Origin of the sequence: Variovorax sp. AB1(2024) (assembly GCF_037482385.2) — a bacterium.
In the GTDB taxonomy this organism is placed as follows: Bacteria; Pseudomonadota; Gammaproteobacteria; order Burkholderiales; family Burkholderiaceae_C; genus Variovorax.
The window spans coordinates 4955236-5010139 of the sequence record NZ_JBBHKP020000001.1 but is presented as its reverse complement, the minus strand read 5'-3'; the positions used below and the strand labels follow the sequence as shown (position 1 = coordinate 5010139).

Annotated in this window: 53 protein-coding genes (1 of these 53 cut by a window edge); 10 read left to right on the top strand and 43 right to left on the bottom strand. The window is 68.6% G+C overall.

Annotation, left to right across the window (positions count from 1 at the left end; all coding sequences use genetic code 11):
* Window positions 1-250: 250 nt before the first annotated feature.
* The 26 genes from WIX39_RS23460 to tssB all read right to left on the bottom strand — a co-directional run bounded on the left by WIX39_RS23460 (window position 251) and on the right by tssB (window position 30384).
* Window positions 251-931, bottom strand: a complete 681-nt coding sequence (locus tag WIX39_RS23460) for a response regulator transcription factor (protein ID WP_106937328.1) — start codon at window positions 929-931, stop codon at window positions 251-253.
* Window positions 932-942: 11 nt separating this feature from the next.
* The gene (locus tag WIX39_RS23455; RefSeq protein WP_159053744.1) at window positions 943-1245 is read right to left on the bottom strand and encodes a hypothetical protein; all 303 of its coding nucleotides are present in this window, start codon (window positions 1243-1245) and stop codon (window positions 943-945) included.
* A 171-nt stretch (window positions 1246-1416) separates the two neighbouring features.
* Window positions 1417-1830: a hypothetical protein gene (locus tag WIX39_RS23450; protein WP_409195968.1), complete on the bottom strand. Its 414-nt coding sequence runs from the start codon at window positions 1828-1830 to the stop codon at window positions 1417-1419.
* A gap of 9 nt (window positions 1831-1839) precedes the next feature.
* Window positions 1840-3954 (bottom strand): TonB-dependent siderophore receptor, encoded by a 2115-nt coding sequence (locus WIX39_RS23445; RefSeq protein WP_106937331.1) that lies wholly within the window; start codon window positions 3952-3954, stop codon window positions 1840-1842.
* A 153-nt stretch (window positions 3955-4107) separates the two neighbouring features.
* Window positions 4108-4380 carry a hypothetical protein gene (locus WIX39_RS23440; protein WP_081271728.1) on the bottom strand — a complete coding sequence of 91 codons (273 nt, stop codon included), beginning with the start codon at window positions 4378-4380 and terminating at the stop codon, window positions 4108-4110.
* An 80-nt stretch (window positions 4381-4460) separates the two neighbouring features.
* Window positions 4461-5843, bottom strand: a complete 1383-nt coding sequence (locus tag WIX39_RS23435) for a hypothetical protein (RefSeq protein WP_409195967.1) — start codon at window positions 5841-5843, stop codon at window positions 4461-4463.
* Between the two features lie 54 nt (window positions 5844-5897).
* Entirely contained in the window at window positions 5898-7136 is a 1239-nt protein-coding gene (tssA, locus tag WIX39_RS23430) for a type VI secretion system protein TssA (protein ID WP_409195966.1), read from the bottom strand.
* Window positions 7136-11221 (bottom strand): type VI secretion system protein, encoded by a 4086-nt coding sequence (locus WIX39_RS23425; RefSeq protein WP_409195965.1) that lies wholly within the window; start codon window positions 11219-11221, stop codon window positions 7136-7138. The genes tssA and WIX39_RS23425 overlap by 1 nt, the downstream gene beginning before the upstream one ends.
* Before the next feature lie 40 nt (window positions 11222-11261).
* On the bottom strand, window positions 11262-12023 hold the full coding sequence (locus WIX39_RS23420; RefSeq protein ID WP_081271732.1) for a DotU family type IV/VI secretion system protein: 762 nt from the start codon (window positions 12021-12023) through the stop codon (window positions 11262-11264).
* A gap of 5 nt (window positions 12024-12028) precedes the next feature.
* Window positions 12029-13357 (bottom strand): type VI secretion system baseplate subunit TssK, encoded by a 1329-nt coding sequence (gene tssK, locus WIX39_RS23415; RefSeq protein WP_267898702.1) that lies wholly within the window; start codon window positions 13355-13357, stop codon window positions 12029-12031.
* Window positions 13358-13377: 20 nt separating this feature from the next.
* A complete protein-coding gene (locus WIX39_RS23410) occupies window positions 13378-13851 on the bottom strand; it encodes a hypothetical protein (RefSeq protein WP_081271733.1) in 474 nt (157 codons plus the stop codon).
* Window positions 13848-15317 (bottom strand): dicarboxylate/amino acid:cation symporter, encoded by a 1470-nt coding sequence (locus WIX39_RS23405; protein WP_081271737.1) that lies wholly within the window; start codon window positions 15315-15317, stop codon window positions 13848-13850. The genes WIX39_RS23410 and WIX39_RS23405 overlap by 4 nt, the downstream gene beginning before the upstream one ends.
* A complete protein-coding gene (locus tag WIX39_RS23400) occupies window positions 15305-16039 on the bottom strand; it encodes an aspartate/glutamate racemase family protein (protein ID WP_409195964.1) in 735 nt (244 codons plus the stop codon). Before WIX39_RS23400 ends, WIX39_RS23405 begins: the two co-directional genes overlap by 13 nt.
* A 13-nt stretch (window positions 16040-16052) precedes the next feature.
* Window positions 16053-17327 (bottom strand): dicarboxylate/amino acid:cation symporter, encoded by a 1275-nt coding sequence (locus WIX39_RS23395; protein WP_081271735.1) that lies wholly within the window; start codon window positions 17325-17327, stop codon window positions 16053-16055.
* Between the two features lie 26 nt (window positions 17328-17353).
* Window positions 17354-18352 carry an ABC transporter substrate-binding protein gene (locus tag WIX39_RS23390; protein ID WP_106937734.1) on the bottom strand — a complete coding sequence of 333 codons (999 nt, stop codon included), beginning with the start codon at window positions 18350-18352 and terminating at the stop codon, window positions 17354-17356.
* 17 nt (window positions 18353-18369) lie between these two features.
* Window positions 18370-18585: a hypothetical protein gene (locus WIX39_RS23385; protein WP_409195963.1), complete on the bottom strand. Its 216-nt coding sequence runs from the start codon at window positions 18583-18585 to the stop codon at window positions 18370-18372.
* 29 nt (window positions 18586-18614) lie between these two features.
* Window positions 18615-19004, bottom strand: a complete 390-nt coding sequence (locus tag WIX39_RS23380; protein ID WP_106937336.1) for a DUF4280 domain-containing protein — start codon at window positions 19002-19004, stop codon at window positions 18615-18617.
* 3 nt (window positions 19005-19007) lie between these two features.
* Window positions 19008-19727, bottom strand: coding sequence for a toxin-antitoxin system YwqK family antitoxin (locus WIX39_RS23375; RefSeq protein ID WP_409195962.1), 720 nt, complete (start codon window positions 19725-19727; stop codon window positions 19008-19010).
* A gap of 5 nt (window positions 19728-19732) precedes the next feature.
* Window positions 19733-21679: a type VI secretion system Vgr family protein gene (locus tag WIX39_RS23370; RefSeq protein ID WP_409195961.1), complete on the bottom strand. Its 1947-nt coding sequence runs from the start codon at window positions 21677-21679 to the stop codon at window positions 19733-19735.
* Between the two features lie 3 nt (window positions 21680-21682).
* Window positions 21683-24415, bottom strand: a complete 2733-nt coding sequence (gene tssH, locus WIX39_RS23365) for a type VI secretion system ATPase TssH (RefSeq protein ID WP_409195960.1) — start codon at window positions 24413-24415, stop codon at window positions 21683-21685.
* A gap of 14 nt (window positions 24416-24429) precedes the next feature.
* Window positions 24430-25434: a type VI secretion system baseplate subunit TssG gene (tssG, locus tag WIX39_RS23360; RefSeq protein WP_409195959.1), complete on the bottom strand. Its 1005-nt coding sequence runs from the start codon at window positions 25432-25434 to the stop codon at window positions 24430-24432.
* A complete protein-coding gene (gene tssF, locus WIX39_RS23355) occupies window positions 25431-27221 on the bottom strand; it encodes a type VI secretion system baseplate subunit TssF (protein ID WP_409196361.1) in 1791 nt (596 codons plus the stop codon). Before tssF ends, tssG begins: the two co-directional genes overlap by 4 nt.
* Window positions 27222-27231: 10 nt before the next feature.
* Complete coding sequence (gene tssE, locus WIX39_RS23350; RefSeq protein ID WP_409195958.1) at window positions 27232-27690, bottom strand: type VI secretion system baseplate subunit TssE; 459 nt, start codon at window positions 27688-27690, stop codon at window positions 27232-27234.
* 29 nt (window positions 27691-27719) lie between these two features.
* Window positions 27720-28202, bottom strand: coding sequence for an Hcp family type VI secretion system effector (locus tag WIX39_RS23345; RefSeq protein WP_081270798.1), 483 nt, complete (start codon window positions 28200-28202; stop codon window positions 27720-27722).
* Between the two features lie 49 nt (window positions 28203-28251).
* Window positions 28252-29751, bottom strand: a complete 1500-nt coding sequence (tssC, locus tag WIX39_RS23340) for a type VI secretion system contractile sheath large subunit (RefSeq protein WP_106937737.1) — start codon at window positions 29749-29751, stop codon at window positions 28252-28254.
* A gap of 60 nt (window positions 29752-29811) precedes the next feature.
* Window positions 29812-30384, bottom strand: coding sequence for a type VI secretion system contractile sheath small subunit (tssB, locus tag WIX39_RS23335; RefSeq protein ID WP_081270796.1), 573 nt, complete (start codon window positions 30382-30384; stop codon window positions 29812-29814).
* A gap of 516 nt (window positions 30385-30900) precedes the next feature.
* On the opposite strand from tssB, the gene gdhA reads away from it, so the two are divergent.
* A complete protein-coding gene (gene gdhA / locus WIX39_RS23330) occupies window positions 30901-32244 on the top strand; it encodes an NADP-specific glutamate dehydrogenase (RefSeq protein ID WP_409195957.1) in 1344 nt (447 codons plus the stop codon).
* 10 nt (window positions 32245-32254) lie between these two features.
* Here the strand turns inward: gdhA and WIX39_RS23325 are convergent, their stop codons facing one another.
* The 6 genes from WIX39_RS23325 to WIX39_RS23300 form a co-directional block, all read right to left on the bottom strand.
* Window positions 32255-32494 carry a hypothetical protein gene (locus WIX39_RS23325; RefSeq protein ID WP_007829428.1) on the bottom strand — a complete coding sequence of 80 codons (240 nt, stop codon included), beginning with the start codon at window positions 32492-32494 and terminating at the stop codon, window positions 32255-32257.
* A gap of 167 nt (window positions 32495-32661) precedes the next feature.
* The gene (locus WIX39_RS23320; RefSeq protein WP_409195956.1) at window positions 32662-33783 is read right to left on the bottom strand and encodes a phosphatidate phosphatase App1 family protein; all 1122 of its coding nucleotides are present in this window, start codon (window positions 33781-33783) and stop codon (window positions 32662-32664) included.
* Window positions 33780-34301 (bottom strand): dihydrofolate reductase, encoded by a 522-nt coding sequence (locus WIX39_RS23315; RefSeq protein ID WP_409195955.1) that lies wholly within the window; start codon window positions 34299-34301, stop codon window positions 33780-33782. The genes WIX39_RS23320 and WIX39_RS23315 overlap by 4 nt, the downstream gene beginning before the upstream one ends.
* 5 nt (window positions 34302-34306) lie before the next feature.
* Entirely contained in the window at window positions 34307-35149 is an 843-nt protein-coding gene (locus WIX39_RS23310) for a thymidylate synthase (protein WP_081270793.1), read from the bottom strand.
* Window positions 35150-35215: 66 nt separating this feature from the next.
* Window positions 35216-36643: an FAD-binding oxidoreductase gene (locus WIX39_RS23305; protein ID WP_409195954.1), complete on the bottom strand. Its 1428-nt coding sequence runs from the start codon at window positions 36641-36643 to the stop codon at window positions 35216-35218.
* Complete coding sequence (locus WIX39_RS23300; RefSeq protein WP_409195953.1) at window positions 36640-37059, bottom strand: DUF2069 domain-containing protein; 420 nt, start codon at window positions 37057-37059, stop codon at window positions 36640-36642. Before WIX39_RS23300 ends, WIX39_RS23305 begins: the two co-directional genes overlap by 4 nt.
* A gap of 109 nt (window positions 37060-37168) precedes the next feature.
* On the opposite strand from WIX39_RS23300, the gene WIX39_RS23295 reads away from it, so the two are divergent.
* Entirely contained in the window at window positions 37169-38380 is a 1212-nt protein-coding gene (locus WIX39_RS23295; protein ID WP_409195952.1) for a YihY family inner membrane protein, read from the top strand.
* 5 nt (window positions 38381-38385) lie between these two features.
* On the opposite strand, the gene WIX39_RS23290 is transcribed toward WIX39_RS23295, so the two are convergent.
* The gene (locus WIX39_RS23290) at window positions 38386-38724 is read right to left on the bottom strand and encodes an Mpo1-like protein (RefSeq protein WP_081270259.1); all 339 of its coding nucleotides are present in this window, start codon (window positions 38722-38724) and stop codon (window positions 38386-38388) included.
* Window positions 38725-38838: 114 nt separating this feature from the next.
* Here WIX39_RS23290 and WIX39_RS23285 point away from each other — a divergent pair, with 114 nt between their 5' ends.
* Together WIX39_RS23285 and WIX39_RS23280 are read left to right on the top strand one after the other, a co-directional pair.
* A complete protein-coding gene (locus tag WIX39_RS23285; protein ID WP_409195951.1) occupies window positions 38839-39222 on the top strand; it encodes a thioredoxin family protein in 384 nt (127 codons plus the stop codon).
* A gap of 14 nt (window positions 39223-39236) precedes the next feature.
* A complete protein-coding gene (locus WIX39_RS23280; protein WP_409195950.1) occupies window positions 39237-39899 on the top strand; it encodes an NAD-dependent epimerase/dehydratase family protein in 663 nt (220 codons plus the stop codon).
* 6 nt (window positions 39900-39905) lie between these two features.
* Here WIX39_RS23280 and WIX39_RS23275 read toward each other — a convergent pair whose 3' ends face one another.
* Window positions 39906-40856 carry a LysR family transcriptional regulator gene (locus WIX39_RS23275; RefSeq protein WP_409195949.1) on the bottom strand — a complete coding sequence of 317 codons (951 nt, stop codon included), beginning with the start codon at window positions 40854-40856 and terminating at the stop codon, window positions 39906-39908.
* A 116-nt stretch (window positions 40857-40972) separates the two neighbouring features.
* On the opposite strand from WIX39_RS23275, the gene WIX39_RS23270 reads away from it, so the two are divergent.
* From WIX39_RS23270 to WIX39_RS23260, 3 genes are all read left to right on the top strand, one after another.
* Window positions 40973-42403, top strand: a complete 1431-nt coding sequence (locus WIX39_RS23270) for a M20 family metallopeptidase (RefSeq protein WP_409195948.1) — start codon at window positions 40973-40975, stop codon at window positions 42401-42403.
* Window positions 42404-42411: 8 nt separating this feature from the next.
* Window positions 42412-43401: a Bug family tripartite tricarboxylate transporter substrate binding protein gene (locus WIX39_RS23265; RefSeq protein ID WP_409195947.1), complete on the top strand. Its 990-nt coding sequence runs from the start codon at window positions 42412-42414 to the stop codon at window positions 43399-43401.
* A 136-nt stretch (window positions 43402-43537) separates the two neighbouring features.
* Complete coding sequence (locus tag WIX39_RS23260) at window positions 43538-44569, top strand: Bug family tripartite tricarboxylate transporter substrate binding protein (RefSeq protein ID WP_409195946.1); 1032 nt, start codon at window positions 43538-43540, stop codon at window positions 44567-44569.
* An 18-nt stretch (window positions 44570-44587) separates the two neighbouring features.
* On the opposite strand, the gene WIX39_RS23255 is transcribed toward WIX39_RS23260, so the two are convergent.
* Window positions 44588-45406, bottom strand: a complete 819-nt coding sequence (locus WIX39_RS23255; protein ID WP_409195945.1) for an alpha/beta fold hydrolase — start codon at window positions 45404-45406, stop codon at window positions 44588-44590.
* 1 nt (window position 45407) lies between these two features.
* Window positions 45408-46718 (bottom strand): O-acetylhomoserine aminocarboxypropyltransferase, encoded by a 1311-nt coding sequence (locus WIX39_RS23250; protein WP_081270266.1) that lies wholly within the window; start codon window positions 46716-46718, stop codon window positions 45408-45410.
* Between the two features lie 175 nt (window positions 46719-46893).
* On the opposite strand from WIX39_RS23250, the gene WIX39_RS23245 reads away from it, so the two are divergent.
* The gene (locus WIX39_RS23245) at window positions 46894-47346 is read left to right on the top strand and encodes a CBS domain-containing protein (RefSeq protein ID WP_081270267.1); all 453 of its coding nucleotides are present in this window, start codon (window positions 46894-46896) and stop codon (window positions 47344-47346) included.
* Window positions 47347-47373: 27 nt separating this feature from the next.
* Here WIX39_RS23245 and WIX39_RS23240 read toward each other — a convergent pair whose 3' ends face one another.
* Together WIX39_RS23240 and add are read right to left on the bottom strand one after the other, a co-directional pair.
* Window positions 47374-48351 (bottom strand): Bug family tripartite tricarboxylate transporter substrate binding protein, encoded by a 978-nt coding sequence (locus WIX39_RS23240; RefSeq protein WP_409195944.1) that lies wholly within the window; start codon window positions 48349-48351, stop codon window positions 47374-47376.
* Between the two features lie 8 nt (window positions 48352-48359).
* Window positions 48360-49451, bottom strand: coding sequence for an adenosine deaminase (gene add / locus WIX39_RS23235; RefSeq protein ID WP_409195943.1), 1092 nt, complete (start codon window positions 49449-49451; stop codon window positions 48360-48362).
* Between the two features lie 88 nt (window positions 49452-49539).
* Between add and WIX39_RS23230 the strand changes: the two genes are divergently transcribed.
* Window positions 49540-50493 (top strand): LysR family transcriptional regulator, encoded by a 954-nt coding sequence (locus WIX39_RS23230; protein ID WP_106937353.1) that lies wholly within the window; start codon window positions 49540-49542, stop codon window positions 50491-50493.
* Window positions 50494-50498: 5 nt separating this feature from the next.
* Here WIX39_RS23230 and WIX39_RS23225 read toward each other — a convergent pair whose 3' ends face one another.
* The 3 genes from WIX39_RS23225 to WIX39_RS23215 form a co-directional block, all read right to left on the bottom strand.
* A complete protein-coding gene (locus WIX39_RS23225; RefSeq protein WP_106937354.1) occupies window positions 50499-51128 on the bottom strand; it encodes an N-acetyltransferase in 630 nt (209 codons plus the stop codon).
* Window positions 51125-52018 carry a universal stress protein gene (locus WIX39_RS23220; protein WP_106937355.1) on the bottom strand — a complete coding sequence of 298 codons (894 nt, stop codon included), beginning with the start codon at window positions 52016-52018 and terminating at the stop codon, window positions 51125-51127. Before WIX39_RS23220 ends, WIX39_RS23225 begins: the two co-directional genes overlap by 4 nt.
* A 350-nt stretch (window positions 52019-52368) precedes the next feature.
* Window positions 52369-53589, bottom strand: coding sequence for a polyhydroxyalkanoate depolymerase (locus WIX39_RS23215; RefSeq protein WP_106937356.1), 1221 nt, complete (start codon window positions 53587-53589; stop codon window positions 52369-52371).
* 81 nt (window positions 53590-53670) lie between these two features.
* Between WIX39_RS23215 and WIX39_RS23210 the strand changes: the two genes are divergently transcribed.
* Window positions 53671-54327 (top strand): glutathione S-transferase family protein, encoded by a 657-nt coding sequence (locus WIX39_RS23210; protein ID WP_106937357.1) that lies wholly within the window; start codon window positions 53671-53673, stop codon window positions 54325-54327.
* A 24-nt stretch (window positions 54328-54351) separates the two neighbouring features.
* Here WIX39_RS23210 and WIX39_RS23205 read toward each other — a convergent pair whose 3' ends face one another.
* Window positions 54352-54699: a DOPA 4,5-dioxygenase family protein gene (locus tag WIX39_RS23205; RefSeq protein ID WP_106937358.1), complete on the bottom strand. Its 348-nt coding sequence runs from the start codon at window positions 54697-54699 to the stop codon at window positions 54352-54354.
* 7 nt (window positions 54700-54706) lie between these two features.
* Window positions 54707-54904, bottom strand: partial view of a DUF4166 domain-containing protein gene (locus WIX39_RS23200; RefSeq protein ID WP_106937739.1) — the final stretch only. The gene runs 435 nt beyond the window's last position; only the last 198 of its 633 coding nucleotides appear in the window; its start codon lies off the right edge, out of view — the gene reads right to left on this strand; its stop codon occupies window positions 54707-54709.

The following is a 54904-nucleotide window of genomic DNA, read 5'->3' as shown; positions in this document are numbered from 1 at the left end:
CCCAACGCCGTCCGGCCGGTGCGGCAAAGAAGCCGCAACACGCTGAAATCCGTGGGCAATGCGCCGGCCGCAAGCTGGAGGCCTCGCATTCATCACACCTATCGATCCATGACCTTCCTCGACTGGCTTCTGGACTGGCGCACCCTTGTCGCGCTGGCCGTGGGAGATGCGGCGCTGATGGCGATGTTCCTGTTGTGGGACGCCAGGCACCTTGCGTCCCTCACATTCACGGTGCTGGAGCAACAGCGCCTCAGCCCAGAAGACCGTGGCGCGACGCTTCGAGGATTGCCTGGGTCCGGGACTTGACCTCCAGCTTGCGATACGCGTTGCGTGCGTGGAACTCCACGGTGTGGATCGAAAGCTCCAGCGCGTCGGCGATCTGCCTGTTGCTCAGTCCGTCGGCAATCAGGCGCAGGAGCTGCAGCTCGCGCGGCCTCAGCCGGCGCGGAGGTTCCGCCGCATCGGGGCGGGCACCGGCACCACGCCGCATCGACACGGCCAGCATGTCCAGCACGCGGCGCGCCACGCGCGGGTCCAGCGCCACGCCACCGCTTTCCAGCGCGCGCAGCGCACAAGCGATCTCCGCGTCTTGCGCATCGCTCAGCAGATAGCCCGTCGCGCCCGCGGCGAAGGCTCGGCGCACCAGGTCGCGGTTGTCCATGTCCGACATCGCGACCACCTGCGCGCGAGGTTGTGCCGCACGTATGCGCGCGATCAGCCGTGCGCCCTCGCCCTGGGGATGAAGCTGCATGTCGACGAACACCAGCTCGAACGAGAAGGCTGCCAGCAGGTAGTTGGCTTCCTCCGGCGTGGACACGTGCGGCGCATGCCGGCCTGGCGCGATCGCGCCGAGGATGCGCAGCATGCGCCGGGCGACCGCGGGGTCGGCTTCCACGAGCAACGCACTGAAGAAGGGCACCGGCCGGAGCATGCGCGAGATGCTCAGAGCGCCGGCTTCGGATGCGCGAGGTGGCCCGCCTTGCGCGCGTGCCTGCAGGTGCCGGCATGCTTGCGCGCGGACGCCGTGCTTGTCCCCGATTCCATGATGGGCGCGAGGGTCGACCGGGCGTAGTTGCCCGCCTCGTCGGTCTCTTGCGCGGTGCAGGTTTCGCTGCCGGCCACCAGCATGCCGGCGACGAGCGCGCCGAACGCCAGCAGGCCCGCCAGCCGCGGCATCCATGCGCTGCGGCGCCAGCCCTGCCGGGCCGTGCGCGCGGCAGGCGCCCTGTTCCATCGCGCTTGCATCGAGCGCCTCTGTGCCTGGCCGGTCGCGACTGCGGTGGGCAGCGGGCCGCTGAATCGGAGCGCTTGCGAAGCGCCGTGTGTGTCGCGATGCCAGGGGCTGTTCATGGCTGCCATGTTGGGCTTCAAAACGGGAGAAAAATTGGACGGCCGGCGCATCGGTTGTGCGCTGCTTCAGCGGTTGAAGCGGCGCGGCCCATGCGGCCAGTCGCCGTTCAGCAGCAGGCCCAGGCCGGTGGCGCGCAACGCCGCGGCCAGGGGGTCAATGAAGAAGCCGCCGACATAGTTTGCCGACTCGGGAAACGCCTCGGCGCGCGCGACTGTCGGCGCCGGTGCCTGCGCGACAGGTTCCGCATCGCGCTTCGGATCACGCTCCGGCTTAGCCACGCTGATCCACGCGCCCGGCGGGTCCGCCGTGACCGTCATGTACTCGGCTCCCTCGAACTCGTAGACCAGTGCGTACTTGCCGCCGGGCAGCCAGGTGCTGGATACCACGCGTGCCTGAGATGCCGCGTGCGCCGCGCCGCAGGCCATGCCGATGCAAAGCGCGCCGGCTGCCAGAGCCATTCGCTGGAGGAGAGTGTTCATGTGCGGGTCCTAGAAATCGAGCTTCGCGCTCAGGCTGAAGGTGCGCGGGTCGCCGGGCTTGATGTAGTTGTCGTACTGGAACTCCCAGTAGCGCCGGTTCGTCACGTTGTTGATCGCCGCGCGGAAGGTGGTGTTGCGCCTGCCGATGCGCGTGGTGTAGCTCGCGCCGATGTTGGCGACGGTGTAGCCCGGCAGGCTGAGCTGGTTCGACGCGTCGAGCATGGTGCCGCCCGTGTACTTCATGTCGGCCGACAGCTTGAGGCCAGGCACCTGCGCCACGTCGTACCCCACCTGCGCGGCGGCGATCATCTTCGGCGCGCCCGCGACGCGGTTGCCGGTGTAGCTGCTGCCGCGCCGGTAGGAGGCGTCGAGCAGCATCAGGCTGCCGCCGAGCTGCCACTGCGAGCCCAGCCGCGTGGAGGCACCGAACTCCGCGCCCTGGTAGACCGACAGGCCGTCCTGCACCAGCACGTTGGCGCTGTTGGCGTACTCCGCGCCGCGCTCGATGCGGAACAGCGCGGCGGTGGCGCTCCAGCGCTCGCGCTCGGTCTTCAGGCCCAGCTCGTACTGGCGGCTCTTCAGCGGGTTGAGCAACTGGCCGTCGTTGGCGTAGAGGTTGCTCACCGTGCTGCCGGGCTCCAGCGACTCGACATAGCTGCCGTAGAGCGTGGTGCCGGGCGCGGGCTTGAACATGAGCGCCAGCGTGGGCGTGACGACGTCGCTCTTGCGGTAGGTGGCGGTCTGCGTGCCCGTGGTGTCGTAGCCGTTCTGCTCGTAGGTGGTGCTGCGCAGGCCGGCCAGCACCGACCACCTGTCGGACAGCTTCAGCGTGTCGCTCGCGAACAGCGCACGCTGCGTGATGTCGCTGTTGCGGTAGGGCGTGAAGCCGGTGACGCTGGTGTAGCCGTTGGTGTCCTGGCGGAAGATGCTGCCGGTGCCGATCAGCTGGTAGACGGCGTTGCTGCTGTAGTAGTTGACCTGCTTCTGCCACGAAGCGCCCAGCGTCACCTGGTGTTCGAAGCCGCCTGTACGCAGCCTGCCGGTGGCCATGGCCTGCCACTGGTTGAAGCGATGGCCCTCGGCGCTGTCGGAGCGGTAGTCGTCGTAGCTGCCGCTCGCGTCCTGCAGGTAGGCGATGCCTTCGTTGCGGCTGCGCGTGGCGCTGCTGTGGCTGTAGCTGGTGCTCAAGGTCCAGTCGGGCGACAGCTGGTACTGCAGGCCGGTCGAGTAGAGGGTGAAGTCGGTGGACAGGTGCTGCCCCGCGCCCACTAGGCTGGCGTTGTTCGCGCCGATGGTCGCGGGCAGGCTCGTGCCTGTGTAGCTGCCCAGGTAGATCGACGGTGTCTGGCCGGTGGTCAGGCGCTTCTGGTGGAGCGAGTCGAAGGTCCAGGTGAGCTTGTCGGTGAGCCTCGCGTCGAGGCCGAGCGACACCGAATTGCGGCGCACGTTGCCGTCGTTGTAGGTCTTGCCTTCCTCGTGCGTGGCGTTGAGCCGGTAGCCGAAGCGATCGCCGGTGCCGAAGCGCCCGCCCAGGTCGACATGCTCGCTCCAGACGCCGGCGGTCTTGTAGCCGACCTCGATGCTGCGCACCGGCTGGTCGGTCGGCTTCTTCGTCACGTAGTTGACGATGCCGCCCGGCGAGCCGAAGCCGTACATGAAGCCCGACGAGCCCTTGAGCAGCTCGATCTGTTCGAACTGCTCGTAGGGCAGGGTGATGGCATAGCTGAGAAAAGGCTGGCCGTTGATGCGGTAGCCGTTCTGCCAGTCCAGCGGCAGGCCGCGCACCGAGATGTAGGTGGCCCAACTGCTGTAGGCCCCGCTGTTGTCGGAGACCGAGGCGTCGAGCGCGAACACGTCGCCTAGCTTGGACACCTGGCGCTCGGCGATGTCTTCGCTGCGGACCACGGTGGTCGAGAAGGGTGTCTCCAGTTGCGATCGGGTGCCCAGAGCACCGGCACCAGCCTTGGCGCTCAGGTGCTGCGGTGTGTCGTCCTGCGCGTCGGCGGTGACGGTCACCGTCGGCAGCGCTGCGCTTTCGCCGGATTGGGTGGCCTGCGCGTCCTGCGCGTGGGCCCTGCTGCCTTGTGCGGCGGCCCACAGCACCAGCAGGGCGGCTCGCCGCAAGGAAGTGAGTGAAGGGGTGGCGTCGGCGGCGTTCTGGCGTCTCGGGTTCAACGGTGACTCGCTGTGTAGATAAGAATGCCTCTCATCTTCGCGGCCTATCTCGGAGAAATTTGGGACGCCGGCCCAAGGCCCGCCGCAGCGCTCTTTGTCGCGTCAATGCCCGTTGCCGGGCGCCGGGACGAGCTCGCGCTGCTTCAGGAAGTCGTAGAGGCTGACGGCCAGCACCTGCGCGATGGGGATCGGCAGCGTGAGCCGCAGCACCGCGGCGCGGTTGACGGAGCAACGGTCGGAACTGTGGTCGACGCGGCTGGCATCCAGAGTGATGTGGACGCAGCCCGCATTGACCCAGTAGCCCGAGACTTCGTCCGCGAACACCTGCGGTGCATGCAGGTCGTCGAAGTAGGTGGCTTTGGGAGGCTGGGACATGGTGGGGCCGGAAATTGGAAGCCCCGATGATCGGCAGGGATCTGGTAGAAAAATGGGCTGTTGCCCGAGCGGTGCCGTGACTAGAGGTCTTCCGGCGGTTTGGGCTCCGGCCTTCTGATCACCGTGCCGAGGACCGATCCATGCACATTCGTGGTCGCCCCGGTGGGCATGGGAGTGCCCTTGGCCCAGGTCACGATCTTGTCGAACTCCGTCTTGGCGAGTTGGAAGTTCGCGGCGTCGACGGGGGCGGGCAAGCGCCTGTTCGCCAGAAAAGTCTTCTGAGGATGAAGGAACGGCTCTCCCGACTTGCGCAGGGGCTGTTTCAGGACGGGGGCGGGCGTGAATTTTGGCTGTGCCCTGAACGGTCTGCCCAGCCGGAAGCCCTGCACCATGCCGGCCAAATGAGCGCCGTTGTTTACTGCATGAGTGGACACATCGCTGGGTTGGTAGCTCTTGGTACTTTCGTTGAGCCAATAGAGCTGCTGCTTGATGCCGGCCGGCCTCTCGACGACTTGGCGCTCGAATCCGGGCACCTTGCCGATCCACTTGGCCATGCGTTCCGCTTGCTGGTTGTGCTTTTCCTCGAGGTAGAGCGTACGAATGCCGAGCAATGCAGGGACTTCGATCATCCCGCTGCGCATGCCGATGATCGAGAGGCCTCCATGTTCCTCGGCCAACAGGCACCACAGGCCAAGTTGAGCGGAGCGCGGATCAATCTTCACATCGGCCCATATATCGGCCCAGTCGGAATCCTTCCAGAATTCGGCGAGCGTGGGTTGGGTACGCAGTCCGATCTTGTCGCCTGCGGCGACGGGAATCACGGAGGATGAGCGCCCGATTTCTTCGTGCAACAGGCGCCAGGTAAGGATCGAGGTGAAGTGATGTGCCTTCTCGGCGGTTCTTGGCCCTTCTTTTGCGAACAGAAATACATAGGCACGCTTCTGCAGAAAGCCTCGTCCCACCAGGAAATTTCGCAAGGCTGGCCGCTTGTCGACGACGCCAGTGCCTACCTTCTTGGGCACCTTGTCCAGCCGCCACAGGGCACGCGTGCTTTTTTGCGTGCCCTGTTCGTCGTTTTCGAAAGCATCTGCAATGACTCCCGTGCCGAAGGTCGCGGAGCGCATGAAGATCGGCCGCGGAATCATTGTCTTCATGAACAGCGGGAGATTTGCGAAGTCTCTTTTGCTGACTTGCCGATAGACGCCCTTCATGCTTTTTTCGCCGGCCTCGTCGGATGAGTCGGACGGATTGATGATGCTGATCAGATTCACCCGGTTCGGGCCCACGATGGATTCGTAGAACTTTTGGAGTTCCGTGCCCTGTGTGCCCAACGAGGGGCACGAGAGGATCAATACCCCGAGCCTCGGCTTCAGCCTGAGAGCCGTCGCGATGGAGTTGCGGTCCCCGCTCATGTGGGCCCCCTGCACCATGACTTCGTCGACGTGGGTCTTGCTGAATGGCATGTCGTACCTTTCGTGTGAGCAGTGTCAGGAGGGTGGGACGGCGGACCTGTCTCTTCAGCCTTCCGGCCTCACGCCGATGATCGAAAAAAAGCGGTTCAAGTCCCCGTCCTCGCGCAGCACTTCCTGCATCAACTGCGGCAGCGGCATGCGCCCCCACGCCACCGCGCGATTCACGAGATATGGCGTCGGGCTGTGTGGCTCCTCGCGCATCAGATAGGCGGCGGCAAGCTCAAGCAGCCGGTAGGCCTCGGCGCGGCTGCCGATCTGGCCGCTTGCCGCGGCCTGCGGCAGAAGCCCGATGGCGGCAAGGGGAGGGGTGAAAGAGGCTTCGCTCATGTGGTTGTCGTCCATCGATGTGGCGGAAATGGCAGATGCGTCCGCTGCCCAGTCGGCGTGCAGCAATTCCGCCGCTTCGGCAGCCGGTTCGGGTTCTTCTTCGTCGCGCGGGTCGCGCCCCTGCAGCATGCTGCGCACCGCCTGTCGCAACTGCGCCAGCATGTCGGTCACCTTTGAAAGGCTGGGCGCACTGGCGTACAGGCGTTCGTCGAGCAGCGCCGCCAGGCCATCCCAGGCCTCCCAGGCCAGTGCGAGGCGGTCGTCGAGGTACGCGAGCGCGTACACGTCGTAGCCGGCCCGGTCGAGGATGTCCTGGCGCGACGCGACTGCACCTGCCGTGCCGTCGTCCTGCTTCGTTGCCTTCGCTGCCTTCGCGCGGGCAGACGCCGTGCCGAATTCGGTCGTGATGGCGCGCTGCCATTCGCAGAGGTTGATGAAGGGCGGATTCAACTCGGGCCACGGGACCAGCGGCACGCGCATCAGCAGCACCTGCGCCAACGTGTCGTTCGCCCACACGAACGCCGCCGCCCGCATGTCCGCGTCGCCGTCGTCCCCGATGCGCGGATGCACGCCTTCCCAGAATTCCCGCACCAGCCCTTCGAGCAGCCGCGCGCCGGCGATCAGCCCGTCGATTCCGTGCCGATGCAGCCAGGCCTCGGTGAGCCATGCGGCCACCTGCAGGTCCTTGCTGCGGCGTTGCAGCAGTTCGGTGCACAGCATTTCGGCCGCGCGCCAGTCGGCCTTCTTGAGCGGGCGGGTCCATTCGCCCATCGGCAGGCTGGCGTCTTCTTCTGTGCGCGCCTCGCGGATGCGGGCGTACACGGGGTCGTAGCGCAGCGAGGGCCCGGCGGGGCCTTCGGTGGTGTCGATGGCCAGCGGCGCAAGAAATGCCGCGAGGTCCGGCGCGAAGCCGTCGGCGGCAGCTTCGGTGTTCAGTGGGGAGAGCAGGGCGGCCATCAGGGGGTGTTCCATTCGGGCGCGCGTGCCGGGAAGGCGGCGGGCCATATCAGGGCGTTCTTCTTGCCGGCGGGGCTGGCCGCGACGCGCAGGAACACGCGCGCGCGTCCGCCGGCCGGTGTCTGGGCGATGTCGCCGGCCGACTGGGCCACCAGCGGGAACTCGAACTTCAGCAATTGCGAGCGGCCGTCGGGGCGCTGCAGCGAATCGCCTTCGCGCTGGCGCTGCGCCAGCGTGAGCAGCGCCCACGGGTCGGCAAAGCGGAAGCTCACGCTCTGGCCGTCGGTCAGCAGCGCGGGCTGTTGCGGATCGGCGCGCGCGACCACGGGCGAGTCCTTCGCGATGCGCAGCACCAGCGCCACCGGCATGCCGTATTCCCAGCGCAGCGTGCGCGGCGGGTCGCGCTGCCTGAGCACCTGGTCGCCGACCTCGAAGGACCAGTCGATGATCTTGTTGCCCTCGATCTCGGCCATGGTGTTGACCCGGAAGTCCACGCTCAGGTCGTAGCCCGGCGCGCCGCCTTCGTCGGTCGGGAACAGCGGCAGCAGGAAGTCGCGCGCACGGCTGAACTGGTCGGCGAAGCGGCGCGCCGCCGCGCCCGGCATGGCGGCGGTGCGCACGGCGCCGTCCACGCGGCTTTCCTTCAGCGCGCGCGCCAGCGGATCGAAGGCGCGCGACAGGTCGTTCACGTCCGCCGGGTCGGCCAGGTCGAAGGCGCGCGCGGTGGTGGACGCGCCGAACGGATGCCGCCCCGCCAGCGAGCGGTTGAAGCGCGTGGAGAACTGCGTCCACAGTTCCTGCTGGTCGCCGTACTGCAGCTCGTAGCAGCGCGCGAGCAGGGCGCTGTAGATCTGCTGGTGGCGGTCGGCAAAGTAGTCGCCGATGCGCGCCGCCGGCGCCTTGCCGGCCAGCTTGGCGGCGCAGGTCTCGCGGTCGATCTCGGCGCCGGTGGTGCCCAGGAACTGCTCGAGCAGCAGCAGGCTGCTGTTCGGGTTCTTCAGCCGGTAGCGCTCCAGGTCGCGGTTGATGGCCTGCCAGCGCTGCGCCAGCACCGAGCCCGCGCCCGCACCGTCGAGCGCCGCGATGTAGCCGTCGGCCAGCTTGCCCAGCGTTTCGGTGCGGTTGAACTGCTGGCCCAGGTAGGCCGCGAGCGAGCCGGTGTCCGATACGCCGAAGGCCACCAGCATCGGCCCGCGCTCGCCGCGCCAACCCTGGAAGTCGCGCCCGCGCATGGCGTACAGCTCCGACTGGTTGAAGGCCTCGTCCACGGCTTCGAGGCGCTGCAGCGCGTCGCGCGACACCAGCGCGCGCAGGTCTTCGGCGCGCGGGCCGGCGCCCAGTTCGTACAGCAGCGCCTGGATCTTGGCGAGCCGCTGGCGCGAGGCTTCGTAGGCGAGTGCCTGCGTGTCGGTGGCCATCAGCGTGGACGAAACCGGGCGCATGCCGTCGTTCGCGCCGGTCGCGGCCTCGGCCACCTGGTCGACCACCAGTTGCGCGAAGTGCGCGTTCAGCGCGCTCTCCACGGCCGGGCGCACCGTCGGCGGGAAGGCCGTCATGCCCTCGGCCATGTAGCGCTTGCGGATGTCGCCGATCGCCAGGGCCTGGTCGAGCCGCGGCAAGTCCCATGCGGCTGTTGCGCGCAGGCCCGTGCCGGGCAGCTCGCGGTCGCGCGCGGCGGCCATGAAGGGCTGCGCCAGCAGCGCGGTGAGCGCGTCGCGCAGCGCGATGCGTTCGGGCGCCAGCACGAAGCGGCCGTCCTTGTCCTGCCACAGCAGGCCGGGCTGCGCGCCGCCGAAGCGCAGGTTGAACTCGGTGCGGAATTTCTGGAAGGCGTCTTGCGCGTGGCCGCGCACGGCATCGGCCGACTCCTGCCCCAGCAGCCGGTTCTGCTCGATGCGCGCGATGGTGCGGTCGTAGGAGGCACCCAGCACCAGCACTGGCTGGCGCATCCAGCCGCCCTTGCCCGAGGCCACCAGGTCTTCCTGGTCCTTGATGGCGCCGATCACTTCGCGGTAGCTGGCCGTGGTGCGCGCGAAGGTGCCGTTGCCGGCCAGCGAGGGCATCAGCCGCGCCAGTGTTTGCTCCGACACCAGCAGTTCGTTGTTCGCGAACAGCCGTGCATCGAGCTGCGCCGTGCCCTTGTCGAGCGCGCAGCGCAGCGCCGACTGCACCGGCACCAGTGGAATCGACAGCGCATTGCCCTCGGCCGCCTGGCGGAAGTAGCGCAGGTTGCGGCTCAGGTCGGCGGGCAGTTCGGCGCCCAGCGCGTAGCGCACGGCCACGCGCAGGTCTTCGGCATTGCCGGTCGAAGGCTGGCGCAGGCGCTCCACCGCCTGCAGCGCGGCGTCGAGCTGTTCGGCCGAACCCAGGTAGCGCTGCAGCGCACCGAACTCCGGCTGGTCTTCCACCAGCAGGCCGTTCTTGCGCGGCGCGTCGCCGATGGCCCTGAAGCTCGGCGGCAGTCCGCAGCTGGCGCCGACGATGAATTCGCCGGTCGCCTCGTCCTGCTCCACGCCGCTCAACTGGCTCACACGTGCCATCAGCTCGCGCCGCAGCGTGCTCACCGCGATGTCGCCGAACTCGCGCTCGATGCGCTCGATCACCCGCTCGTTCAGGTCGTCGAAGGGCCGCCACGAGCCCGGCATGAAGAACGAATACGTGCCGTCGGTGCGCAGCCGCTCGTTCATGGCCAGCAGCGACAGCGCCTTGTTGCGGTACCAGGCGGTGGGAATGGCCTCGCCGCGCTGCTGCGCGCGCATGCGGTATTGCGCGTCGTGCTGCAGCTGCGAGAGCGCCGACACCAGCGTGCCGTTGTGCCGGTGCAGCTGCCAGGTGGCCACCACCAGGCCGATGCCCCAGCCGCCGAGGAAGATCACCGCCGTCCAGCGCAGCGCGCGGTGCAGCACCGGGCGCGCCAGCGTCTGCGTGCGCGACGGCCGGGTGAGGCCGTATTCGAGAAAGATCTTCTTCTCGAACAGGTCGCGCAGGAACGCCGGCTGGCGCATCAGCTGCGCGATCAGGTCGCCGCCGATGGGCTCCAGGTCCTTGCGGCCGTAGGCGTCGTGCTCGGCGTCGATGGCGGCCACGGCCTGCGCCGATTCGCCGGCGTCGCCAGTCAGGTAGATGCCGCGGAAGAAGAAAGGCTCGTGGTAGGCGCTCGGGCGCATCAGCTCGTCGACGTACAGCTGCAACTGGCCGCGCAGCGCCTCGATGCGCGAGGGCAGCAGCAGCTGCGGGCCGGCGCCCTGCGGCGCGGTGTCGGTGGCGAAGAGTTCGGCCGACACGTCGGACACCGAGCGCACCACCGTGCCCACCGCTTCGTCGACCCAGCCCGGCTGGTAGGTGGTCGACAGGTCGTAGGGCGACGACCAGCCCAGCATGCTCGCGCGCAGCGGCTCGGGCAGCGCGCGCGCGAAGGCGCTGAAGCCTTCGAGCTGTTCGGCGCCGGTGATGAGCACATAGACCGCGAAGCGCATCGCGAAGCGGTTCTGCGCGAGCCACAGGCGGCGGTGCGCGAGCTTGGCGCGCTTGGAGAGTTCGAGCCGCCCGTCGGTGCTGTCGTCCATCAGCAGCGCGGCGGGAATGGTGATGACCACCGAGTCGAACGGCCGCTGCGGCCGGTAGGCGCGGCACATGCCGAGGAACTCGTCCCACGGCTTCTCGGAGGCATCGTCGTCGTCGGGCGAGCCGAGGTAGGCGCCCTGGATGTCGATGACCACGCCGCGGTCGAAGAAGTGCCACGAGATGCCCTGCGTGGCCGCGGCCGAGGCCGACTCGGTGCTCAGCGCGCTGGCCACGCCCGACTGCTCGATGGGCAGCTGGCGGTGGTCGTCGCCCTCGTTGAGCAGCATGATCCATGGAATGCCGTAGCGGTCGGCGCGCGAGGCGATGTTGCCTTCGATCAGCTCCACCGCCTGGCGGAACGAGCTGCGCAGCGAGTCGAAGCGGATGCGCGCGACCTTCGGGTCGCTCGAAGGCTTGGCGTGCGAACGCCGCGCGGCAAAGTACAGCACCATGCCGAGCACGAGCAGCACCACCAGCGTCAGCACCGCGATGGAAATGAGAAAGAGCTGGTCCGTCAGCATGGCGACGACCTCCTGGGGCTCGTTGAATGGCGCATGTCGTTCATCGCTGGTACGCCCCCGATGCATCGACCGCGCCCGGCTGCAGCACCTGCCGCACCGGCCACGACTGCCACAGCCACAGCAGCTCCGACACCGCCAGCAGCGTGGCGGCGCTCAGCAGGAACAGCACCGTCCAGCGGCTGAGCGTAGGCAGCTTGCGCGGCGCGATGTGCGAGAGGGTGCTGGCATAGGCCCGCTCCGACACCACGCGGTCGCGGCCCGAGAAATCGGCCGGCCGCTGGTAGACGAACTGGAACAGCTCCTCGCGGTAGCCGAGCAGCCGCGCTTCCTCGCCGCCGCCGCGGTATTTGCCCTGGAAGCCGAGTGCCAGCGCAAAGAGATACAGCCGCGCGATGTCCCGCTTGGAGGGCTCGCGGCCCGACAGCAGTTCTTCGATGCGGCTGAACACCAGGTCGCCCGCGATGTTGGTGCGGAACAGCGAAGACTCCAGCAGGTGCGCGGTCCAGCGCTCGCGGCCGATCCACGGCGTGTGCAGCAGGATCTCGTCGGCCAGCGCGGCCTTCAGGTAGCGCGCGTCGGCCACGTTCTCGAGCTCGAAGCGGGTGCTGTCGCGGCGCGATTCCAGCGACTGCAGCTCCAGCAGGTTTTCCAGGTGGCGGGCCAGCGACTGCGCCACCAGGTCGGGGTCGGTCTCGCGCGAATCGGCGGTGCGGTCGCGGGCCTTCACGATCTCGTCGTAGAAGGCGCGGAACTGCTTGGTGATGTGGTCATCGACCGCGAGGTCGGGAAGGGTGCGTGCCATGGGGGTCAGTCCTTGATGAACAGCACGATTTCCTGCGGAGGCTGCGCGGTGGCGCCTTCGTTGGCGTTGGCTATCACCAGCAGTTCGCCAGGCACGGTGAGCGCGGCGCTGGTCTGGATGGCGTAGAGCAGGTAGCCCGAGCCGGGGCGCAGGCCCAGTTCGTCGGCCGACTCGATGGGGCGGCGCACCGCGCCCAGCACGCGGCGTTCGCGCAGCGACGGGTAGGCCGACTGCGAGCCGACGATGGCGCTGTCCATCCACGCCAGCAGGTCCTTGTCGGACTGGCCGCGCAGGCCGATCACGATGCGCGCGCCCGACAGCCACTGCGGCTGCAGCGTGGTCTCGAAGGCGCCGTGGCGGAACTCGAACTTGTGCTCGCGGTACTCCTGGCTCACTTCGGACACCGCGTCGCGCAGCGCCAGCAGCAGCGGCTGGAACACGAGCGAAGGGTTCGCATGGTCGTAGTCCATCGGCACCGGCGGCAGGCCGCCGGGCCGCAGCAGGCTCAGCGAGGCCAGCAGCGCGCACAGCGACCAGTACATCGGCAGCGGATGCAGGTGCGGCGTGCGCAGCACGGCCTCGGCATGCGGCAGGCCCGACAGCAGGCTGCGCAGTCGGTCTTTCAGCTCCAGGTGCGCGAGCCGGTCGTCCACGCGCGAAGACGGAACCGCCGTCTGCTTGGCGACGAAGGCGGCCTTGCCGCGCAACTGGCCCAGCAGGCCGGCGGCGGCCGTCCACAGCGGGTTGTCGCGCGCCACTTCCAGCAGCGGCGGCTGCGCGTCGCCGAGCTTCACCACTTCGTTGTCCTTGAAGACCTGGCCCAGCCGCAGGTGAACATGCGTGCCGGGCGGCACCGCGCCCGCGCTCAGCGCCAGGCGCGGCAGCATGCGCGGAATGTTGGCGGGCTCGGCGTCGGACACCGCGTCTTCCACCGGCGCGCCGGCCACCGAGCGAAAGCGCACCGTCGCGGAGCGGTGCCGCGCGGGCGCGTTCACGGGCAGCGTGAGGTAGATGTCGAGCGGCTCGTTGGCCAGCTGCTCCTGGTGCGGCGCGAGCGACAGCTCCAGCGCGCCGTGGGCGGCCTCGGCGGCCGAGTACTGCACGGCGGTGCCGTCAGGCAGGATGGCTTCGAGCGCCAGCACGCGCAGCATGCCGGCGGGCAGCAGGCCCTGGTCGAAGACCAGGCGGCGCACGCCCCAGCTGAAGGGAGCGGCGGCCAGCGTCTGCCAGGCCACGAGGGAGTCCATGCGCGCGGAGAACTGCTGGAAGTGCTGCGGCGACAGCAGCATGCCTTCATGCCACTCGACGCGGTCGGTGATGGGAGCGGTGTTCACTGTTGAAAGGTCCGGGTTGCTCAACGCGTGGTCGACACGTCGAAGCTTTGGATGTCGAAGCGGGCGATGACGGCGCCCTTGAGGTCTTCCACCCGCACGCGATTGGCGCCGGGCGTGGTGTAGTTCGCGAAGACGAGCACGGCCGCCACGCGCGGCGAGCCGATGGCGCTGGCGGGTACGCGGATCGTCTGGCCCGGCACCAGCTCCCAGGAGAGGTACGACAGGCTTTGCGGGAAGGTCTTCTGCAGGTCGGCGCGCGCGCCGAACCACTTGGCGGCGGTGAGTTCGGTGACCCGGGCGAGCATGGCCTCGTCGAGCACCATCACCACGTCGACCGCCACCGGGCTGTTCTGGTTGGCGTTGGACGCGGCCGACAGCGTGAGCTCGCTCCAGTCCACGCGCGTGCCCTTGGGAAAGAGGCTGCCGCATGCGGCCAGTTGCGCAAGCAGCAGCGCGGCGGCGATCCATCTGAAGAAAGTCGAGGTCCTGTTCATCGCGATATTCCAGGGTTCGCCGCGGCGGAAGTCGCGTACGCGGCGGGGGGCTGCACGGCCTGCCGCGCACCCACGGCAATGCCCATCAGCAGGATCAGCAGGGAAGCCAGCACGCTGCAGCCCGCCAGCAGATAGACGTTGCCGCGCGTGAGCACGAAGCGCAGCGGCTGCACGGGCGCCGCATGGGGGGCGGGCGCGGCCACGCGCTCCGACGGCAGGCCGGCCGAAACGATGGCGATCAGCGCGCAGCTGGCCAGCAGCGTGAGCAGGTTGCGCGGGCCTTCGCAGATCAGGTCGATGGCCAGGAACAGCGCCAGCGCGGCTTCTATGGGCAACTGCAGCAGCGACAGCACGATGCCCGCGTAGCCCACGTTGGTCAGGCTGTTGTTGCCGGCCGAGGCGAAGGCCGCCACCGTGGCGCCGGTGCCGATCATTCCGATGTCGGCCGCGCTGAGCGTGCGGTCGTACAGGTTGGCCACGAACAGCGCGAGCAGCACGTAGTAGAGCGCCGAGCCCGCGCGCAGGAACACCGAGGCTGTGGGCACCACCAGCTCCACGATGCCGCGGCTGAAGCCCAGGCGCGCGCTCATCGCCTCGATGGTGTGCGGAATGCTGGCGGTGGTGCTCGACGACACAAGGCTCACCAGCATCGGCGTCTTCAGGTGCTGCAGCACCTCGACCAGCGGCTGGTTGCCGCGGCGGTGGATCACCCAGATGGCCGCCATGCCCAGCAGCGCCACCAGCACCACGAAGTGCAGCAGGAAGCCGCTCATGGCGCGGATCGTCACCGCGTCGGTCTGCGAGAACACATGCGCCGACATGCCGAAGGCCACCACCGGCAGCAGGATGTTGGCGCGCGCGATGATGAGTTCGAGCGTGCGGTAGATGCCCTCGAACATGTGGTTGAGCGCGTTGTGTTGCGTGCGCGCCAGCGCCGCGAAGGCCAGCCCGAACAGCAGCGCGCAAGAAAGTATTCCCAGCGAGCGCCCCTCCACCAGCACGCGGAAGAAGTTGTCGGGCAGCAGCGTGGCGCGCGGGCGCTCCACCGGCGTGGCCTGCACGCCGCCGTCGTACAGCCGCATTTCCATGTCGCCGCCGTCGCCGGCCTTCTGCACCAGCTCGCCGAGGTGCTCGCGCAGGTCGGCGTCGAGGTGCGCGCCGGGCGAGTTCACCCAGCCCAGCGCCAGGCCCGTGCCCGCGCAGCTCGCCACCAGCAGCAGCGCCAGGCCCGCGATCATCGCGATGCGCCGCGCTGGAAACGGCAGCCCCATGGTCTGGCGCAGGCCGAAGAAGGTGGCCACCACCAGCAGCGGAATGGCCGCCATGCTCACGATCGACAGGTACACCTGCGCCGCCGTGTAGGCCACGTCGCCCAGCGCGGGCGCGAAGATGCCCGCGACGCCGCCTGCCGCCATGCACATCAGCAGGGCGAGCAGGCTGTGGGACATGCGCGTCAGGAAACCCATGTCGGCTTGTTCCATCCCTTGTCGAGCGCAAAGGCCACCGTGGCGCGGGCCAGCTCCAGCGAGCTGTCGATCAGCGTGAGGGCGCTGTGCTCGGCGGCGTGCGCGGCGTGGGCTGCGATCGGCAGTTCGGTGCAGCCCATGATCACGGCGGTGGCGCCGGTGGCGGCCAGTGCTTGCAGCGCAAGCTCGAAGGCGGCCGCGCCGGCCCGCACGTCGCCGGCCTTCACGGCGCGGATGCAGGCGTCCACATGGTCCTGGCCGGTGGCGGCATCGGGCACGAGGAAGTCGATGCCGCGCTCGCGCAGCGCCTCCTGGTAGAAGCCCGAGGCCAGCGCGCCGCGCGTGGCGAGCACCGCCACCCGCGCCGCCCGGCCCGCCGGCGCGGTGGCGATGGCGGCCACGCACGACTGCGCGATGTGGATCACCGGCGCGCGGCTGTGCGCGACCATCTGCGCGTACCAGTGGTGCGACGAGTTGCAGGGAATCGCCACCACGCCCACGCCGATGCTGTTGAGCACGTCGATGCCGGCCAGCAGCGCGGCCAGCGGATCGGGCCCATTGCCCAGGATGGCGCTGGAGCGGTCGGGCACGTGCGGCAGGTTGGCCACGATCACCGGCAGGTGCTCCTGGTCGCGCGTGGCGGGCGTGAGCTGGATGATCTTCTCCATGAAGTCCACCGTGGCCGATGGACCCATGCCGCCGAGAACGCCGATGCGTGACATGAGCGCGTGTTCCCTAGATCTTCAACGGCCGCGGGCACACGACGGCCACGGCCGCGGTGTTGCCGATGACCAGCACCAGCGTGCGCAGCATGTCGCACACCGGGTCCACCGCCAGGAACAGGATGAACGCCGCCTCGAAGGGCAGGCCCAGGTAGGTGCAGGTCATGCCGATCAGCGACACGGTCACCAGCCCGGTCATGCCCGCCGATGCGAAGCCCGCGAGCACCGACGACGTGAGCACGATGCCGATTTCCACCGGCGACAGCGAGCGCCCGTAGATCTGCGCGATGAAGAGCGTGGCGCACACGTAGTACACGACCGGCCCGATGCGCAGCAGCGACACCGTGAGCGGCACCAGCAGCTCGACCCGCGAGCGCGCGAAGCCCAGCCGCGTGACCAGGCTCTCGATCATGATCGGCATGCAGGTGGCGCTGCTGCGCGTGGCCAGCGCCAGCGCGAAAGGGCCGCGCAGCGCGTTGAGCGTCTGCCCCAGCGTGCCGTTGGAGCGCTTCCAGATGATCACCGCGGCCACCACCAGCAGCAGCACCGACACCACCAGGAAGGCCACCACGAAGGCGCCCATCGCCCGCAGCGGCTCAATGCCCGTCTTGCCCAGTTGCGCCGCGCTCATGCAGAACAGCACCACCGGCAGCGGAAAGCTCAGCCAGCGCATCAGCGTCTGGCAGGCGTGGTAGACCGTCTCCAGCGCCTGCGTCAGGCCGTCGGAGATGCGCGTGGGCACATGCCCCACCGCCAGGCCGAACAGCAGCGCGAACACCAGCGTCTTCAGCGTGTCGCCGTTGGCCAGCGCCGAGAAGATGTTGGCCGGCACCAGGCTCACCAGCAGGTCGGCGAAGCTGGCGGTCTTCTTGACTTCGTCCACGCCGCGCAGGTTCATGGCCGTGTCGCTGGCGCTCAGGTCGCCGCCGACGATCTGGCCGAAGGTCTGCATGGTGGTGCTGGGCAGGTTCTCGCCCGGGCGAAGAATCAGCAGCGTGGCCGCGCCGGCAATGGCCACGAAGGCCGAGAACGCCAGGAACACCAGCGCCACGCGGCCCAGCAGGCTGGCGGTGCCGCCGTCGCGAAACAGCCGCTGCAGGCTGAAGATCACGGCCGAGACCATGAACGGCAGGGTGATCATCTTCAGCAGGTCGACGTAGATGTCGCCCACGAAGCCCAGCGTGGTTGCCAGCGCGGGCGCGAGCATGCCGAAGGCGACGCCGGCGCCCAGGCTGATGATCACGACCCAGGGGTTGAGGACGAAGGCGTAGAACTTGGAGGAATTCATGATGGGTGCGAGTGCGTTGCGGCGGCTCAGCGGTCGAGCGCCTGCAGCACTTTCTGGATGTCCAGCTTTTCGGTGCGCTGGGCGAGGAACTGGTTGACGTAGGCCAGCAGCGTGGTGTCGGTCACGGCCACGCCGATGCCCAGCGTGTCCTCCAGGTCTTTCAGCGTCACGGTGCGCAGCACCAGCGACACGGTGGGGTCGGCCTTGAGCACGCGCTTGACCTCGAACTCGTCGCGGTAGGCGCTCACGATCTCGCCCTTGTAGAGGGCTGCGAGCACTTCGTTCCAGGTCGCGAATTCCTGCACCTTGGCGTGCGGGAAGTTGGTGCGCGCGTAGTCCGCGAACGACGACTTCGCGATCACGCCGATGCTGCCGTCGAAGTTGCGGATGACCTCCGGAAGCGGCCGCCCGCGCGAGAGCTGCGCGAACTTCACGCGGTTCAGGATCAGCGAGTGGTTCAGCGTGAGGTAAGCGTCGCTGAAGGCGATGGTCTGCGTGCGCGCCAGCGTGCGCGACAGCTTGCTGATGGCCAGGTCGGCCTGGCCGTTGGCCAGCAGGTCGACCACGGCGTTGAAGGTGCCGGCGTCGCGGTTGATGCGCAGCTTGACGCCCAGCTCCTTGGCCAGCGACTGCGCCAGGCCCACTTCGAGCCCGGTCCACTGGCCGCTGTCGTCGAAGAAGAAGAACGGCGGCGTGTCGACCTTGAGCATGGCGACCACCAGCTCGCCGCGCATCACGATGCGCGCGATGTCGGGCGCCAGCAGCCGCCCGTCGGGCACGCGCACGAGGCCGTTGGTGAGCACCGGCGCGGGGGGCGCGGCTGGCGCGTCGGCCGCGGGCGCCGCAGGCGCCGCCACCGGCGCTGCAACTGCCGGAGTGGTGAGAACACCCTGCGCCACGGGGCGTTCGCCCGCGGCGCCGGCGGCGCTGCTGGCGCACAGCCCGGCGAACGCCAGCAAGGCGGGGAGGGCAAGGCGGCGCAGCGCGACGTGCATGCCCGTGAGTTGTCGTGCGTTGTTCGACATGCTTGGAATCACTTTGGTCATTGGGTGGGGGCGGCGGGAGCCGGCGCGGGCGAAGGCAACGGCGAAGAAGAAGGCATCGGCGCGGGCGCCGCGACGGCGGCAGGGGCGGGCGTGGGCGCCAGCAGCTTGCCGATCTCGATGCCCATCAGGAACAGGAGGACGCACAGCAGCACCAGGCAGACCGCCGTGATGGCGACCATGCGGGAGCTCATCGTGAAAACGTATTGCGACATGGGGTGGGCGGAAATTGGCGGTGACCGGTTCAGGGAACCATGGAAGTGAATTGGCCCGGCACCACGACCTGGATCACGCCGCCCCAGTTGCAGGCGAGCTTGGAGCTGTCCTGCAGGGCGGGCATGTTGCCGAGCAGCACGGTGGGCGAGCCCGGCGCCCACGGCGCGGCGGTCACCGGAATGCAGGGCATGGGCGTGAAGGCGCCGAGCGCGGCGGCGGTGGCGGCCGCCACCATCGGGTTCGCCATGCTGTTGCAGGTGCCGAAGGGCAGGATGTTGACGAAGGGCTTGTTGTCCATGATGGTGGCCGCCGGCACGCTGCTGGTGACCACGCCGGCCACGGGCAGCACGCCGAGGGTGGAAGGCGCGGCGCCGAAGCTGCACTGCAGCGTGGCGCCCATGCACACATGCATTCCCATGGCTCAGCTCCCCCTCACGAGTTTTTCCAGGCTCTTCATGAAGCCCGGTGGCGCGGTGGCGGCCACGATCTCGCGGCCGGCGTCGTCGAAGCGGCGCGGGCTGCCCCAGGGCTTGCCCTGGCGGTAGGCGATTTCTTCCATCAGCTGGCCGTTGGGCCAGAAGCGCCGCAGCGGCCCGTGCAGCACGTTGGCCACGTAGGTGGACGACTGCGCCACGCCGCCGCCCGGCAGGTAGTCGAGCACCTCGCCGTCGAGCAGGCCGGCGCGGTAGTTTTCGCGCCGCACCATGCGGCCTTCGTGGAAGTAGGCGGCCTCGCCGTCGAGCCGGCCGGCCACGTAGCGCAGCCGCGCGCTGACGTCGCCCGACTCGGCATAGGAAACGGCCTCGCCGTGCAGCGCGCCGCGCACATGCGTCTGCGTCTGCATCAGCTTGCCGCTGGGGTGGTAGCTGCGCGTGACGCCTTCGGCCACGCCGCCCACGCGCTGGGTTTCCTGCAGCAGCTGGCCGCGCTCGTCGAACAGGCGCATGGCGCCGTGCGGCAGGCCGGCCTGGTAGGCCGCGTCCATCGCCGGCTTGCCCGGGGCCGAAAACACCTGCATCGGACCGTGCGGCACGTCGCCCAGGAAAGATGCGCGCACCACCATGCGGCCCGCATCGTCCACGGCCTCACGCACCACCGCGCCGGGTGCGGATGGAAGAGGCGAGGAAGAAGGAAGAGCCATGGCGTTCAATTGATCTTCACCAGCCCGCCCTTGAGCGTGACCATGCCGCCGCCTTCGACGGCGTTCATGCCCGACGCCTTGCTGCTGATCGACGGCGCCTCGTTCGACAGCGAGGCGCCGCCCTTGGCCGACAGCGCCACGCCGGCCTCGGCCTTGAAGTTGACGCCGGCATTGGCGCCCAGGTCGGTGCCGGCCTTCAGGTCCAGCGTCTGGGCCGACTTGATGAGCAGCGTGCCCGTCACGTCGATCACCAGGTTGCCGGTGACCTTGAGCTCGTAGTTGCCGGTGACGGTCTGCGTGAAGTTGGCCTTGTTGTCGTGCGTCTCGTTGCCGGTGACTTCCAGCGCGCGCGTGCCCTTGACCGAGTGGGTCTCGTTGCCCGTGTCGACCTTGACGGTGCGATTGCCCTTGGTGACGGTGTGGAGCTCGTTGCCGGCCATCACCGTGGTGGTCAGGTCGTTCTCGATTTCCGCCAGCATGTCTTTCTGCGCGTGCAGGTAGAACTGCTCGGCGTCCTTCTTGTCCTCGAAGCGCATCTCGTTGCCGGCTTCGCCGTTCTTGGTGGAGCGCGAGCGGAGGGTGCTTTGCGTCGACATGCCCGGCAGGCTCACCGGCGTGGGGTTGGTGCCGTTGTAGACGCTGCCCGAGACCAGCGGCCGGTCGGGATCGCCGTCGACATAGCTCACCACCACCTCCTGCCCTATGCGCGGCAGGAAGAGCGCGCCCCAGCCCTTGCCGGCCCACATCTGCGAGACGCGGATCCAGCACGAGCTTTTGTCGTCCTTCTTGCCCTGCTGGTCCCAGGGAAACTGCACCTTGATGCGCCCGTGCGCGTCGGTCCAGATTTCCTCGCCGGCCGGGCCCACCACCTGCGCGGTGTGGTTGCCCGCCACCACCGGCCGTGGCGTGAGGCGCTGCGGGCGAAACGGCAGGTCGGGCGGCAGGGTCTCGAAGCTGTTGCTGTAGTGCTCGCGATCGGCATGGTGCTGCACGCTGTACACCACATGCTCCACGTTGAGGTCCTCGCGCGGATGCTCCTGCAGCGTGAATGTGGTGCCCGGCGTCAGGTAGTGGCAGCGGCTGTCGCCGCGGCCCGACTGGCTGCCGGCCTGGCGCGCTTCCAGGCGGATGCGCGCACGCGCCGCGCCGGCGGCGGCCGCCACGCGCGAGGGGTATTCGTAGTCCAGGCCCTGGCCGGCCTTGCCGTCCTGCTGCTCCCGCAGGCTGGTGTCGGGCGTGAGGAAGTCGTAGTCGTCCACGGCCTGGGACTTGGTGACCAGCCGGGCGTCGGACTCGAAGCGGGTCACCGTGTGGGTATGGGCCAGGCCTTCCGCGCCGCCGCGCAGCAGCAGCGTGTCGGCGTGGGGGCAGGGCGCGTAGGCCACCTTGCTGTCGGCCAGCACGAGCTTGTGCTCGCCGTCCGCGAAGGTGAAGAAATAGAAGATGCCTTCCTCTTCCATCAGCCGGGAGACGAAGTCGAAGGCCGTCTCGTCGTAGCGCACGCAGTACTCGCGCTTGGCATAGGTGCCGCCGAGCTGCGAGTCGAAGGCCACGTTGAATTCGGTGAACACCTTCTCCAGGATCTCCACCGTGCTCAGGTTCTGGTAGATCACGCGGTCGCGGCCCAGCGTGAGCAGCCACATGCGCGGCACGAGCTCGAGCGAATAGGTCGCGAAGTCGCCGTGGCTGCCCAGGTAGGAGAAGCGCGAGACGATGCCGTTGAAGAAGCGGGTTTCCTTGTCGGGCCGCTGCATGGCCACGGTGGCCGAGGTGCCGATCAGGTCGGTGCCCTGCAGCGTGCTCAAGGGCGAACGCATGGTGAGCGTGCAGGCGAACAGCCGCGACATCCCCTCGGTGGCCTGGAAGGTGTCGAGCAGCAGGTCGTCCGGCCCGAGCACGGTCTTCACCGTCAGGAAGGCGGCGTGCTGGGTGAAGCCTTCGCGCATGTTCATGCGTCAGCTCAGCGTTGCGGGCTCGAAGCCGAAGGCGAAGGCGCCGCCGCCGTCCACGCCCATGTGCACGGCGGTGAACGCGGCGGCCATCGAGATGCGCTCCAGCACCTGGCGCGACAGCTCGGGCAGCACCGCATGGGCCAGGATGTGGTCGATGTTGCGCGCGCCGCTGTCCACCTCGGTGCAGCGCGCGGTGATGGCGTCTTCCACCTGCGCGTCCCAGGTGAAGGCGGCGTGGTGGTTCAGCGCGAAGCGCCGCGCCAGCTTGCCGAGCTTGAGGTTCACGATCGAGCGGATCTGCTCGTCGCCCAAGTGGTGGTACGGCACCAGCGCCAGCCGGCCGAGGAAAGCCGGGCTGAACTGCTTGAGCAGCTCGGGGCGCAGCCGTTCCACCAGTTCCTCGGGGTCGGGCCTGCGCCCGCCCTGCGAGGCCTGCGTGATCACGTCCTGCGCCGCATTGGAGGTCAGCAGGATCAGCGTGTTCTTGAAGTCGATCTGCACGCCTTCGCCGTCTTCCATCGTGCCCTTGTCGAACACCTGGAAGAACAGCTCCAGCACGTCGGGGTGGGCCTTCTCCATTTCGTCGAGCAGCACCACGCTGTAGGGGCGCCGGCGCACCGCCTCGGTCAGCACGCCGCCGCGCCCGTAGCCCACGTAGCCGGGCGGCGCGCCCTTGAGGCTGGAGACGGTGTGCGCCTCCTGGAACTCCGACATGTTCACGGTGATGACGTTGCGCTCGCCGCCGTACAGCAGGTCGGCCAGCGCGAACGCCGTCTCGGTCTTGCCCACGCCGCTGGGGCCCACCAGCATGAACACGCCCACTGGCTTGCCGGGGTCGTCGAGGTCGGCGCGGAAGGTGCGTACGCGCCGCGCGATGGCGTCGAGCGCATCGTCCTGGCCGACCACGCGCTCGGCCAGCTTCTCCTTCAGGTTGAGCACCGTGTGCAGCTCGTCCGTCATCATCTTGCCGACCGGAATGCCGGTCCAGCCGGAGATGACTTCGGCCACCATCACGCCGTCGACGCACACGGGCACCATGGGCTCGTCGCTCTGCAGCGCTTCCAGGCCCTTCTCGAGGCGGCGCAGCGCGGCGGTGAGCAGCGCGGGGTCGTTCTCCTCGTCGGGCGGCGGCGCGCCGTCGCGCAGGCTGTCGGCGATCTTGCGGCGCAGCGCGACGATTTCCATCACCGCGTGCTTTTCTTCATCGACCTTGTCGGACAGGCGCTTGTGCTTCTGGCGCAGCGTGTCGAGCCGCGCGGTGAGCGTGGCGATGGCGTCCTGATGGTCTCCACCGGTGGCGGCTTCGTGGCGCAGCACGCGCAGCTCGCTTTCGCCCGTGGCGATGTCGCGCGCGGCCGACTCCAGTTCGGCCGGCAGCCCGTTCTGCCCGATGGCCACGCGCGCGCAGGCTGTGTCGAGCACGCTGATGGCCTTGTCGGGCAGCTGGCGGCCGGTGATGTAGCGGTGCGAGAGCTTCACGGCTTCGCGCACCGCGTCGTCGATGATCTCCACGCCGTGGTGCTTCTCCAGCGTCTCGACCATGCCGCGCAGCATGTCGATGGCCACTTCCTCGCTCGGCTCCTCGACCTTCACCACCTGGAAGCGCCGTGCCAGCGCGGGGTCGCGCTCCACGTATTTCTTGTACTCGGCCCAGGTGGTGGCGGCGATGGTGCGCAGCTCGCCGCGCGCCAGCGCGGGCTTGAGCAGGTTGGCCGCGTCGCCCTGGCCTTCGGCGCCGCCCGCGCCGATGAGCTGGTGCGCCTCGTCGATGAAAAGAATCACCGGCGTGGGCGAGGCCTTGACCTCGGCGATGACCGACTTCAACCGGTTCTCGAACTCGCCCTTCACGCCGGCGCCGGCCTGCAGCAGCGCCAGGTCGAGCGAGCGCACCGACACCTGGCGCAGCGCGGGCGGCACGTCGCCCTGCACCACGCGCTGCGCGAAGCCTTCGACCACGGCCGTCTTGCCGACGCCGGCCTCGCCGGTGAGGATGGGGTTGTTCTGGCGGCGGCGCAGCAGCACGTCGATGATCTGGCGGATCTCTGCGTCGCGCCCGCGGATGGGGTCGATCGCGCCGTCGCGCGCGAGCTGCGTCATGTCGACCGTGTACTGGTCGAGCGAGGGCGTCGCCGAGCTGCCGCGTCGCGCGGTGGGCATCTGCAGCGGCGCCGCGCCCGCATCCGCGAGCGATGGCGCGGCCGGCTGGTTCGGTGCGGGTGCCGAAGCTGTCGGCGCGGCGTTCAATGCCGAGGCTGCCGCGTCTTCCGGCGAGGACTGCAGCAGGCCCGCGAGTTCGTCGCGCAGCGCGCCGCGCGGAATCTGCAGCAGCGCGGGCGCGGCGTCGACGAGGCGCCCGCGCAGGCGGTCCACCTCCAGCAGCGCCAGCAACAGCGTGCCCGAGCGGATGTGCTGCTGGCCCAGCAGCATCGAGCTCATGAGCCAGGCTTCCTGGAACAGCGGCGCGAAGTCGGGCGCCAGGCTGGGCGTGCGGCCGTTGCCGCGCTTGAAGGTGTCGAGCGACTTCTGCAGCTGGGCCTGCACGGTCTCGGGCCGGATGCCGAAGCGGCCGAACACCAGCCGCAGGTCAGGGGCGTCGTTGTCCACCAGCTTCAGCAGCAGGTGTTCGAGATCGACGTTGTAGTGCGTCTGCTGCACGCACAGCTCGGCCGCCTGTTCCATGGCGCGCTTGCATTCCGGGTTGAGCCGGCCGAGCAGGGTGCGGATGTCGATGTCCATGAGGAATGTGAGGCTCAGGCGCCGGCCGTGTCGCCGGCGTCGCTGGTCAGGGTGTGTTGAACGGGGGGCAGCGCGCCCCGGAAGGAAGGGCCGGCGACCCAGGAGGTCCAGCCCAGGCGCATCGGGTTCGCGGCGCCGAGCACGCTGCTGCGCGATTCGGCGGGCGCGAGTTGCAGCTCCATCTCGACCTTCAGGTCTTGCGGAATGAAGCGGCGCACCAGCCATTTGGCGAGCGCATGGTCGGCGCCTTGAGGCAGCAGGTCGCGCAGGCGCTGCTGGCTCAGGTTGCTGAAGGTGAGGCGGATGCCGGCGCCTTGGTCCCACACGCGCTTGCCGAGCACCGCGCCGCCGCCCAGCGGGGTGCGCATGTCCAGCCGCGCCGATGCGTCGGGCTCCAGCGCCAGCCAGCGGCCGCGGAACTGAGTGCCCTGCACCTGCACGCCGAGGCGGTCGCGCAGCAGCGCCAGCAGGGCGGTCATGCCGCGCGGTGCGCCGCCCAGCAGGCCTGCATGGCGCAGCCACAGGGCCGAGCCGTCGGGCGCGCGCACGCCGGAGCGCAGGCCCAGCGCGCTGGCGGCATCCAGCGTGGATGCCAGCGTCGAGCCTGCGGGCGACTGCGGGTTGAGCGCCACGTGGTGCTTGCGGCGGCTTCGGTACAGGAAGGCCAGGAAGCGGTGGTTGAAGATGTCGAGAAAGTCGGCCGTCGCATGGTCGCGCCGCTGCCGGCGCTCCAGCAGCATCTCGGTGACGGGCATCGGCAGCGGGCCGCCGCTGCCGCCCAGCGAGAGCGCGGGCGTGGTGAGCGAGAAGGGCTCGCCGGTCGGCGCGTCGGTGTCGACCTCGCGCACGTCGCTGGCCTCGAAGGCCAGCGTGACGAAGGCATGCAGCCGCACCGCCTCGCGTTCGCGCGGGCCCTGCGAGCGGCCGACGGGCACCGCGTCGGGCGCGGCGCGCTCGAGCAGGCTGATGGCCTGGAACAGGTTGAAGTCCTGCGGGCGGGCGCGGAGTTCTTCGATCACAGCACGACCTGCCGGCCCGTCATGGGCGCCCATTGCTTGCGCACCTCGTCGCCGTCGCGCACCACCAGGCGCACGAAGGAGTTCACCGACGTGTACATGGCGAAGAACCGCGCAAGCACGGCCGACATCATGAGAGGGGAGCCGCCGACGAAGGCGTCGTCCTCGAATTCGAGCGTGACCTGCGTGCCGCGGCAGTAGCCGCGCCAGGCCTCGGTGCCCACGTGGGCGGTGACGCCGCGCGCCGAGAGCCCGGCGATGCCGAGTATCTGGGCGTGGTCGCGCCGGCTGTCGGAGGCGAACAGCGAAAGCATTTCGCGCAGCTGCTTGCGGCCGGTGGAGCCGTCCACCAGCGACTGGTGGTTGAGCGTGAGCAGCGACACCAGCCGCCACAGCGTTTCGCTGCCCAGCGGCGGGTCGCGCTGCGCGGTGGGCTCGTACAGGCAGCGCACGCTGGTGGGCTGCGACGGGCCTTCGGCCACCAGCCGCGCGCCCACCGGCACCTGCTCGGCCAGCCGGCGGTTGGTGCACAGCAGGTGCGCGTACACCACCGGCTGCGCGGGCCGGCTGTGCGTCTTGCCCTGGTCGACGAAAGACAGGAAGACGTCGGTGCCGGGAATGTTCTGGCGCAGGCAGGGCTCGCGCCGCGCGGCCCAGAACACGTCGCCCTGCGCGCCGTCGACATGGCCGAGCGCAGCGAAGCCCGGCACGTTCACCGGCTTGTCGGCGTCCGGGTCGGAGGCGATCACCGAGACGATGGAATGCACCTCGGTGGTCGCGTCGCGCTGGCGGTCGGGCACCAGCATGTATTCGTAGTGGCGCTGGTCCATCACCAGCGGTTCGCTCACGCGCGGGAACAGGTTGACGATGGGCGTGCAGCCGAGCTGGAAGTTCCCGGCGTCCAGGTGCCGCAGCGCGCGCGTGGGGCGGTCGAGCTGGAACACCAGGTCGCAGCGCTGCCCGCGGCCCAGGCGCGAGCGCAGGTGGTGCAGGTCGAAGAAGTGGAACTTGCGCGGAAACGCGAAGTACTCCTGCAGCAGCCCGTAGGCGGGCTGTGCGTTGGCGGGCTGCGGCAGCACCTCTTCGCCTTCGGCGAAACCGACCTCGCGCCAGGCGTCGGCCGGCAGCATCCGCAGCGCGCCGCCCTCGGGCATGACGCCGACCGACTTCACGCCCGACACCAGCGCGTCGTACAGCGGCATGGTGAGCATCCAGTCGCCCTGCAGGTGGATGCGCAGGCTGTCGATCTCGAGTTCGGAGAAGTCGGTGCCGGCCTCGCATTCGAGCGTGAGGCGCAGCACCGCGTCGGTGTCGATGGCGGCATGCACGATGCGCAGCGGCCACAGCACGGTGTCCCAGGCGGTGCGGAAGCGGCACTCGCGCGACTGCGGTGCCTGGCCCGGCGCCGACGAAGGTTGCGCGTGCGCGGTGCGCGCATGCAGCATGGTGTGGCGCGGCACGGGAAAGCCGGACGTCACCTTGCCCTGCGCCGGGTCGAGCGCGAACTGCGCCACCGACATCGAGGGCAGCGGCTGCACCAGCGACGGGCAGAGGTTGTCGAGCAGCGCGTAGGCGACGTCGGGAAATTCCTGGTCGAGGTCGCGGTGCACGCGCGCCGAAAGAAAGGCGACCGATTCGATCAGCCGCTCGGTATGCGGGTCCAGCGATTCGCCGCCGTGCAGCGACAGCCGGGAGGCGACCTTGGGGTAGCGCTGGGCGAAGTCCGCCCCCTGTCCCCGCAGATAGGACAGTTCGCGCTTGTAGTACTGCAGCAGGTCGCTGTGCTGGATGTCGGACACGTCAGGCGACTTTCATCAGGCTGTCCGGCGTGCCGAGCAGCATCTCGAAGTCGACGCGGCGCAGCGCCAGGCCGGCGCGCGCCTGCGCACCGATGCGCACCCGCGCGACTTCATGCCGGTTGGGCGTGGCGCTCACCTGCACGCTCACGTCGCACAGGCGCGGCTCGTAGCGCTGCACCGCCTGGCGCAGCACGGCGGCCAGCTGCTGCAGGTCGGTGGCGTTCTGCGCGCTGAGCGAGGAGAAATCGGGAATGCCGTACTCCAGCACCGTGCCGCTGCCCTGCGCGTAGTCGGCCACCGACAGCGGCGAGCGCGTGTTGAACAGCTGGCGCAGCTCACGGCCGATGGAGTCCTGCACGGACTCCATCGTCTCCAGGTGAACCGCATGGGCGTGCTCGTACAGCGCCGACGCCAGCCGGTCGAACAGGGGCAGGACGCCCCCTTTGACAAGTTCGGACACGGTGGGCGCCGGACGTCAGCGTCGGGCCGTCACGCGACCGCGGTGTTCTTCGACAGATCCCAGCCGAACGGTGCGACGCCTTCCTGGCCGCCTTCTTCCTTCTGCTTGGTGTATTCGACCTTGATGGCCGCGTAGTTCAGCGAGATGCTTTCCTGCGGCAGGTCGCCGCCGCTGGACACCGAGAAGCCGCTGAGGATCACGTCGGTCAGGGTCACGACCATCAGTGGCAGCAGGCCGCTCTTGTCTTCGCGCGGGAAGGTGATGATGGTGTCGCCAGCGAACACCTCGCCGCCGGCGAGCTTCTGCATCAGCTGGGGCGTGGCGGAGTCGGTGGTGCGGGTCACCGTGATTTCGGAGAAGCTGGGCTTGCCCGCGGTGCGCTCCTGGTTGGAGGTGCCCGAGGTCACGGCGAGGCCGGCGCCGAACTGGAAGCTCTGGACTTCCATTTCGTCCTTGTGGCCCTCGATCTGGGTCTGTCCGGTAACGCCGGGCATCTTGAGGTAGATAGGCATGTGAAAGCTCTTTCAGTCTGTCTGTAGGTAGACGTGGATGTCGGGGTGGTCAGGCGGCCGCGGCCGGCAGGTCGGCCACCAGGCGGATCGAGGCCGAGAGTTCCTCGAGCTGGAAGTGCGGCTTCAGGAAGGCGATGGCGCGGTACGAGCCCGGCTTGCCCGGCACTTCGGTCACGTCCACGCGGGCCTGGCTCAGCGGGTACTTGGCCTTCATGGCCTGCGGCGCCGAGGGGCTCACCAGCACGTAGTTGGCCACCCAGTTGTTCAGGTGCTTCTGCATGTCGGCCTGCGTCTGGAAGCTGCCGATCTTGTCGCGCACGATCACCTTCAGGTAATGCGCGAAACGCGAGGCGGCCAGGATGTAGGGCAGGCGGGCCGAGACGGCCGCATTGGCGTTGGCCGCGTCCTTGTCGTACACCTTGGGCTTGTTCACGGTCTGGCCGCCGAAGAAGGCGGCGGTGTTCGAACCCTTGGAATTGACGATGGCGATGAAGCCCAGGTCGCTCAGTTCCTTTTCGCGGCGGTCGGTGATGGTCACTTCCGTCGGCGGCTTCAGTGCGATGTCGCCTTCGTCCGTCTTGTAGGCGTGGGCCACCAGCCCGTCGACCTTGCCGCCGCCCTCGACGCCGCGGATGGCCGTGGTCCAGCCGTACAGCGAGTGCGCCTGCGTGATGCGAAGGCCCAGCTGGTAGGCCGCGTTGGCCCACAGGTACTTGCCGTGGTCGGAGCCGTCCACGTCTTCTTCGTAGTTGAAGTTCTCGACGGGGTTGGTCTTGGCGCCGTAGGGCAGGCGGGCCGCGTAGCTGGGCAGCACCAGCGACACGTAGCGCGAGTCTTCCGATTCGCGGAAGCTGCGCCACGAGGCGAGCTCGGCGCTCTCGAAGGTCTTGGACAGGTCGCGCGGAATGCCGAGTTCGGTGAACGACTTGAAGTCGAACAGCGCCGGTGCGGCAGCCGCGATGAAGGGCGCGTGCGCGGCGGCGGCCACGCGGGAGACGCGCTCCAGCAGGGCGATGTCCTGCGGGTGGCGGCCGAAGTAGTAGTCGCCGATCAGCAGCGAGTAGGGGTGGCCGCCGTAGGTGCCGTATTCCTCTTCGTAGATCTTCTTGAAGAGCACGCTGGTGTCGTGGTCGACGGCGGTCTCCAGGTCCTTGAGCAGGTCCTTCTTGCTCACGTTGAGCAGGCGCAGCTTCAGGTTGCTGCCGGTCTCGGTGCCGAACACCATGTCGCGCAGGCCGCGCCAGGAGCCTTCGAGGGCCTGGAACTCGGGGGCGTGCAGGATCGCGTTGAGCTGGTCGGTCAGCAGGCGGTCGATTTCGGCGACGCGCTCGTTGATCAGGGTGACCACGCCCTTGTCGGGGCTGGTCTTCATGCCTTCGTCGAGGATCTGCGAGGCGAGCTGACCGATCAGCTTCTTCGCGTAGGCGCCCTGCGAAGGCTCGGTCGTCATCTTGCCTTCGTAGACGATCTTGTCGAGCAGGCTCATGTCACTGGTCGTGACGGTGGTACCTGCGCTGCCGGCTTCTGCGGCTTTGGATTTGTTGGCCATCTCTATCACCATTCAGGATTTGCCGGTTCGCGCCCGTGGGGCCGCGGCCGGCGTGGTTGATCACGCAGCCGGTGCTTCGGCTTCGGGGGACGTCTGGGTTTCCGCGGCGGCTGCCTGCGGGGCTGCGGCGGCGGGAGCGGCTTCGGCCTTGGCCTGGCTCTGGACGGCCTTGAGGTCTTCGGTGTTCTTCAGCACGTTCTCGAGCAGGTCGTCGAGTTCGTCGTTGCCGTCGAGCTTGGCCAGCAGGTCGCGCAGTTGCTGGCGGGCTTCGAGCAGCTTGGCCAGGCGGGGCACCTGGCTCACGATGGCTTCGGGGTGGAAGTCGCCGAATTCCTTGAAGTTCAGTTCGATCTTCAGGTTGCCGTCGCCCTTCATGGTGTCGGGCACCGACAGGTCGAGGCGGGGCGAGATGTTGCCGAGCACTTCGTCGAAGTTGTCGCGGTCTACCTCGACGAAGCGGCGCTCCTTGAGCTTGGGCAGCGGCTGCACCGGCTGGCCCGACAGGTCGGCCAGCAGGCCCACGACCAGCGGCAGCTCCTTCTTTTCGACGGCGTCGCCGATCTCGACGTCATAGGTGATCTGGACGCGCGGCGGGCGATTGCGGCCGACCCATTTTTGCAAGCTATTCGACATTTTTCGCTCTCAGAAAAGGTTGAATTGACAGGAACACACGTTGAAGTTTTCGGCGCCCTTCGCCCCGTTCGGCGGCGCGCTGCCCGTTGCCGTTACCGTCCCGGCATGCATCAAAGACGAACGGAAGATACAAATCGAGATATTTACTAACAATCCCCAGAATTGGGGAGGAGGCCTGTTTTCGAGAGAGAAAACTCAATCAAAACAAGGATGTAGCCCGGAAAAAGTTACATATATGAGAGCTTTGTCACAGAAATTGGTGACCAAATGCTAGGCCGATGGGGCGTGCGGCGCATCGGACCAAAGTCCAATGACAAGGGGCCGGGCGCGGCGCTATCGCGCGCGTGAGGAAAAAAAGCCTAGACCGGCTGTCGACCTCTTTTGGGGCGTAAATCGGGCTCGACGCTATTTCGCATGCACCTGAAAGGGGTTTGCGCCTCGAATTGGTTCACGAATCATGCAAAATGCAAGATTCGCATAAGGTTATGCACCAATTTGGAAAAGAGAAGGACTGGAATGAAGCACGCATCCGTCGGGGGTTTCCTGGCACATGTCGCCCAACGCAACCCCGGACAGCCCGAGTACCTGCAAGCCGTGACCGAGGTCATGGAAAGCCTCTGGCCCTACATCGAGCAGCACCCCAAGTACACCGCCCACAGCCTGCTGGAGCGGCTGGTCGAACCCGAGCGGGTGGTGATGTTCCGCGTGTCCTGGGTCGACGACCACGGCGAGGTGCAGGTCAACCGGGGCTTCCGCATCCAGCACAGCCTGGCCATCGGGCCGTACAAGGGCGGCCTGCGCTTCCACCCGTCGGTGAACCTGTCGATCCTCAAGTTCCTGGCCTTCGAGCAGACCCTGAAGAACGCGCTGACCACGCTGCCCATGGGCGGCGGCAAGGGCGGCGCCGACTTCGACCCGAAGGGCAAGAGCCAGGGCGAGGTGATGCGCTTCTGCCAGGCTTTCGTGAGCGAACTGTTCCGCCACATCGGCTCCGACACCGACGTGCCCGCGGGCGACGTGGGCGTGGGCGGGCGCGAGGTCGGCTTCATGGCCGGCATGGTCAAGAAGCTCACCAACCGCGCCGACTGCGTCTTCACCGGCAAGGGCCTGAGCTTCGGCGGTTCGCTGATCCGCCCAGAGGCCACCGGCTACGGCAACGTCTACTTCGCGCAGGAGATGCTCAAGCGCAAGGGCCGGGGCTTCGAAGGCATGCGGGTGAGCGTCTCGGGCGCCGGCAACGTCGCGCAGTACACCATCGAGAAGGCGATGGCGCTGGGCGCCAGGGTGGTGACGGTGTCGGATTCGAGCGGCACCGTGGTCGACGAGGACGGCTTCACGCCCGAGAAGCTCGCGGTGCTGATGGACGTCAAGAACCACCTCTACGGCCGCGTCAGCGACTATGCGCAGCGCACCGGTGCGCGCTTCGTGGCCGGCGCCACGCCGTGGCACGTGCCGGTCGACGTCGCGCTGCCGAGCGCCACGCAGAACGAACTCGACGAGGAAGACGCGCGCATGCTCGTGAAGAACGGCGTGGTCTGCGTGGCCGAAGGCGCCAACATGCCCTCGACCATGGACGCGGTGAAGGTGTTCGAAGGCCACGGCGTGCTGTACGCGCCGGGCAAGGCGAGCAACGCCGGCGGCGTGGCCACCTCGGGGCTGGAGATGAGCCAGAACGCCGCGCGCCTGTCATGGACGCGCGACGAGGTCGATGCCCGCCTGCTGCAGATCATGCAGGGCATCCACGCGTCGTGCCTGCACTACGGCGCGCGCAAGGACGGCAGCGTGAGCTACGTCGACGGCGCGAACATCGCCGGCTTCGTGCGCGTGGCCGACGCGATGCTGGCGCAAGGCGTGGTCTGACGCGACGCGCTCAGAGCTCGATGAATGCCGACGTGGCTTTGTTGAGTGCCAGCTTGCCCTTGGCGGTGATCGATTCCACCTGGGCCAGCTGACGGATGGCGCGCGCATCGGGTGCGCGGTCCGACGGGGGGATGAAGGCAGTTACCAGTTCGGCCGCACGCAGCACGCGCAACCTGTCGATGTCCGCGGGCGTGTGGATGACGTATGGCAATTTCTGCTCGGCGATGACCCGAAGAAATTCCATGGACATGAGCCGTCTCCTTTTGGGTTGAGGCGTTGACGGCACATTTTGCGCACAAACAATTAGCGTTGTCTAAACCCTGCGGCGCGCATGCCTTTCATCGCGTGTACCGAAGTGTTCCTTTGTTTGGTGGTGTGCGACGAAGGTGCCAGTTTGTTTGCGGGCGCAACCGCTCGTCAGTTCAGCGCCTGCGCGGGCCACGCCGTGGTGTCGGGCATCACGAGATGCCAGCGCACCGGCTCGATGCCGTCGAAGGTCGCGCGATAGCGCTCGCTGGTGCGGCCTTCGCCGGTCACGTCGCGGATCACGATGCTGTCGATGCGTGCCTGGTGCGCGCGAAAGACCTGTGCATAGATTTCCGGATCGGCTTCGCCCGAGTCGCCCACCAGCACGAAGCGGCGCTGCGGAAACTCGGCCAGCAGCCGCTCGATCGTGCCGAGCTTGTGCGCGCGCGAATCCTCGTCGCCCGGAATCAGCGTGCGCCATGTCGTGCTCTCGCGCAGATGCATGCTGCCCGCGGGAAAGCCGGCGCTGCGGATGAAGTCCGAGAGCGCCGGGTAGAGCTGTATCGGGCTCGACGAAAGATAGTGGAAGCGCGCTCCGGGCGCCTGCGCCAGCGCGCGATACCAGTCGGCCATGCGCGGCGCGGCCTCGAAGCGGCGCGCGAAGGTGTTGAGCAGCATCTCGCGCCGGTCGCGCACCTGCGTGCGCTTGATGGTGTCGTCGATGTCCGAAATGACCGACACGCCTTCTTCAGGCACCACCAGCGCCTCGCCCCTGAATCGATGCAGCAGCTCGCCCGGCCCCGTCACGCCGTGGTAGCGCACCCACTCGCGCGTATCGCGCGGCGCGTCGATCACGATGCGAAGGTTGCTGCGCCCGTCCTTGCCCGAGGCCGGCATGGTGATGCGCGTGGGGCTGCCGTCGAAGACGACGTCGATGACCTTGTCTTCTTCCGACTCCGCGTGGAACAGCGCAGTGCGCTGGCTGAAGCGCAGCCTTGCCGCCGGCGAGAGCTTACGCAGGCTCAGGCCGAGGTAGCGGGCGAGCGCGCTGTCCAGACCCCAGCGGTGTTCGCGCTCGAAGATCCAGGCGTGGATGTCGACCTCGAGCCGGCCTTCGGCGGTAGGGCGCGCCGTGCCGTTCATGAAGAGCGCTTCTTCGTCCGGCTCCAGCGGCTCGGCGGCCCGCAGGCCCTGCAGCGGCGCGAGGCCCGCAAGCAGCGCCGCACCCGCCACCAACGACCGGCGCCGCGGGTCCGGCGTGGTCGTCGTCGGATGCGGGGCGCCTTCGCTCATGTATGGCTGGTGGTGGCGCGTTCGTAGGTGACGAAGTCGAAGGCGATGCCTTCCTTGGCGGAGACATGCGATTCGCGCCGTGTCTCGCGCCATGCGGCGGCATCGAGCACGGGCGCGTGCGCGTCGCCTTCGTAGTCGCGCGCAAGCTCGGTGACGACCGCTCGCTGTGCCAGCGGCTCGGCCTCGGCGTAGATCTGCGCGCCGCCGATGACCCACACCTCGGCGGGCGAAGACGCCTCGCAGAGCGCGAACGCATCGTTCAGGCTGCCTGCGTGCAGGGCGCCTTCGGCGCGCCAATCGGCCTGCCGTGTCACCACGATGTTCTGCCGGCCCGGCAGCGGCCGGAAGCGCGGCGGCAGGGAGTCCCAGGTCTTGCGCCCCATGATCACCGGCGCGCCCGCTGTCTGCTGCTTGAAGTGCGCCATGTCCTCGGGCAGGTGCCAGGGTATGGTGTTGTTCGCGCCGATCACGCCGTTGGCGGCGCGCGCGAAGATGAGGTTGATGCGCGGCTTGCCCATGCCGTTCACACCGCCACCGGTGCCTTGATGGCCGCGTGATGCTGGTAGTCCAGCACCTCGAAGTCTTCGTACTGGTAGTCGAAGATCGAATCGGGCTTGCGCTTGATGTGCAGCGTCGGGTACGGGTAGGGCGTGCGGCTCAGCTGCAGCGCCACCTGCTCGGCATGGTTGCTGTAGATGTGGCAGTCGCCGCCGGTCCAGATGAAGTCGCCCACGTCGAGGTCGCACTGCTGCGCCACCATGTGCGTGAGCAGCGCATAGCTCGCGATGTTGAAGGGCACGCCCAGGAAGATGTCGGCGCTGCGCTGGTAGAGCTGGCAGCTGAGCCTGCCGCGTTCGCCCTCGGCCTGCGGCGGCGCCACGTAGAACTGGAAGAAGGCATGGCAGGGCATGAGCGCCATCTTCGACAGCTCGGCCACGTTCCATGCGCTCACGATGATGCGGCGCGAATCGGGGTTGGTCTTCAGCGTCTTGATGACGTCGGCGATCTGGTCGATGTGGCCGCCGTCGGGCGTGGGCCAGCTGCGCCATTGCACGCCGTACACCGGGCCCAGGTCGCCGTCTTCGCGCGCCCATTCGTCCCAGATGGTCACGCCGCGCTCCTTGAGCCAGTTGTTGTTGCTCGAGCCGGTCAGGAACCACAGCAGCTCCTGGATGATGGACTTCAGGTGCACCTTCTTCGTGGTGACCAGCGGGAAGCCCTCGTTCAGGTCGAAGCGCATCTGGTGGCCGAACACGCTTTTGGTGCCGGTGCCCGTGCGGTCGCTCTTGAACACGCCGTGGGTGTCCACGTGGCGCATGAAATCTTCGTACTGGGAGCGGACGGGGCGGGTGGGCGTGGAGGTCATTGGGGCAGCGCTTCGGGCGGGAGACTTTGAATTTTAAATGTCCGAGGGTGGGCGGTATGCTCGGACCTAGACCCGGATCACGCGGCCGGGATTGAGCGTGTTCTTCGGATCGAGCCCGCGCTTGATCGCCCGCATCATCTCCAGCGCCACCGGCGACTTGTGCTTCTCCAGCTTGTCGACCTTCAGCGAGCCCACGCCGTGCTCGGCCGAGAACGAACCGCCGAACTTCTCCACCGCGTCGTACACCAGCGTGTTGATGCGCTCTTCCTCGTTCTTCAGGAACGCCTTGGTGTCGATGTTCTCCGGCGCCTGCACGTTGTAGTGCAGGTTGCCGTCGCCCAGGTGGCCGAAGTTCACGAGGCGCACGCCCTCGATCTCGCGCTTGAGCAAGGCGTCGGTCTCTTCCACGAACGCCGGGATGCGCGAGACGGGAATCGAGATGTCGTGCTTGATGTTGAGCCCTTCCTCGGCCTGCGCCAGCGGAATGCTCTCGCGGATGTGCCACAGCTGGTGCGCCTGCGCGAGGTTCTCGGCCACCACCGCGTCGGTGACGCAGCCGTCTTCGAACGCGGTTTCCAGCAGGGCCTCGAAGCGTGCGCGGGCGTGGTCCTCGGATTCACTGTCGGAGTTCTCCAGCAGCACGCAGTACGGCACCGCCTCTTCGTTGATGAAGGGCACGCGCAGCTGCGGCATGTGCTTGTCGACCAGGCTCAGCGCGAACTTGCCCATCACCTCGAAGCCGGTGAGGCCCGGGCCCAGGTGCTTGTGCGCCAGGCCCAGCAGCGTGACCGCATGGTCGAGAGAAGGCACTGCCGCCCAGGCCGTGAGCTGGGCTGCCGGCAGCGGATACAGCTTCATGGTGGCGGCGGTGATGATGCCCAGCGTGCCCTCGCTGCCCACGAACAGGTCGCGCAGGTCGTAGCCGGTGTTGTCCTTGCGCAGGCCGCTGGTGCCTTCCCAGATCTCGCCCTGGGGCGTGACCACTTCCAGCCCCAGGCACAGCTCGCGCGTGTTGCCGTAGCGGACCACCTGGGTGCCGCCGGCATTGGTGGCCAGGTTGCCGCCAATGGTGCAGCTGCCCTCAGCGGCCAGGCTCAGCGGGAACAGGAAGCCGGCCTTCTCGGCGGTTTCCTGCAGGGTCTGCAGGATGCAGCCGGCCTCCACCGTCATGGTGAGGTTGGCGGCGTCGATGGTGCGGATGGCGTTCAGGCGCTGCAGGCTCAGCACCACCTGGGTGCCGCTGTCGTCGGGGATGGAGCCGACCGCCAGGCCGGTGTTGCCGCCCTGCGGCACGATGGCCGCGCCGGCGGCGGAACAGGCCTTGACCACGTCGGCCACCTGCTGCGTGTTGGCCGGGCGCACCACGGCCAGCGACTTGCCGCGTGCGCGCTTGCGCCAGTCCTGTTCGTAGGCGGTGAGGTCGCCTTCGTTGAGCACGTGCTGGGCGCCGACGATGGCGCGCAATTGTTCGATCAGGTTGGAAGAAGAAGTCATTGGGTGGAAGCCTCCAGTGGGCGCGCGGTGGCGGCAAGGGCCTTGGCGTGGCGCAGGCGCAGCCGCACATGCCATGCGCAGGCCGCGAAGAGCACGAGGCACAGCAGCACCTCAACCAGCGCGAGCACCTGGCCCACGCCGTTGGTGTCGCTCCATGCGCGCACCACGCCCTCGGTGAAATAAAGCCAGATCATCAGGCTGACCCAGCGGTAGGTGTACATGCGGTTCTTCCACAGGCCCGCGAGCGGAATGACCAGCGGCAGCACCTTCAGCGCCAGCAGCGAGCCGCCCGGGCGCAACGGCGCCAGCCACAGCTCCCAGGCCAGGCCCAGCACGATGAGGCCGACGAGGCTGCCCACGGCGGCCCAGCGGGTCGCGCGAACGGAGGAGGGCGGGAGCGGCAAGTTGGCATTCATTGGCGGGATACCGCGGAACCGGCTTTGCCGGGCCGCTGGTATCGCCCCCGGTGAGGGGGTTGGCGCAGCGACACGAAGTGCGCGGAGACTGGGGGAGAGTTCAACTCCTATGATACCGGCCATGAATCGTCGGCAGCTTTGGAGGGATCTTTCGCGTTTTCCGTGGCGCAACACCGCGGCAGTGCTGGGCGAGCGTTTCCGCGAAGACAAGCTCGGCCTCACGGCCAGCAGCCTCACCTTCACCACCACCATCGCGATGGTGCCGTTCTTCACGGTGGCGCTGGCGCTGTTCACCGTGTTCCCGATGTTCGCCAAGATGCAGGGTCGGCTGCAGCGCTGGCTGATCGAGAGCCTGATCCCGGACAACATCGCGCGGCAGGTGCTCGGTTACCTGAACCAGTTCGCGAGCAAGGCCAGCGGGCTGGGCATCGCGGGCCTGATCGTGCTGCTGATCACCGCCATTGCGCTGATCCTCACCATCGACAAGACGCTCAACAACATCTGGCGCGTGCGCTCGCCGCGGCCGCTGGCGCAGCGGGTGCTTATCTACTGGGCCACCATCACGCTGGGGCCGCTGATCCTGGCGGTGAGCCTGTCGACCACGTCCTATGTGTTCTCGGCCTCGCGCGACGTGGTGGGCGGCACCATGGTCAAGCTGGCTTTCGACAGCCTCGAGTTCATGCTGCTCGCGGCCGGCATGGCCTCGCTCTACCACTACGTGCCCAACACCAACGTGCGCTGGTCGCATGCATGGGCCGGTGGCATATTCGTGGCGGCGGCCATCGAGATCGCCAAGCGCGTGCTGGGCTATTACCTGAGCCTGGTGCCGACTTATTCGGTGCTGTACGGCGCCTTCGCCACCTTTCCGATTCTGCTGGTGTGGATCTACGTGGCCTGGGTGATCGTGCTGCTGGGGGCGGTCATCGCGGCCTATTTGCCGAGCCTGCTGACGGGCGTGGCGCGGCGCGGCGGCACCGCCGGCTGGCCGCTGCAGCTGGCCATGGAATCGCTGCAGCACCTGGCCCGCGCGCGCGCCACGCCGGCCAAGGGCATGGGCGCGGCCGAACTGGTGACGCGCATGCGGGTCGACTCGCTGCAACTCGCGCCGGTGCTCGAGACGCTGGTGGCGCTCGACTGGATCGCACCGCTCGCTGAAGAGCCCGCCAACGAAGATCCGCGCTACGTGCTTCTTGCAGACCCCTCGACCCCCATCGAGCCGCTGCTGAAGGAGCTGCTGATGCCCCGGGCCGAGCCGCTCGAAGACCTCTGGCAGAAGGGCCCGCTGCGCTCCCTGAGGCTGGGCGACGTGCTTCTGATCTAGTAGAGCTAGATCTTTACCCGGCCCAGCCAGATGTCGCGGTACATCGCCCAGTCGCCCATGAACGAATAGAGCGGCCGCTTGAACGAGGCAGGTTTGTTCTTCTCGAAGCCGAAGTGCCCGACCCATGCGAAGCCGTAGCCCGCCACCAGCCCGGCCAGCAGCCACAGCGGGTTGAGCGTGACCACCAGCGCCACCAGGCACAGCAGCGAGATCGTCGAGCCAGCGAAGTGCAGCCGGCGGCAGGTGAGGTTGGCGTGCTCGGTCAGGTAGAAGGGGTAGAACTGCGCGAAGCTCTTGAATTGGCGCGGATCGACGGCAGATCCCGTGGCAGTCGTGGTGTTCATCGTGCGAGTCTCCTGTGACCCTGAAACCCGGTAAGGGAGGGCTTTGTCCATAATAGCCACGACCTTCCGGCCGCACCACCCCGGCCTTCCGATCACACCTTCGACGCATCAGCCTTGAGCGCCCTTCCAAGCACCCCAGAATCCGCCGAGCCCGCCAGCGATGCGCCGTGGGTCGTGTGCCTGTGCGCCGAATGGTGCGGCACCTGCCGCGACTACCGGCCGCTGCTCCAGCAGGTGGCGCGGGCGCACCCGGAGTTCCGCTTTGCGTGGGTCGACATCGAAGACCACGCCGACATCGCCGATGCCTTCGACGTCGAGACCTTCCCGACCCTGCTGGTGGCCGGCGCAGATGGCACCCGCTTCCTCGGCCCGCTGCTGCCGCATGCCGAGACGCTCTCGCGCATGCTCTCCGCGTTGCAGCCGCCCAAGCCCTCGAGCCTGGACGTCGACCTGCTGCTCGCGGTGCTGAACAAGAAGCCCGCCGTCTTCACGGTCTGAGCGGAACCCTGCCCATGAAAATCCTGATCTTCGGCGCCACCGGCATGGTGGGGCAGGGCGTGCTGCGCGAGTGCCTGCTTGCGCCCGACGTCGAAAGCGTGGTGGCAGTGGGCCGCAGCGCCACCGGGCAGCAGCACCCGAAGCTGCGCGACCTGGTGCACAAGGACATGTACGACTACAGCGCCATCGAGCCGCAGCTGCAGGGCTTCGATACCTGCTTCTTCTGCCTGGGCGTGTCGTCGGTCGGCATGAAGGAGCCGGAGTACAAGCGCATCACCTACGACCTGACGCTGGCTGCCGCCACCGTGCTCGCCAGGCTGAACCCCGGCATGACCTTCACCTACGTGACCGGCGCTGGCACCGACAGCAGCGAGCGCGGCAGCAGCATGTGGGCCCGCGTGAAGGGCGCGACCGAGAACGCCTTGCTGCGCCTGCCGTTCAAGGCGGCCTACATGTTCCGCCCCGGCATGATCCAGCCGATGCACGGCGTGCGCTCGAAGACGCCGCTCTACGACGGCGCCATCCGCGTGCTCGGCCCGGTGCTTGGCCTGGCCTACCGGCTCTGGCCGAACCGGGTGACGACCACCGAGAAGGTCGGCCGCGCGATGCTCGCGGTGGCGCGCAACGGCGCGCCCAAGGTGGTGCTCGACCCGGCCGACATCAACGCGCTGGGCTGAGCCTTCTCAGGCCGGCCTGGCGGCGCCCGCGCGTGCCCGCCCGAGCTTGCGCCGGCCCGCGCTGGCGATCGCAGCCACCAGGTGCCCGACGAATTCCTGCGCCAGCGGCGGCAAGGTGCGGCCTTCGAGCGCCAGCACCTGCAACTGCCGCTGCTGCAGCGGCGCTTCCGCGAACGGCCGCGCCACCACGGTGCCCGCGTCGATCAGGTGCATCACCGTGAGGTGGCCCGACAGCATCACGTCGGGCGTGCGCAGCAGCGGCAGCAGCACCGACGAGAAATTGCTCACGAAGATCGCGTGGTAGCGCAGCCCCTGCAGGCTGCATGCCTGGTCGAACAGCTGGCGCGCGGTGACGCCCTTGTCGCCCACCGCCAGCGGGTAGCGCACCGCGTCGGCCACCGACACCACGCGCTGCCGTGCCAGGGGATGGTCGGGCCGCAGCACTGCGTACACCGGCGCGGTGGCCGTGTGCGCGATCGCCAGGCCGGGTTCCGGCGCCACCACGTATTTGACGGCGATGTCGGTCTCGCCGCGCGCCAGCAGCGCGCTCACGCCATCGGGCGAGCCCACGTGCAGCTCGAGCTGGCAGCCCGGGTGCGCCTGCTCGAAGCTGCGCATCACCAGCGGCATGAAGTGCCCAGCGAAGCCCTCGGTGCACGCCATGCGGATGCGCCGCGCCCCCTGGCCGCCGAGGTCGCGCACCTGCTCGACCACCTGTTCGATGTCGAGCTGCGCATTGCGCAGGTGCGCCGCCAGCCGCTCGCCTGCCGCGGTGAGCGCCATGCCGCGCGCATGCCGCTCGAACAGCGGCGTGCCCAGGCTGTCTTCGAGCTTGGCGATCTGCCGGCTCACCGCTGAAGACGCAACGTAGAGCCGCGCCGCCGCCTGGTTGACCGAACCGCTGCGCGCCACTTCGAGGAAGTGCCGCATCGGGATGCTGAGAAACGGAAGGGTCATGTGCGCAGGATAGGTATTGCCTTGAAGGCAATGGTAGCTTGCCAAAACGATGCTGGAAGCATCGGCCTTCAGGCCTTGTACTTGCTCCATCCCACGCAAGGACAAGGACACCCTTCATGCAACGCACCGACAGCCTGGCCGCTGCCACAGCCTATTTCGACGGCGGCGGCTTCTTCGCCGACCTCCAGCGCCGCGTCGCCTTTCGCACCGAAAGCGACACCGGCGCCGCCACGCCCGCGCTCGAGGCCTACCTGCGCGAAGAGATGATTCCGCCGCTCGCGGCGCTCGGCTTCGCCTGCGAGGTCGTCGCCAACCCGGTGCCCGGCGGGGGGCCTTTTCTCATCGCGCGCCGCATCGAGGACGCGTCCCTGCCCACGGTCATGACCTACGGCCACGGCGACGTGGTCAGCGGGCAGGACGCGAATTGGGAAGAGGGCCTCGCGCCGTGGGCGCTCACGGTGCGCGGCGAGCGCTGGTACGGCCGCGGCACGGCCGACAACAAGGGCCAGCACAGCATCAACCTGGGCGGCCTCGCCGCTGCGCTGCAGGCGCGCGGCGGGCGCCTGGGCTACAACGTGACCTGGCTCGTCGAGATGGGCGAGGAGGCCGCTTCGCCCGGCCTGCACGCGGTGTGCGCGCAGGAGCGCGACAAGCTGCGCGCCGACCTCTTCATTGCCAGCGACGGCCCGCGCGTGAGCGCCCTGCGGCCCACGCTGTTCCTGGGTTCGCGCGGTGCGGTCAACTTCAGCCTGCGGCTGCGCGCCCGGCCGCGCGGCTACCACTCGGGCAACTGGGGCGGCGTGCTGGTCAACCCGGGCACGGTGCTCAGCCATGCGGTGGCTTCGCTGGTGGATGCGCGTGGCCGCATCCTGGTCGAGGCCCTGCGCCCGCCGCCTGTCTCGCAAGCGGTGCGCGATGCGCTCGCCGACATCGCCATCGGCGGCGGCACGGACGACCCCGCCGTCGACGAAGGCTGGGGCGAGCCCGGCCTGAGCCCGGCCGAGCGGCTGGTGGCCTGGAACACCATCGAGGTGCTGGCGCTCGGCGCCGGCTCCGCCGTGCGGCCGGTCAACGCGATTCCTTCCGAGGCCGTGGCGCATTGCCAGTTGCGCTTCGTGGTCGGCACGCCCTGGCAGGACCTGCGGCAGATCGTGCGCGCGCACCTCGATGCGCATGGTTTCGAGCAGGTCGAGGTGGCGATCACGCTGACCGGCGCGGCCACGCGGCTCGACGTTGAAAACCCGTGGGTCGGCTGGGCCCGGCAGTCCATCGAGCGCAGCAGCGGGCATCGCCTGGACCTGCTGCCCAACCTCGCGGGCTCGCTGCCCAACGATGTGTTCGCCGACCTGCTGGGCCTGCCGACGCTGTGGGTGCCGCATTCGTACCCCGCCTGCGCGCAGCACGCACCCAACGAGCACCTGCTCGCGCCGCTGGCGCGCGAAGGCCTGCAGATCATGGCCGGCCTGTACTGGGACCTGGGCGAGCCGGGGCTCGCGCCGTGGGCCGCCGGGCGGCTGCCGGCATCCGTTTCTTCTTCCTCCTCCTGACTCGCACCATGAACCTCGCCATTTCACGCCGCCGCTTCGGGCTGCTGCTTTCCGCTTCCGCCGTGCTGGGCCCCCATGCGCCCGCGTTCGCCCAGGACGCCTGGCCCGAGCGCCCCATCAAGCTCGTCGTGCCCTTTCCGCCGGGCGGCGGCACCGACCTCGTGGCGCGCGCGATGGGGCAGACCCTGTCGGAGCGCCTCGGGCAGCCCATCGTCGTCGACAACCGGCCCGGTGCCTCCACCATCATCGGCACCGACGCCGTCGCCAAGGCCGCGCCCGACGGCTACACGCTGCTGCTCTCGGGCTCGACCAGCTACAGCGTGAACCCGGCGCTGCGCGCAAAGCTGCCGTACGACCCGGTGCGCGACCTGGCGCCCGTCGCCATCGTCGCGCGCACGCCGCTGGTGCTGGTGGTGGGCAAGGGCACGCCGTGGCATTCGGTGCCGGAGCTCATCGCGGCCGCCAAGGCCAGGCCGAAGAGCATCCGCTATGCCACCTTCGGCTCGGGCTCGGGCCCGCACCTGGCGGGCGAACTCTTCGCGCTGGCCGCCGGCATCCAGCTGCAGGACATTCCGTACAAGGGCAGCAGCCAGAGTTCGATGGCCGTGATCGGCGGCGAAATAGAAGTGGGCATCGACACCGTGGCGGCGGTGGCGCCGCATGTGCGCTCGGGCAAGCTGCGTGCGCTGGGCATCGTGGGGGCCACGCGCTCCAGCATGCTGCCGGAGGTGCGCACGCTCGCCGAGCAGGGCCTGCCCGATGCCACCTTCGACGCCTGGTACGGCTTTGCCGCGCCGGCGCGCACCCCGGCCCCGGTGATCGACAAGCTGGCCCGCGCGGTCACGGCCACCATGGCCAATGCCTCGCTGCAGGCGCAGCTGCGCGCGCAGGGCATGGAGCCGGTGGCCATCGGCTCGGCCGCCTTCCGCGCGCAGATGGAGGGCGAGATTTCGCGCTACCGCGCGCTGGCGCACCGGGCGGGCATCGCCGCCGAGTAGATGCCGGGCAGGTAGGACAGGTGCGCGAATTCGGCCCCTCGGGCTGCACGAATGGATGGCATGGGGCAAACTGGAAATCTGTTCGTTGCCCGTGCGGCAACCGGCCGGGCCGCTCGCCCGGCCCGGCGCGGATTCCATGACCCAGCTTTCGTCCCGCATCCTCGGCGTTCTTCTTCATGCCCTGCTCGTCCTCCGGCGCTGGGGGCAGGGCGTTCTGCTGTGCCTGGCCGCGGTGTCGGGCGCCCATGCGCAAACGGCTGCGAAGGGCGACTGGCCGCAAAGGCCGGTCCGCATGGTGGTGCCGTTCACGGCCGGCGGCGGCAGCGACATCGTGGCCCGTGTCCTCGCGCGGCCGCTGTCCCAGCAACTGGGCCAGCCGGTGTTCATCGACAACAGGCCGGGCGCAGCCACCGTCATCGGCACCCAGTACGTCGTGCGCTCGGTGCCTGACGGCCACACGCTGCTGCTGTCGGGATCGACCAGCTTCAGCATCAACCCGGCGTTGCGCAAGAAGCTGCCTTACGACCCGGCGCGCGACTTGGCGCCCATTGCTATCGTCGCGCGCAGTTCGCTCGCGCTCGTGGGGGGCAAGGACACGCCCTGGCATTCGCTGCCCGAGCTGATCGCGGCGGCCAAGGCGCACCCGGGGCGCATTCGCTACGGCACCTTCGGCCCGGGGTCGGGCCCGCACCTGGCGGGCGAGATGCTCGCCGCCGCAGCGGGCATCCGGCTGCAGGCCGTGCCCTACCGCAACACGGGCCAGCTTGCCGTGGCCCTGAGCGCCGGCGAAGTGGACCTGGGCATCGAGGTGGCGGGCGCTGTGGCGCCGCTCGTGAATGCGGGCCGGTTGCATGCGCTGGCCGTGTTCGGCGCCGGCCGGTCCGGTGCGTTGCCCGGGGTGCGCACCCTGGCGGAGCAGGGCTTGCCCGATGCCACGTTCGAAGCCTGGTTCGGGCTGGCCGCCCCGGCGCGCACGCCGGCGCCGGTGCTCGACGCGCTTTCCCGGGCGGTCACGCGGGCCATGGACGACGCTGCCTTGCAGGCGAACCTGCGCGCACAGGGCATGGACCCCGTGACGGTCGGCCCGGAGGCCTTCCGCAAGGAGGCCGAGAGCGAGATATCGCGCTACCGCGTGCAGGCCGACCGCGCGGGCATCTCGCTGGACTGAGCCGCCAGCGCGGCGGCTTCAGGCGGCAGGCGCCGCGTTCAGGAAGTCGCGCAACGCGAACAGCACCGCGTCCGGCGCCTCGCTCATCAGCGCGTGGCCGGCGTGCACCGTCACCACCTTGCCGCTGCGGGCCTTGCCCACCAGCGCCTTGGTGGCACGCGGCGGCGTCATCTGGTCGGCGTCGCCGAGCAGGAACAGCACCGGGCACTGCACCTTTTCCATGGCCGCTTCGCCGTTGGCGTAGTCGTTGCAGGCCTTGAAGCCGATGTGGAACACGTTGGCGTCGCGGTTGCTCGCGAGCACGCGGCGCATCAGCGCGCGCGAGCTGCCGTAGAGCCACGTGCCCGGGCCGAGCGAGGAGGGCGGCGGCGCCAGCAGCGCATGCGAGAAGGTGTTGACCATGGCGATGGCGCGTTGCGGGTCGTTGAGCGCGCCGTCGAGCAGCGCGGGCGACACCGTCATCGGGTAGGCCGTGCCCACCATCGCCAGGTGCGACACGCGCCCGGGCGCGCGCGCAGCGGTCTCCAGCGCAATGAGTGAGCCGAAGCTGTGGCCGACCAGCGCGGCTTTCTCCACGCCCGCCGCGTCGAGCAGCGCGATGACGAACTGCGCCGCCTCTTCCACGCTGGCGGGCGGCGGGCCTTCGCTCTTGCAATGTCCGGGCAAGTCGACCGCCAGCACGTTCCAGCCGTGGTTGGCGAACCAGCGGGTCTGCAGGATCCACACGCTGTGGTCGTTCAGCACGCCATGGATGAACACGGCCGTGGGCCTGGCCGGATCGAGCGGCTTGCCGCCGGTGTAGCAGTATGTGCCGTGGCCGTTGACGATGTAGTTCATGTCAGGCACCCGCCTTTTCCGCCGCCTTCAGCGCGCGCTTGAGGTCGTCGATCAGGTCGGCAGCGTCTTCCAGGCCGATCGACAGGCGGATCGTGCCTTGCGATATGCCCGCGCCGGCCAGTGCCTCGTCGGTCATGCGGAAGTGGGTGGTGCTGGCCGGGTGGATCACCAGGCTGCGGCAGTCGCCCACGTTGGCGAGGTGGCTGAACAGCTTGAGCGCTTCGATGAAGGCCTTGCCCTGCGCACGGCTGCCCTTGATGTCGAAGCTGAACACCGCGCCGGCGCCGCGCGCGCCGTGGCGCAGCAGCTTCTGCGCGAGCGCGTGGCTAGGGTGCGACTCGATCAGCGGGTGTCCCACGCGCGACACGAACGGGTGCGCGGCCAGGAACTCGACCACCTTCTGCGTGTTGTCGATGTGGCGCTCCATGCGCAGCGGCAGCGTCTCGATGCCCTGCAGGATGAGCCAGGCCGTGTGCGGGCTCATCGAGGCGCCGAAGTCGCGCAGGCCTTCGCGGCGCGCGCGCAGCAGGAAGGCGCCGACGGTGCTTTCCTCGCTGAACACCATGTTGTGGAAGCCGTCGTAGGCCTGCGTGAGCTCGGCGAACTTGCCCGACTTCTCCCAGTCGAAGCTGCCGCCGTCGACCACCACCCCGCCGATCACGGTGCCGTGGCCCGACAGGAACTTGGTGGCCGAGTGGTAGACCAGGTCGGCGCCCCAGTCGAAGGGCTTGATGAGGTAGGGCGAGGTGAGCGTGGAGTCGACCAGCAGCGGCACGCCGGCTTCGTGGGCGATGTCGCTCACTGCGGGAATGTCGAGCACGTCGAGCCCGGGGTTGCCCACGGTTTCGCCGAAGAACAGCTTGGTCTCGGGCCGCACGGCGTTGCGCCAGCCGTCCAGGTCGCCGGGCTTGACGAAGGTGGTCTCGATGCCGAAGCGGCGCATCGTGTAGTGCAGCAGGTTCTGCGAGCCGCCGTACAGCGCCGTGCTGGCCACGATGTGCGAGCCCGCGCCCATCAGCGTGGCCACCGACAGGTGCAGCGCGGCCTGTCCGCTGGCGGTGGCGATGGCGCCGATGCCGCCTTCGAGCGCCGACACGCGCTGCTCCAGCACCGCGTTGGTCGGGTTGCTGATGCGCGAATAGACGTGGCCGGCGCGCTCCAGGTTGAACAGCGCGGCGGCGTGATCGCTCGACTCGAAGACGAAGGAGGTGGTGAGGTGGATTGGCACGGCCCGCGCGCCGGTGGCGGGGTCGGGCGAGGCGCCGGCGTGCAGCGCGAGGGTGTCGAAACCGGGGTCGGAATAACCGGGCATGAAGGCCTTTCTGTGTCTGAGCGTTGTCTCCTGGCAATGCCCCGTTACGTCTGCAATTCATGCGTCCGCGACAAGGGCGCTCAGGTCGGCGTCGATTGTGGGCTATATTCAAAAACGGCAGGCCCGCCCAGATACACCAGAGATAGCCGAGATTGAGTCCCGAGAGGAGCACACGATGAAAGTCAGCGACATCCTTCGCGTCAAGGGCAACACGCTCTTCACCATCACGCCAGACGATCCGCTGGCAGACGCCGCCAACACCATGGCGGAAAAGGACATCGGTTCGCTGGTGGTCATGGAGCACGGCGACCTGGTCGGCATGCTCACCTTCCGGGAAGTGATCGTCGCCATCGTCAACAACGGCGGCCAGGTCGGCACCACGCTGGTCCGCAAGGCCATGGACGACGCCCCCGTCACCTGCACCCTGGAAACCGACCTCGACGAAATCCGCCGCATCATGCTGGAGCGCCACGCGCGCTATATGCCCGTCATGGACAAGCGCATGCTGATGGGCGTGATCAGCTTCTACGACGTGGCCAAGGCCGTGGTGGACAGCCAGAACTTCGAGAACAAGATGCTCAAGGCCTACATCCGCGACTGGCCCGCGGAAGACGAAAAGACCGGCTGAGCGCTGCCTCCACGTTGGAGGCGAGCCCTATTCCTTTATGTTGGCGGTCTGCACGATCTTCTGATTGCGCGCGTATTCCGCCTGCACGAACTTGCCGAACGACTCCGGCGTGCCGCTTCCCGGCAGCGCCCCTTGCTCCATCAGCTTGGAGCGCACGCCTTCTTCCTGCAGCACCGCATTGAGTTCCTGGTTGATCTGCGCGACCACCGCCGGAGGCGTTTTCGCGGGCGCGAAGATGCCGGTCCAGCTCACCATGTCGAAGCCCTTGAGGCCGGGCATCTCGTCGAAGGTAGGCACATTGGGCAGCGTGGGCAGCCGCCTGGTGCTGGTGATGCCGAGGGCCTTCAGGCGCTTGCCGTTCACGTGCGGTATGGCGCTGGTGCTCACCAGCATGGCCAGGTCGACCTGGTCGCCGATCACGTCGGTGGCAATCTGCGCGCCGCCGCGGTAGGGCACGTGGGTGACGAAGATGCCGCTGCGCTCCTTCAGCAGTTCCATGGCCAGTTGCAGCACCGTGCCCACGCCCGAGGTCGCGTAGTTGTACTTGCCGGGCTTGGCCTTCGCGAGCTTCACGAAGTCGGAAAAAGTCTGGGCCTCCAGGCCGGGCCGCGCCACCAGCACCATCGGCGCGGTGTTGAGCAGGCCGACCGGCGCCAGGTCTTTCAGCGGATCGAAGCGGAAGGCGGTCGGGTTCACCAGCTTGCCGATGGCGATGGCGCTGTCGGGCCCCACCACCAGCGTGTAGCCGTCGGGCGCGGCGTTCACCGCCTTGGCCACGCCGATGGCGCCGCCCGCACCGCTCACGTTCTCGATGACGACCGACTGCTTGAGCCGCTCGCCGAGGCGCTGCGCGACGAGGCGCGCATTCACGTCCACGCTGCCGCCGGCGGTGTAGGGAACGATCAGCGTGATGGGCTTGGCCGTGGGCCAGGCCTGCGCGAGCGCCGCGGTGGGCAGGGCGGCGAAAAGCGCGGCGGTGAGAAGCAGGCGGCGGGGAGTGTTCATGGCGTGGGTCATTCGAGGGGGGTGGGGGCGGGTTCGGTGTCGAGGCGGGCGCGCAGCGTGTCGAACGCGTCGCCCCATTGCGTGCGCCATTCGCGGCGCTGCGTGTCGTCGATCCACGCACCGTCCAGGCCGTTGTGCATGAAGCCGCGCAGGTCGTCCAGGCCGAAGCCGAAGTCGCGCACCATCATCAGCCAGGCCTGCGTGGGCGTGACCTTGTGCAGCGTCGGGTCGTCGGTGTTGGGGTGGATGCGCAGGCCCAGGCCCGGCATCCTGCGGATCGGATGGTCCAGCGCCCAGCGCTCCGGCGGCAGCGTGCGCAGGTAGTACGAATTGGTGGGCACCACGGTGAAGATCACGCCGCGCTCTGCGCACTGGCGCGCGTAGTCGGGCTGGTCGACCACCGTGTAGCCGTGGTCGATGCGGTCGACCTGCAGCACGTCGAGCGCGGTGCGCACGTTGGTCCAGGGCATGCCGAACTCGCCCGCGTGCGCGGTGGTCTTGAGGCCGGCCTTCCTGGCGTCGGCATAGGCCTGGGTGAACAGCTCGGGCGGCCGGTCGTTCTCGCGGTAGTCGATGCCGATGCCGATCACCTCGTCGCAGCGGTGCGCCTTGACCCACTCCACCATTTCCACCGCGGCCTGCGGGCTGGCTTCGCGGTCGATGGCGGCGATGAGCCGGCCGGTGATGCCGAAATCCTGCTGCGCGTCGTGGATGGCGCGCACGATGGCCGCCTGCGCCATCGGATAGGCAATGCCCGATTCATGCACCGTGCCGGTGGGGTTCCAGAAGAACTCCGCATAGCGCACGTTGTGCGAGGCCGCGTCCTGCAGGTATTCGAGCGTGAGCTGGTAGAGGTCGCCGGGGCCGCGAACCAGCTGGGCGTCGAGCGCGCGCAGCACCCGCAGCACGCCGACCGGCTTTTCGCCGCGCGTGTAGAAGCCCTCGATCTCGTCGGCCGCCAGCGGCGCGCCGGCACGCAGGTTGAGCTGCTTGAAGGTCTCGTGGCGCACCGTGCCGAACAGGTGGCAGTGCAGCTCGGCCTTGGGCATGGCCCGCAGCATCGATTCCAGCGTGAAGGGAGCAGGGGTGGGGCTGGTCATGCTGACCAGTCTAGTAATTGCCTCCTCATAAGGAAAATTTTGAATTTCTATAATTTGATTCACTGAATCAATAACCGAGGATGCGTCCATGGCCGCCTTGCCCCTGCGTGCGCTCACGCTGCGCCAGCTGCAGTTCTTCTCGGTGCTGGTGGAAGAAGGCCAGTTCGGCCGCGCTGCCAGGCGGCTTTCCATCACGCAGCCGGCCCTGAGCAACGCCATCAAGCAGATGGAAAAACTGCTGGGCGCGGAGCTGCTGACCCGCTCCACCCACCGGCTGGAACTCTCGCCCGTGGGCGCCGAGGTGCTGGCGCGCACCGACTTCCTGGTCAACACCTTCGACGTGGCGCTGCGCGACATCGAAAGCACGGTGCAGCGCGGCCGGGCCTTCGTGCGCGTGGGCGTCATTCCCTCGGCCAGTGCGCGCGTGGCGGCCGCGGCCAGCGAGTTTCTGGGCAGCGGCCAGCGCGAGGTGGAGTTGGCCTGGCGCGACGCGCCGTCGAACACGCTGCTGGCCGAGCTGCGCAGCGGGCAGATCGACATGGCGGTGGCCGCCATCACCGAGCCACCGGGCGGGCTGACCTGCATCGACCTGTTCCGCGACCCGCTGGTGCTGGTGGTGCGGCGCGACCATGCGCTGGCGGCCGCCGGCGACGCGAACTGGGAGGCCATCGGCAAGGAACGGCTGGTGCTGTTCGAGAGCGGCAGCATGCCCGCGCTGGGCAACCCGGCGCGCGCGCAGTTCGCGCAAGGCGCGGAGCCCTACCGCGTGAGCTATTCGGAAACGCTCTATGCGCTGGTGCGCAGCGGGCAGGCGCTGGGGCTGATGCCGCGCCTGTACACCTCTTCGCTGCGCGACCCCGAACTGGCCGTGGTGCCGCTGCTGAAGCCGCGCGTCGAACGCCGCGTGGTGCTGGCCTACCTGCCGGGGCCGATGCGCAACGTGGTGGCGCAGGAGCTGATCGCGTTCCTGCGCGACAGGCTTCCGCAGGCCGGCGAGGCCACGGTGCGGCGCGTGAGCAAGGCGCAGCGCGCGCGGCGCTGAGCGCTTCAGGCCATCTGCGTTTCGCGCCGGAAGCGTTCCAGCGTCCAGCCCTCGCCAAGCAGAAACATGCGCGTGTGCAGTTCGGCGAGCGTGGCGCGCTCGACCTCTCGGCCAAGGTAGCTCAGCTGCTTGTTGCGCAGGTCGGCAAAGCCCGCCTCGCAGTGGCGCGACAGGCTCTGCCAGAGCGCATGCGCGCCCGGCGACTGCCGCGCGCCGCTCATGAGGCAGATGCCCCGGCCCAGCGCCCAGCGGTATACGGCGGAGGCCAGCCCGCGCCGCTGATAGGCCGGGTCGTACTGCGAATGCGGCGCGCGGATGTGGCGGTCGGCCCTGCGGTTGAGCTCGATAAGCCGGTTGAACACGGTGTAGCCGACGAGCCTGTCCCGGCGCGTGTCTTCGATGTAGACGTACAGCTCGCCGTCGGCCTCGCGATAGCGTGCGCGCAGGCCGGGGTCGCCGAGCGCGAGCTGCGGCATGTCGTGCAGGCGGGCGCCCATCGTGCGCATGCGTTCGTGCACCGGCACCAGCGTGTCTGCTGGCTTTGCCTTGTGCGGATCGACGTCGATGCGCAGCTCGGCCGGCCTGAAGCGCCACCAGACCGGCTGCATCGGAGGAAATGCCGGCGCGAGCGTCATGCCGCACCCCTCTGCGCCAGCGCCGCGGCGTGTTGACCCTGCCGTGCGGCAAGCGCGCAGTGCGGCACCACCAGCACGTCGCCCGTGGACCAGCGCAGCACGCGCAGCGCCACGCTGCCGAAAAGAAAGTCCATCAGCGCGCAGCGCCTGCGCTTGCCGACCACCAGCAGGTCGGCCTTCGAGTACTGCTGCTGCACGGCCGCCTGCCGCGCCGGATCGCCGCGCCCTATCGACGACACCACGCGGTTGCGGCGCGCGATCGACGCATCGGACAGCCACAGCATGCGTTCGCGCGCATGGCGGGCGCACGCGTGGCGGTAGGCGTCGATCACATGCGCGGACACGTCGGCGTAGCGCAGCTTGCCTTCGTGCATGGGCGTGAAGGCGTGGAACAGCTCGATGTCGGCCTGGCCGTCGAAGGCGCAGGCCAGGTCGACCAGGGGGCGCGACTCTTCCATGAGATCGACGGCGACGAGGATTCGGCCATAGCCGCCGGCGCGCGCATCGAGCCGCGCCACCAGCACCGGCCGCTGCGCCGCCCGCACCAGCTGTTCGGCCGGCTGGCCGTGGAAGAAGGCCGCGAGCGAGCGGTCGGGCTCGTCGCCGATCACCACGAGGTCGCACCACTGCGCCTCGTGCGCGGCGCCGTCGAGGCGCCCGCGCGTGTCGTCGATCTTCTTGACGAGGATGCCGAAGCGCTCGGCCACCTCCAGGCATAAGGCGCCCAGGCCGCTGGCCGCATCGGCATCCGCAGGTCCGGCGAAGGCGGCGGGCGCGTACATGATCTTCAGCAGCGCGCCGTGCGCCGCCGCGATGTTGGCTGCACGCACGACAGTGCGCAGGCCGTGCGCCGACAGGTCGGTCACCGCCAGGATCGATTGGATGTTCATCGTCAGTGTTCTTTCCGCATGACAAAGCCGGCCGCCGGCCACGGCGAAGCGGCTGGCAGCGAGCGAAGGAATCAGCTGGGGAAAGCGCGGCGTGCCCGTGCGGGCGCGCTACCGCGCGGGGCTTGGGCCCGGCGGTCGATGAAAGGTGCTGAAGAAAGGGGGGGAGGCTGACCGCCGGGCTCAGAGATCTGCGAGGGTCGGATGCGACCCTGCAGCCGTGCACGCAGTGAAGACTGCGCGCGGCGTGCTGCGGATGAAAGCCTGGCGTTGCATGGGCCCGAGTGTAGGAAGCCCGGCGCGCAAGGGCAAACAATGGCCTCACGGCCCTTGCCGGATTGCCGCGCTGCGGCTCAGCCGCTCAGCTCGGCCGCCGCGTGGATGGTTTCGCGCACGCGCGGGTAGATCTGCGCATTCCACTTGCTGCCGCTGAATACGCCGTAGTGGCCCACGCCGGCCTGCAGGTGGTGTGCCTTGAGGTAGGGGCGTATGCCGGTGCAGAGGTCTTGCGCTGCCACCGTCTGGCCCACGGCGCAGATGTCGTCGCGCTCGCCCTCCACCGTCAGCAGCGCGGTGCGGCGGATGGCGGCGGGGTTCACGGTGCGCTCGCCCACGGTGAGCTTGCCGCGCGGCAGGTCGTAGGTCTGGAACACGCGCTCCACCGTCTCCAGGTAGAACTCGGCCGGCAGGTCGTTCACGGCGAGGTACTCGTCGTAGAAGTTGCCGATGGTGCGGGCCTTGTCGATGTCGCCTTCCACCAGGTGGGTATACATGTCCTGGAACTGCTTCTTGTGGCGCTCCGGGTTCATGCTCATGAAGGCCGACAGCTGCAGGAAGCCCGGGTACACGCGCCGCATGGCGCCCGCATGCGGCCACGGCACATGGCTGATGAGGTTGCGCCGGAACCAGTCGATCGGCCGGTCGGTGGCGAGCTTGTTGACCGTGGTCGGGTTGATGCGGCAATCGACCGGGCCGGCCATCAGCGTGAGGCTGCGCGGCGTGGCGGGGTTGTCGTCCTCGGCCATCAGCGCGGTGGCGGCCAGCGCGGCCACGCAGGGCTGGCAGACCGCCACCATGTGCACGCCCGGGCCCACGGCCTCCAGGAAACGCATGAGCTGCAGCGTGTAGTCGTCCAGGCCGAACCGGCCCTCCCAGAGCGGCACGTCGCGCGCGTTGTGCCAGTCGGTCAGGTACACGTCGTGGTCGCGCAGCAGCGTGCGCACGGTTTCGCGCAGCAGGGTCGCGAAATGGCCCGAGAGTGGTGCGACCAGCAGCACGGGCGGGTGCACCGCTTCGGTGTCCTTCCTGAAGTGCAACAGGGTGCCGAAGGGCGAGACCAGGGCTTTTTCCTCGTGCACGGCCACTTCGGCGCCGTCGACCGGCACGCTGGCAATGCCGTAGGGCGGCCGCGTGTGGGTCAGCCGCATGCGCGAGAACACCTCGAACTGCGCGGCCATGCGCCGCAGCATGGTGCGCTCGGTGCCGTCTTTCCACAGCGCCTGGCCCAGGTACTGCGCGGCGAGCCTGGCAGGCGACAGCATGTCGGCTTGGTTCTGGTAGGCCCGGTACAGCATGGCCCTGGTGCAGGCAAGTTGCGGGCCAGCCGCATGGCATGGCGCTTGCACGCAGCGAGGCAACGCCCAAGGAGCTTCAAGATGGCCAAACCCGTTCTTACCATCAGCAGCAAGAACTACGGCGCGTGGTCGCTGCGCGGCTGGCTGATGTGCAGGCTGGCCGGGCTGGACTTCAGCGAGAAGGTCATCCCGCCCGACGACCCGGCCATGAAGGCCGAGATGCTGCTGCTGTCTTCGTCGATGCTGGTGCCCTCGCTGCAGCATGGCGGCGTGAAGGTGTGGGACACGCTGGCCATCGGCGAGTACCTCAACGAGATCAAGCCCAAGGCCGGACTGCTGCCCGACGACATCGCCGCCCGCGCCCACTGCCGCGCCGTCTGCGGCGAGATGCATTCGGGCTTTTCGTCGATGCGCGGCGCGCTGCCGATGAACATCAAGGCCCATTTCAAGAACTTCAAGGTGTGGTCGCGCGCGCAGGCCGACATCGACCGCATCGTCGCCATCTGGCGCGAATGCTTCAAGGCCTACGGCGGCCCCTTCCTGTTCGGCAAGCAGCCGGGCATGGCCGACGCGATGTACGCGCCGGTGGTCACGCGCTTCCTGAGCTACGACGTGGCGCTGGACAGCGCGTGCGCGGCCTACTGCAAGCGGGTGATGGAGCTGCCGGCCATGAAGGAATGGGTGGCCGCGGCGAAGCAGGAGCCCGAGGAAATCGACGAGCTCGACGCGGAGTTCTGAAAAAACGGGCGCGAGCTTCGGAGGCTAGTGCCGGAACATCCGCAGGTCGAGCGCGCTTTCCTCACCCAGCCACATGGCATGGGCCGTGTGGTCCGCGAAGTCGTCGCCGGTCACGCCGTGCACGAACACATCGAGCCCGTTGCGGTTGGCCTCTAGCCAGCCGATGACCTGGTCGAATTCTGCGGCGTCGAATGCGAGCTGGCAGCTCCAGTGCGGATGCGGCCCCACCAGCCGCTCGTGCACGCGGCCGACCACCACCATCAGTTCCTGTCCGGCGCGCTCGCAGAGGCTGCGCGCCTGCGCCAGTGTGTCGGGCGCGAAATAGACGTGGGCGTGGTACTGGGCGTAGAGGTTTTCAGGGCGGCGTGGCATGGTGGGCTCATTGTGGACCCGGGCGCGGGTCCAGGTGAAAACGCCCGCTGTAGCGGAACACGTCGCCGAACCAGCGGTGGCGCAGCAGCATCTTCATGGTGAAGCGGTCGGCGTCCTGCGGGTCGGGCCGCTCTTCCACGTAGGCGGTGCCCAGCAGGAGCCCCAGCGGCAGCGGAATGCGCAGCCCCGCCACGCGCCAGATGTA

Excerpts from the sequence above, each read along its gene's own strand:
- WIX39_RS23460 (WP_106937328.1), bottom strand. The coding sequence starts at position 931 with ATGCTCCGGCCGGTGCCCTTCTTCAGTGCGTTGCTCGTGGAAGCCGAC.
- WIX39_RS23455 (WP_159053744.1), bottom strand. The coding sequence starts at position 1,245 with ATGCAAGCGCGATGGAACAGGGCGCCTGCCGCGCGCACGGCCCGGCAG.
- WIX39_RS23450 (WP_409195968.1), bottom strand. The coding sequence starts at position 1,830 with ATGAACACTCTCCTCCAGCGAATGGCTCTGGCAGCCGGCGCGCTTTGC.
- WIX39_RS23440 (WP_081271728.1), bottom strand. The coding sequence starts at position 4,380 with ATGTCCCAGCCTCCCAAAGCCACCTACTTCGACGACCTGCATGCACCG.
- WIX39_RS23435 (WP_409195967.1), bottom strand. The coding sequence starts at position 5,843 with ATGCCATTCAGCAAGACCCACGTCGACGAAGTCATGGTGCAGGGGGCC.
- tssA (WP_409195966.1), bottom strand. The coding sequence starts at position 7,136 with ATGGCCGCCCTGCTCTCCCCACTGAACACCGAAGCTGCCGCCGACGGC.
- WIX39_RS23425 (WP_409195965.1), bottom strand. The coding sequence starts at position 11,221 with ATGCTGACGGACCAGCTCTTTCTCATTTCCATCGCGGTGCTGACGCTG.
- WIX39_RS23420 (WP_081271732.1), bottom strand. The coding sequence starts at position 12,023 with ATGGCACGCACCCTTCCCGACCTCGCGGTCGATGACCACATCACCAAG.
- WIX39_RS23410 (WP_081271733.1), bottom strand. The coding sequence starts at position 13,851 with ATGAACAGGACCTCGACTTTCTTCAGATGGATCGCCGCCGCGCTGCTG.
- WIX39_RS23405 (WP_081271737.1), bottom strand. The coding sequence starts at position 15,317 with ATGGGTTTCCTGACGCGCATGTCCCACAGCCTGCTCGCCCTGCTGATG.
- WIX39_RS23400 (WP_409195964.1), bottom strand. The coding sequence starts at position 16,039 with ATGTCACGCATCGGCGTTCTCGGCGGCATGGGTCCATCGGCCACGGTG.
- WIX39_RS23395 (WP_081271735.1), bottom strand. The coding sequence starts at position 17,327 with ATGAATTCCTCCAAGTTCTACGCCTTCGTCCTCAACCCCTGGGTCGTG.
- WIX39_RS23390 (WP_106937734.1), bottom strand. The coding sequence starts at position 18,352 with ATGTCGAACAACGCACGACAACTCACGGGCATGCACGTCGCGCTGCGC.
- WIX39_RS23385 (WP_409195963.1), bottom strand. The coding sequence starts at position 18,585 with ATGTCGCAATACGTTTTCACGATGAGCTCCCGCATGGTCGCCATCACG.
- WIX39_RS23380 (WP_106937336.1), bottom strand. The coding sequence starts at position 19,004 with ATGGGAATGCATGTGTGCATGGGCGCCACGCTGCAGTGCAGCTTCGGC.
- WIX39_RS23375 (WP_409195962.1), bottom strand. The coding sequence starts at position 19,727 with ATGGCTCTTCCTTCTTCCTCGCCTCTTCCATCCGCACCCGGCGCGGTG.
- WIX39_RS23370 (WP_409195961.1), bottom strand. The coding sequence starts at position 21,679 with ATGAACATGCGCGAAGGCTTCACCCAGCACGCCGCCTTCCTGACGGTG.
- tssH (WP_409195960.1), bottom strand. The coding sequence starts at position 24,415 with ATGGACATCGACATCCGCACCCTGCTCGGCCGGCTCAACCCGGAATGC.
- WIX39_RS23345 (WP_081270798.1), bottom strand. The coding sequence starts at position 28,202 with ATGCCTATCTACCTCAAGATGCCCGGCGTTACCGGACAGACCCAGATC.
- tssC (WP_106937737.1), bottom strand. The coding sequence starts at position 29,751 with ATGGCCAACAAATCCAAAGCCGCAGAAGCCGGCAGCGCAGGTACCACC.
- tssB (WP_081270796.1), bottom strand. The coding sequence starts at position 30,384 with ATGTCGAATAGCTTGCAAAAATGGGTCGGCCGCAATCGCCCGCCGCGC.
- gdhA (WP_409195957.1), top strand. The coding sequence starts at position 30,901 with ATGAAGCACGCATCCGTCGGGGGTTTCCTGGCACATGTCGCCCAACGC.
- WIX39_RS23325 (WP_007829428.1), bottom strand. The coding sequence starts at position 32,494 with ATGTCCATGGAATTTCTTCGGGTCATCGCCGAGCAGAAATTGCCATAC.
- WIX39_RS23320 (WP_409195956.1), bottom strand. The coding sequence starts at position 33,783 with ATGAGCGAAGGCGCCCCGCATCCGACGACGACCACGCCGGACCCGCGG.
- WIX39_RS23315 (WP_409195955.1), bottom strand. The coding sequence starts at position 34,301 with ATGGGCAAGCCGCGCATCAACCTCATCTTCGCGCGCGCCGCCAACGGC.
- WIX39_RS23310 (WP_081270793.1), bottom strand. The coding sequence starts at position 35,149 with ATGACCTCCACGCCCACCCGCCCCGTCCGCTCCCAGTACGAAGATTTC.
- WIX39_RS23305 (WP_409195954.1), bottom strand. The coding sequence starts at position 36,643 with ATGACTTCTTCTTCCAACCTGATCGAACAATTGCGCGCCATCGTCGGC.
- WIX39_RS23300 (WP_409195953.1), bottom strand. The coding sequence starts at position 37,059 with ATGAATGCCAACTTGCCGCTCCCGCCCTCCTCCGTTCGCGCGACCCGC.
- WIX39_RS23295 (WP_409195952.1), top strand. The coding sequence starts at position 37,169 with ATGATACCGGCCATGAATCGTCGGCAGCTTTGGAGGGATCTTTCGCGT.
- WIX39_RS23290 (WP_081270259.1), bottom strand. The coding sequence starts at position 38,724 with ATGAACACCACGACTGCCACGGGATCTGCCGTCGATCCGCGCCAATTC.
- WIX39_RS23280 (WP_409195950.1), top strand. The coding sequence starts at position 39,237 with ATGAAAATCCTGATCTTCGGCGCCACCGGCATGGTGGGGCAGGGCGTG.
- WIX39_RS23275 (WP_409195949.1), bottom strand. The coding sequence starts at position 40,856 with ATGACCCTTCCGTTTCTCAGCATCCCGATGCGGCACTTCCTCGAAGTG.
- WIX39_RS23270 (WP_409195948.1), top strand. The coding sequence starts at position 40,973 with ATGCAACGCACCGACAGCCTGGCCGCTGCCACAGCCTATTTCGACGGC.
- WIX39_RS23265 (WP_409195947.1), top strand. The coding sequence starts at position 42,412 with ATGAACCTCGCCATTTCACGCCGCCGCTTCGGGCTGCTGCTTTCCGCT.
- WIX39_RS23260 (WP_409195946.1), top strand. The coding sequence starts at position 43,538 with ATGACCCAGCTTTCGTCCCGCATCCTCGGCGTTCTTCTTCATGCCCTG.
- WIX39_RS23255 (WP_409195945.1), bottom strand. The coding sequence starts at position 45,406 with ATGAACTACATCGTCAACGGCCACGGCACATACTGCTACACCGGCGGC.
- WIX39_RS23250 (WP_081270266.1), bottom strand. The coding sequence starts at position 46,718 with ATGCCCGGTTATTCCGACCCCGGTTTCGACACCCTCGCGCTGCACGCC.
- WIX39_RS23245 (WP_081270267.1), top strand. The coding sequence starts at position 46,894 with ATGAAAGTCAGCGACATCCTTCGCGTCAAGGGCAACACGCTCTTCACC.
- WIX39_RS23240 (WP_409195944.1), bottom strand. The coding sequence starts at position 48,351 with ATGAACACTCCCCGCCGCCTGCTTCTCACCGCCGCGCTTTTCGCCGCC.
- add (WP_409195943.1), bottom strand. The coding sequence starts at position 49,451 with ATGACCAGCCCCACCCCTGCTCCCTTCACGCTGGAATCGATGCTGCGG.
- WIX39_RS23230 (WP_106937353.1), top strand. The coding sequence starts at position 49,540 with ATGGCCGCCTTGCCCCTGCGTGCGCTCACGCTGCGCCAGCTGCAGTTC.
- WIX39_RS23225 (WP_106937354.1), bottom strand. The coding sequence starts at position 51,128 with ATGACGCTCGCGCCGGCATTTCCTCCGATGCAGCCGGTCTGGTGGCGC.
- WIX39_RS23220 (WP_106937355.1), bottom strand. The coding sequence starts at position 52,018 with ATGAACATCCAATCGATCCTGGCGGTGACCGACCTGTCGGCGCACGGC.
- WIX39_RS23215 (WP_106937356.1), bottom strand. The coding sequence starts at position 53,589 with ATGCTGTACCGGGCCTACCAGAACCAAGCCGACATGCTGTCGCCTGCC.
- WIX39_RS23210 (WP_106937357.1), top strand. The coding sequence starts at position 53,671 with ATGGCCAAACCCGTTCTTACCATCAGCAGCAAGAACTACGGCGCGTGG.
- WIX39_RS23205 (WP_106937358.1), bottom strand. The coding sequence starts at position 54,699 with ATGCCACGCCGCCCTGAAAACCTCTACGCCCAGTACCACGCCCACGTC.